A 57,671-nucleotide genomic window follows, 5' to 3' on the forward strand; every position below is an offset into this window, starting at 1 on the left:
GATTTAATTGATCAGATAGAAAGCAAATATAATCTAAAAATAGACAATAATGACAATCTTATTTGGCATTTGCATAATACAGCACATCTGCATCGCCAGGAACTATCTACAGAGTTTATTCTGTTTGATCAAAAAGGCAATACAATCAAGAACTTTCAAAATATTTTCCCTCAATTTGTTTCAGATATTAAAAAAGGAATTGAACATTATCTAGAGACTTTGGATATCCCTAGCACACCAATGAAAGTTAACCATCTATCCTATACTTTTATCACTCACAGCAAACATTTAGTGCTGAATCTTTTACAAAATCAGCCTAAATTAAAAGTTTTAGTCATGAGTAATTTTGATCAGTATCATGCAAAATCAGTAGCAGAGACCCTTTCTTATTATTGCAGCAACAATTTTGAACTTGAGGTTTGGAATAAATTAGAACTATCAATCGATTCTTTAAAAGAATCACCTTACGATATCATCATTTCTAATTTTATTATTCCACCCATTGAGAATAAGAGACTGATATATTCCAATAATATTAATACGGTCGCACTCATCTCCTTACTTAACGCAATGATGTTTATTCGCTTAGATGAGTGATTTAGACTATTTTGATAACAAAAAAACCGCAATCAAGCGGTTTTTATTCATCTATTAGGGCGATTTGAAGAAAAAGGACATAGTCCTATTTAACAGAGAACTAGAGACTTTTGATCATTAATTGTCTAACTTTGTGGGAGCCGTACATTATTTAGTACATATTCTTTCTCTTGTTTTTACAAAACTCTGAGCAAGCCTATTCAAACAAGCCATAGTAATCTGCAATGGTCATCTTGGCTTTCTCGTCTTTGTTTAAGTCCTGAATAATCTGCCCGTCTTTCATAACGATTAGTCGGTTACCGTATTTGAGGGCATCCTCCATGTGATGGGTAATCATGAGAGCTGTGAGGCGGTCACGATTGACAAACTCATTGGTCAGCTCCATCAAGGCTACACTGGTCTTGGGATCCAGAGCTGCAGTATGCTCATCCAGAAGCAAAAGCTCTGGTCGCTTGAGCGTTGCCATGAGCAGACTCAAAGCCTGTCTTTGCCCGCCAGAAAGAAATTCAATCGGTGTATCCAGATGCTTGTCCAGACCATTGCCGATTTTCTCAATCGTCGCCTGAAACTCTTCCCTGTAACTGTTGAGCCCACGGGGCACCAAGCCACGCTTTTCGCCTCGGAATTTGGCGATGAGAAGATTTTCCGCTACTGTCATCCGCGGAGCCGTTCCCATCTTAGGATCCTGAAAGACACGGGACAGATACTTAGCCCGCTTTTCTGGTGAAAAATGAGTGACATTTTCACCCAAGATATGAATGCTGCCGCTGGTTAAAGGGAGAGTGCCGGCAATGACATTGAACAGGGTTGACTTTCCTGCACCGTTTCCGCCTAAAATCGTAATAAAATCATGCTCGTGAATGTCTAAAGAAACATCATTTAGGATGATTTTTTCTTCATCAAAGCCGCTCTTTACAAGCTTGGTTGCATTTCTTAATTCTACAATCGCTGTCATTTGCTTAACTTGGCTCCTTTAAAGAATTTATTTTTCAGGGTTGGAATCATGAGACAGACGGCCAGAATCACCGCACTATAGAGACGGAGATAGTTGGTATTAAACCCGAGAGCAATAACGCCCCAGATCAAGAACTGATAGGCAATCGCACCAACTACAATGGTAATCAGACGCTCTGCCAAGGTCAGACTCTGGAAGAGCACCTCGCCGATGATAAGACTGGCCAGACCGACAACGATTACTCCAATCCCACGGGAAACATCCGCATAGCCTTCCTGCTGGGCAATCAGCGCCCCAGCCAGAGCAATCAAGCCATTTGACAGAATCAATCCCATCAACTCCATACGGCCAGTATTAATACCAAAACTGCGAGCCATATCCGGATTATCTCCGGTCGCGATATAGGCCTGCCCTAGCTTGGTATCCAAGAAAAAGAGCAGGGCCACAATCACTAAGCTGACAAAAATTAAACCAGTCAGCAGGTCATTGACTTCCCCTGAAAATGGTAGAACATCCTGAATCTTACTGCTGCCTAAAAGCCCTAGATTGGCACGACCCATTAACATCAGCATGATAGAGTGGCAGGAGGTCATGACCAAAATCCCAGAAAGCAGAGTCGGAATTTTCCCCTTGGTATAAAGCAGGCCTGTCACTGCACCCGCTGCACAGCCCGCTAAAACAGCTGCTGCTGTTGCCAGAAAAGGATTGACTCCTTTGGTAATCAAGGTAACAGCCACCGCCCCGCCCAAGGGGAAGGAGCCTTCTGTCGTCATATCAGGAAAGCCCAGAATCCGGAAGGTCATAAAAATACCTAGACCTAGGACGGCCCAAACCAGTCCCTGAGAAATAATGGAAAGAATCATAACATTGTCCTAACTAATTAAAATCGTTTCTCTATTTTAACATAAAAAAGGAGCCAATTTCAATGCCGATTCGCAGACAAAGAAATTGACTTCCTAACTATTCCTCAACAACTGTCATCCGACCAGTATCTACATCATAAACCGCTCCAGATATTTCTACATCAGCTGGAATCAGCGGTGACTGTCGCAGCAAGGCCATGTCCTCGCGCACACTTTCCTCTACATCTGTAAAGGGCAAAAAGTCCTGATTGCTGACATCGACGCCTAGTTCTTTATGAAGATAGGCCGTAAAATCCTCATTCTTGAAGGTCTGTGCCCCGCAGTCTGTATGATGTAAAACTACGATTTCCCGCGTTCCTAGCTGCTGCTGCGAAATAACCAGCGAGCGAATCATGTCCTCTGTTACCCGACCGCCGGCATTGCGCAAGATATGGGCGTCTCCTAGTGCCAGTCCTAGAGCCTGAGCCACGTGGAGCCTAGAGTCCATGCAGGTCACGATGGCTACCTTGGTCTTGGGCTTGATCGGCAGATGTGCCGTTCCATGCAGATCGACATAAGCTTGATTGGCCTTCATAAAGTTTTCAAAATATGACATTTTGACTCCTGACTAATTATATTGTTTGATGTTCAAACGAATTAACCTTATCATACTAGGTTTTGGCTTTAGAACTTCCCTAACTTCAAAAAAGAGAGAACTTATATGAACTGCTCTCTGTGCTAGCTTTTATCACCCGCTACAGTTGACAAAGAGCCGTGAGTTATAACTTCTTAAAGTAGCGAGCAACTGGCCATTGTTCAAAACCAAAGTTCTCATAGGTTTTACGAGCCGGTGCATGACCTAGATCACCACCCGTCTCAACCATGACCATTTCCATTCCTTTTTGTTTAATCTGATCACAAGCATAGGTCATGAGCGCCTTTCCGATACCTTGACGCTGATATCTTGGAGCAACAGCCAGGATATAAATCTCACCCATCTTATCCTCAGGGTGCAAGCGAATGTGAGTCCAACCAGCTAATTCTTCCTCCAGAAAAGCTAACCAGACAAACTGACTCTCTTCATCTAAGACCGCTGTTAGGTCATTGATTTGCCTTGTTTCCCACCCTTGAGGATAAAAATTGTCATAAACAAACTTAGGAACTCCTGTTTCCATTTTTGGAAAAACTGGAGACCAAGCCTGAATTGATAATTCTAAAACAGCCTCTTTATACGATTTCTGGTAAAGTTTTATAGTAATTGTCACTTTATTCTCCTAACCTTTCTTTAGCCCGCCAAAGATTCAACGAACAAGTTCGTGTCCGATGATGCGAACAGCCACATTATAAAGGCAGCATTAACTTTTCAAGGGTTGATTGGCCTTCATAAAATTTTCAAAATATGACATTCTTTCCCCTTACTGGTACTTTGATATTCAAATAATTTTATATTATCTTACCATCTTTTCTGCTATTTGTCAGCTGTCCGCTTTGTTATAAAAAACTAGGACAGATAAATCCAGCATTTAGCCTAATCTTCTGTCCTAGTTTTATTTCTTATGAGCTTCTTGGAATAAACTTGCTGAGTGAGCCTGCAAAGGTTTGAAGATTGAGACTTTGAACATAGACTTCACCAGTACCTTGGAAGGTGTTGACCACTCCTTCACCTGTTCCGATAGACTGCCAGAAGCCATTTTCCAGATGGATGTTATAGTTCAAAGATTGGCTCCAAGCTACTACATGGGCATTGTCAATTGTCACTTCTTGGTTATGAAGCTCAATTTTTTTAATAGATCCAAAAGCATTGGCCAAAAGAGTGCCCTGGCCTTGGGTTGTCATGACGAAGAGACCGCCTTGGCCGCCGAATAGTGCTTTCCCAACAGACTGGCGCTCCATGGTATAGTAAGCCGTACCATCAAGGGCCAAGAAAGCACCATCATTTAGGCGATATTGCTTTTCACCTAGCTGAAGAGGAATGACTTGACCAGGAGAATCTGGTGCCAAAGCAAGGTAACCATTGTCAGACTGGGCAACCGCTTGGGTAATAAAGGTACTTTCGCCAGAAACCATCGAACGCCCCACAGCCTTGACAAAACGTCCCAAGCCAGAACCGCTTGCATTGAGCTGGGTATTCAGGGTCACATTCGGCGTGTGGTAGACCATGCTGCCACGCTGGATAAAGACGGTTTCTCCTTGATTGAGCGACAACTCAACCAAAGGAAACTGCATATTACTGTCCATAGAAAATCGCATAAGAAATGCCTCCTTCTTATTATGACTTGATTATAACATTTTCCTACATTTTGAACAAAGGAAAACTGAAGGATCCAAAAAATAAGAGACCCTCCAGTCTCTTCTGAAATTTTTCAAGAATTGTCAATATTCAGGTGTGGGCGAAGAACATTTGCAAAGGTTTCAATATTGAGACTTTGGATGTAAATTTCTCCAGTTCCATGAAAGGTATTGACTACTCCTTCGCCAGTCCCCATGGACTGCCAGAAACCATTTTCTAAATGAATATCATATTCCAGCTCTCGACTCCATGCTACTACGTGGGCATTGTCAATCGTTATCCTATCATTATGCAGCTCGACCTTTTGAATCGAGCCAAAGGAATTTACCAAGAGTGTCCCCTGACCTTGGGTACTCATCACATAAAAGCCTCCTTGGCCACCAAAGAGAGCTCGACCTACCGACTGCCTCTCCAAAGTATAAGAGGCAGAACCATCCATAGCCAGAAAAGCCCCATCATTCAGGCGGTACTGCTTTTCTCCTAACTCCAGAGCAACAATCTGACCAGGTACATTAGGTGCTAAGGCTAGACGACCGTTATTTGATTGGGCAGTTGCTTCAGTGATGAACACTCCTTCGCCAGAAGCCATAGAACGGCCTACAGCTTGGATTGTCTTGCCAAAGATTGATTGAGACTCTGCATTCACTTTGGCATTCAGGACAACGTTGGGAGTGTGGTATATCATGCTCCCAGTCTGAATACGAACAGACTCTGATACATCTAAGGCAATCTCCGCCAAGGGAAATTGAGCATTATTGGTAATAGAAACATTCATACGATGATCTACCATGGTTGATTATCCTCCTAAAAAATCTGGAAAAACAACTTATAGGAGCTTTCCAGACAAATCCTAATTTTTTCTAGCAATATTATAGCACGCGCAATAACTTTTCGCAATACTACTTTAATCAAGAAAATACTTTCTTTAAGACTTCCCCAATCGTCGTCACACCGATGACTTGGATATTGTCTGGAACTTTGAGACCGTTCAGAGAGTTTTTAGGAGCGTAGACTTTGGTGAAGCCCAGCTTTGCTGCTTCGTTGATGCGCTGCTCGATGCGATTAACCCGACGGATTTCACCAGTCAGGCCAATTTCACCGATAAAGCACTCCTGAGGATTGGTAGGCAGATCCTTGTAGCTGGAAGCAATGGCTACCGCTACCGCCAAATCAATGGCTGGTTCATCTAGCTTGACACCGCCAGCTGATTTGAGATAGGCATCTTGATTTTGCAGGAGGAGTCCTGCTCTCTTTTCCAGAACTGCCATGATGAGGCTGGCTCGGTTAAAGTCCAGACCAGTCGTGGTTCGCTTGGCATTGCCAAACATGGTCGGTGTCACCAAAGCCTGCACCTCTGCCAAAATCGGCCGCGTTCCTTCCATAGTCACGACGATAGAAGAGCCTGTCGCGCCGTCCAGACGTTCTTCCAGAAAGACTTCACTGGGATTGACAACCTCAACTAACCCGCCAGATTGCATCTCAAAAATGCCAATCTCATTGGTTGAGCCAAAGCGGTTCTTGACTGCTCTCAAGATACGGAAAGTGTGCTGACGTTCGCCCTCAAAATAAAGCACGGTATCCACCATGTGCTCCAAAGTTCGAGGACCAGCTAAGGTTCCTTCCTTGGTCATGTGACCAACGATAAAGGTCGCGATATTATTGGTCTTGGCCAGCTGCATGAGCTCAGCCGTCACCTCTCGGACCTGAGAAACAGACCCTTGAACACTGGAAATTTCCGGTGACATCACCGTCTGAATGGAGTCGATAATCAGAAAATCTGGCTTGATTTTCTCAATCTCTGCACGGATATTTTGCATATTGGTCTCGGCGTAGAGATAAAACTCACTGTCAATATCACCGAGCCGTTCCGCCCGAAGCTTAATCTGCTCAGCTGATTCCTCCCCGCTGACATAAAGGACTGTGCCCTGATGAGAAAGCTGGGTGGATACCTGCAGAAGCAGGGTGGACTTCCCGATACCAGGATCCCCGCCAATTAGAACCAAACTGCCAGGCACTACGCCACCACCCAGCACACGATTGAACTCGTCCATTTCTGTCTTGGTCCGGTTGACATCAATTGAAGTGACCTCAGCCAACTTCATGGGTCGAGTCTTTTCGCCTGTCAAGGAAACGCGGGCATGCTTGACTTCTGCAACCTCTACTTCCTCAACAAAAGAAGACCAAGAGCCGCAGTTGGGACAGCGGCCTAGATACTTGGGAGAATGGTATTCACAATTTTGACAGACAAAGGTCGTTTTTTTCTTAGCGATGAGATATCTCCTTTATATTTCTAATTCACATTCAATAAACTGGCAGAAATCAATAGTTTCATCTGGCACAAACTGACGGATGAGCATGCGATGGGCTACAAGAGCCACCGTATCGTAGTCTCTGTATTTGCTTAAGGCACGGAAAAATCGGTCTTTCATCTGCTCAGCCATTTCATACTGGACAGGACTTCTTGCAGGAAGACAACCATGATTTTCAAAAAATAACTTCCGAGCCTGCTCAAACTTTTCTGTCCCACTCTCATATACCTGCCATTCATGCAGCAAAGGCTCCACAAAAAGCGGCAGTTGGCGGTCTCGAATCAGATAGGAGGCTGTCTCCAAAGCCCGCGTCACAGAAGAGGAAATCAGAATTTCCGCCTGTTCCAGCAAAGGATTAGCAGCGGCCTCTGTCGCCATCCGACGACCAGTAGCCGACAAGGGAGCCAAATCTAGTCCAAAGCCAGTATAGCCAGCCTCTTCCAAAAGTGAATAATCTGGCTCTCCATGACGGATAAAAATAATTTTCATATTAAGATCCCCATAAAACTATCCAATCTTGATTCCGCAATCTTGCCACTGCTTCAGTGTTTTAGAGAATTTCTTCTGGTTGGCAACTCCGACAGCAGACAAATCGACAGAAACCTGATAATTCTCCTTGACAGCAGCCAAAACGGAAGCCCTGACACAGCCATTGCCATCTACCCCTATAAACTCTATGCTTTTAGCACCGTTTCCCTCTAAAAAATCTTTTAAATCTGGATTAGTAAAGCAAGAAGTCCGACGCTTCTCAAAAATACGAGAAGATACAACCATCAAGCCGGTCGCAAATTTCTTCTTTCTATCTTTTCTCTCCCAGAAAAAACGATTGAGAATATAGATAACTCGGTCGCTGGGATAGGTAGCAATTTTGTCATTTACAGCTGCAGTCAGTTCTTCATGATATGCTTTTCCTACAGCAACATAATCTGACTGCATGTCTACAACTAATAAATAGTCTGCTATTTTATTCCTCTATTTCCCTGTCGACCCAAATCCGCCTGTTCGCACTCCGTCTGCCTCATCTCCGTCGGCAATCAAAAATGGTGCAAAAACAGCCTGCACAATTCGGTCTCCCTCTTCTAGCACGACCTCCTGATCCGTGATGTTTTTCATCTGGGCAAAGATATGGCCTTCGTTTCCAGAATTGCCATAGTAGTCGCCGTCAATGACCCCAACGGAGTTAATCAAGACCAAGCCTTTTTTACGAGGATTGGATGAGCGGTCGTAAAGATAAAGCACCTCACCCGGCTGCATATAGGCCTTGACACCAGTCGGAACCAGCTTAATCTCCCCTGGCGCAATAGGGGTGCGCTCTGCCACTTTCAAATCGTAGCCAGCTGCGTGAGCCGTCTCTCTCTTAGGCAGCAAATCTTCATTTGTAAAGCTGGACACCAGCTCGAATCCGCGAATTTTCATGCATTTCTCTTTTCTATTTTTGCTGTCCCTATTATACTAAATTCGCAAAGAACAAGCAAAAAAACCGCCAATTGGGCGGTTCTCCCTAGTATAGATCTCTGATGATCTCTCCATTATCCAGATAGGTAAACTGCTCCGTCAAATCTGATGTGAAAACTTGATACATTTCTTTAAAGCTCAAGGCCAGCGAGTGGTGATCAAGATCTTCGCGTTTAATCCAGAACACTTCTCCTTCGTCGGACGAGACCAGCTCTCCTTCAAAACGATTGGTTTTGTAAAGAAAAACGATATAGCGCTCATCTTTTTCAGTATAAAACTGCTTGACACCACACAAGCGAGGCTCGTATATGGTCAGTCCCGTTTCCTCTTTGACTTCACGAATCACTGACTTAACAAAGGACTCCCGATGTTCAACATGGCCGCCTGGAAAGCAAAGGCCGGTCCAATCATCATTTACTTTATTTTGTACTAAAATGCGGTCCTCATCATAAACCATACACATATTTGTTAAAATAACTCGCTCCGCTCTTGACATCTCTGCTCCTCCATCTATCGACCGATTCGCTCGGCCTACTTGTGACTCATTATAACATAAAAGACATCAAATTGATGAAAATCTAGATTTCTCAGCCTTTCCAGCAAAAAAACCGCCAATTGGGCGGTTCTTATAGGGAGATTATTATGAAAAAGAAAAGTTTTAGGATTTCTAAACAAAGTTAGGAGGTCTTTGTTTATGGTCTTAGTATAGAACACTTATCTTAAATTTTCCTAAAAGTAACTTAAAAAAATGAAATTATTTTTTTACAGCTCTTGCAAGAGGTACTGAAACAGCTCCAAATTGCCTTTTTCTTCGTTTATTAAAAACTCCGGATGCCATTGAAGACCGATGATACGATGATTGTCAACCGATTCAATCGCTTCGATGGTATTGTCTCTTGGATCAAAAGCTGTCGCGCGGAAATTAGGTGCCAAGTCCTTGATGCTTTGGCGATGAACCGAATTAATCTGGCTAGCCTGACCAAACAAACGCTCCACAACGCTGTCTTTCTCCGTGCGAATGGAGTGCGAAGTACCAAATGGCAAGCCCTGCCAGTGATTATCAATGTGCTGATTGAGAGTGCCGCCAAAAGCAACATTTACCAACTGCAAACCGCGGCAAATAGCCATAACTGGTTTGTTTTGGCGCAGGGCTTCTTTCAAGAGCGCCAACTCAAACTCATCGCGAACAATATTGTAGTCGTCACTATCGATGGTCTTTTCTTCCCCATAAAACTGCGGGTGAACATTTTGCCCGCCTGACAAAATCAGCTTGTCAATGGTTTCTACGTAATCCTGGACTAAACTTTTATCCCCAACAGGAATCACCATCGGCAGGCCACCAACCATTCGTACGCCGTCCACAAACTTGCGTGAAACAGAGGTGTGAATATTCTTTCCAGCTTCATCTACTGGACAAAGATTGGCTGAAATTCCAACAATTGTTCTGCACATACCGTGATTCCCCCTTATTTTGATATAGTATATCTTACCACGCCTTTTCTCAGTCGTCCAATAGATTTTTTTTAAGCTGCTCATAAAAATTTTTTATCAAAGACTCTGCATATCTCTCAAATAAAAAACTCTCAAATGCGCTATAAACACAAAAGAGAGTCTAAAAATTCATTTCAGTTTCCTACTCAAACACAAACTGGTTATGATAGAGTTCTGAGTAGAAGCCGCCAAGTTTAAGGAGTTGGTGATGATTGCCCTGTTCGATGACCTCTCCGTCTTTGAGGACGATAATCTGGTCAGCATTGAGAATCGTCTTGAGGCGGTGAGCAATGACAAAGCTAGTCCGGCCAGCCACAACGGCTTCCATGGCTTGCTGAATCTTGCTCTCCGTCACCGTATCGACATTGGAAGTCGCTTCGTCCAAAATCAAGACTTGGGGATCTGTCAGCAGGGTTCTAGCAATGGAAATCAGCTGTTTCTGTCCCGTTGAGAAAATATTCTGATCATCATCTACCAGGGTATCATATTTTTCCGGAAGACTTTCAATATAGTCATGAATATGAGTCGCACGCGCAGCCGTTTCTACCATCTCCTGACTAGCATCCGGCACACCGAAGCGGATATTGTCCCGAATCGTGCCACTAAAGAGCACCGAATCCTGCAGAACAATCCCCACATGGCTCCGCAGACTGTCCAACTCATAATCTCGAATATCGTGACCGTCAAACTCAATGCTGCCATTATCCACATCATAAAAGCGATTGAGCAGGTTCATAATGGTCGTCTTACCTGATCCAGTAGGGCCAACAACAGCTGTCATCTTGCCCTTAGGAGCTAAAATAGATACGTCTTTGAGAATAGGCTTGCCTTCTACATAAGAGAAGTCCACATGCTTGATCTCCACGGAGTCTGTAAGCTCTGTGAAAGCAGGTGCATTCTCTGGCCGGACTTCCTCTGGTGCATCAAACATCTCCTGAATCCGGTCAGCCCCTGTAAAGGCCAACTGCAAACTGCCCCAGCTGGCTGCAATCTGGATGATGGGCTGATAATACTGCTGAGAAAACTGAGTAAAAGTAGTAATCAGGCCGACTGCAACAGCCGTTTCGACATTGGGATCGCTCAGTAAGACAGCCGAACCAACAAAAATAACAATAGCTGTATTAATCAAATTCATCCCGTTCATGATAGGGAAGAGAAGGCCTGAAAAGGTCCGGCCTTTAAAAGTTGCTGAGCGTACTCGGTCATTCTGCTCAATGAACCCTTTGATGACCTTCTCCTGCATTCCCTGAACGATAACAGCCTTCTGACCGGAAATGGTCTCGTCCATATAAGCATTGAGGCGGCCGACTTCTTTTTGCTGAAGATTGGTGTACTTTCTGGCCAGCCTGACAATGACCACTAGAAGAAGAAAAGCAACCGGTGTGCTGGCTACCGTTATCCAGGCCAATCTAGCATTTTGGACAAACATGATAATCACGAGGCCCAGATAGAGTAAGGCATTGCTCATAACCTGGATCATACTCTCGTTTAGAGCTTGCAGGATATTGTCCAAGTCACTGGTAAAGCGCGATAAAATGTCGCCGTCCTGATGGCGGTCAAAGAAAGCAACTGTCATCTTGGATAGCTTGCCAAACAAGCCCTTGCGCATCTCATTGGTCGAATGGGCAATAACTCGGGTCATCAAAAGCATGTAAATCAGGCTGGAAACAGACAGGCAGACAAAGGACACCAATACACTGCCCATGACGCTGCCAAAAGTTGACAGAATCTGATCAGTCTCACCCTTCTCAGCAAAAGCCCGGCCTAACTCAACCAAATGCTGGACAGCCTGACCGACATAAACCGGAAAAAGGACCTGAAAAACAGTCGCTGTTACCATCATCAAAAGGACAATGACAAAGGATAATTTGTAACGCTTAAAATATTGCCAAAAAAATGCAATCGTCCGCATCTTAGTCCTCCTTTCCTTTCTGAGTTTCGTAAATTTCGCGGTAGACATCGTTAGTGGCGACCAATTCCGCATGCGTCCCTTGGCCAATCAGCCGACCCTGATCCAAGACCAGAATCTTATCTGCATGAACAACGGAGCTAATCTTTTGAGCAATGATAATCGTCGTCGTTCCTTGCAGATCTTTGTTCAAGGCTTCTTGAACCAGCTTTTCTGACTTGGCATCCAAGGCTGAAGTCGAATCATCTAAAATCAAAATATTAGGATTGTTGACAACACCTCTAGCAATGGACATCCGCTGCTTCTGACCGCCAGAGAAGTTGCTGCCACGTTCCTCCACTGCACTGTCAAAACTTTCTTCCATACGGCTGATAAATTCACTGGCTTGGGCAATACGAGCCGCCCGCTCCATCTCAGGCAGTGAAGCATTAAGCTTGCCCTGTCGAAGATTGTCCGCAATGGTCCCGCTAAATAGAATCGCCCGCTGCAGCACGATGGAAACATTTTTACGAAGAGTTCCCTGACTAAGCTTTCGCAGATCCCGGCCGCCAATCTTGACAGAGCCTTCCTGCGGGTCAAAAAGACGGGGAATCAGCTGGGCCAAGGTAGACTTACCAGCCCCTGTCGCACCGACAACGCCAATCATTTGCCCCGGCTCAACCTCAAAGCTGATATCCTTTAGCATTGGCTCGTCATCATTGGGATAGGAAAAAGTCACATGCTCAAAGCTGAGGCTGCCTTCTAGTTCTTCATCAGGTGAGTCTGGGAAAGTCATAGCTGGCTCCGTCGCCAATACTTCCTTGATCCGACGGATAGAAATGATCCCCCTCGTCACGCCGTTTCCCAAAAAACCAACCATAATGATAGTGAAAATAATCTGGCTCAGATAACCGATAAAAGAAGCGATAGAGCTGACCAGCCCTGGCTCCGCCTGAATCATGCCAGATAGAGTCCAGATAGCCAAGTAAACAGAGCTGTAGCCGACCAACATCATCATTGGCTCAATGATTGAAAATGCATAGCCAATATAGAGATTCTCTGATAAAAGTTCATCAGACACCTGACTGAACTTATGAAACTGGTCTTCCTCCCGAACGAAGGACTTGACCACTCGCACACCACGAAGATTTTCCTTGGCAATGGCATTAATCTTATCCAAAAGAGTTTGGAATTTCTTAAAACGAGGACCCATCATCCCCATCATGACAGCCGTTAGACCAGCTATGAGCACAATCAGCAAGAAGATAATCCACCAAAGAGAGGGCATGGTCACAATGGCCAAGATGACTGATCCGATAAAAAGGATGGGCAATCGAAGAAGAATTTGAAAGAGCATCATAGTTACATTTTGAATCTGATTGATGTCATTCGTCATCCGCACGACTAGATTACCAGCGTTGAATTCCTCGATATTGGCATAAGAAAAGGTCTGAATCTTGCGGAAAGTCTCTTCACGGAGATCTGATGAGACAGCCTGGGCAATGTAAGCTGCCAAGGTCACATTAATCCCTCCTGCTACTAGCCCGACAAAACCGATGCCAATTAGCCAACCGCCCATACTGTAGATGGTCTGGCTATTTTGCTCCTGCAGAGCATCTAAGATGTGCTTTAAAAACCAGGGCAGTAAAAGAGAGCTGGCAATCATCAGCGAGGTCATCAAAAGCGAACTCAGGGCATACCATTTATACCGTAATAGACTTTTAAAAAACATGCTTCCTCCTACTTTTTTCATATTTGACTTAGTTTCCTTACTATATCACAGATAAAAACAATGTCAAGCAAGAAATTTCTTATATTATATGGTAAAATGAGATATAGAACTCTAAAACTGATTTAAATTCAGACTCGGAATTTCATCATAAGGAGAAGATATGGATAAACAACGAGTTGCTGTGATTGGTCCTGGTTCTTGGGGAACAGCCTTATCACAAGTGTTAAATGACAACGGACATGAGGTTCGTATTTGGGGAAATATCGCTGAGCAAATCAACGAAATCAACGACGAGCACACCAATAAACGCTATTTCAAAGACATTGTACTGGACGAAAAGATCAAGGCCTATCATGACCTAGAAGAAGCTTTAAAAGATGCGGATGCTGTGCTTTTTGTTGTGCCGACCAAGGTAACCCGTCTGGTAGCCGAACAAGTAGCTCAAGCTCTGGACCACAAGGTGAAAATCATGCACGCCTCCAAGGGACTGGAGCCCAATACCCACGAACGGATTTCAACTATCCTGGAAGAAGAAATCCCTGCAGAGCTACGCAGCGAGATTGTCGTTGTCTCAGGTCCCAGCCATGCTGAGGAAACCATTGTACGCGATATTACCCTAATTACCGCTGCTTCTAAGGATCTGGAAACAGCTAAGTATGTGCAGGAGCTCTTCAGCAATCACTACTTCCGCCTCTATACCAATACCGATGTCATCGGAGTCGAGACTGCAGGAGCTCTGAAAAACATCATCGCAGTCGGAGCTGGTGCTCTCCACGGACTAGGCTATGGTGATAACGCCAAGGCAGCTATTATCACACGCGGTCTGGCCGAAATCACGCGTCTAGGTGTCAAGTTAGGAGCCAACCCTCTGACTTACAGCGGCTTATCTGGTGTCGGTGACCTGATTGTCACAGGGACCTCTGTCCACTCCCGCAACTGGCGGGCCGGCAATGCTCTAGGACGTGGCGAGAAATTAGCTGATATTGAAGCCAACATGGGCATGGTTATCGAAGGAATTTCTACCACTAAGGCCGCCTATGAACTGGCCCAAGAGCTGGATGTTTATATGCCGATTACCCAAGCTATCTACAAGGTTATTTATCAAAATTGTAATATCAAAGATGCCATTTATGAAATTATGAACAATGAATTCAAGGCTGAGAACGAATGGACTTCGTTCTAATAGAAAGGAAATAATTATGTCAAAAGTTAAGAAAGCCGTCATCCCTGCAGCTGGTTTAGGAACCCGCTTCCTGCCAGCCACTAAAGCTCTGGCCAAGGAAATGTTGCCGATTGTCGACAAGCCAACCATCCAGTTTATCGTTGAGGAAGCTCTCAAATCTGGAATTGAAGATATTCTAGTTGTTACAGGCAAGTCAAAACGCTCCATCGAAGACCACTTTGACTCCAACTTTGAATTAGAATACAACCTCAAAGAAAAGGGTAAAGACGACTTGCTCAAATTGGTCGATGAAACCACTGGTATCGGTCTGCACTTCATCCGTCAGAGCCATCCACGCGGACTGGGAGATGCTGTCCTTCAGGCCAAGGCTTTCGTAGGAAACGAGCCTTTCGTTGTCATGCTGGGCGATGATCTCATGGACATCACCAATGATAAGGCTGTGCCACTGACCAAGCAATTGATTGATGACTACGAAGCTACTCATGCTTCTACCATCGCTGTCATGCAGGTCCCTCATGATGAAGTTTCTTCTTATGGTGTGATTGCCCCTCAAGGTGAAGGTGTCAAAGGTCTCTACAGCGTGGAAACTTTTGTCGAAAAGCCAAAGCCTGAGGATGCACCAAGTGATTTGGCTATTATCGGCCGCTACCTGCTGACACCAGAAATTTTTGAAATCTTGGAAAAGCAAGCGCCAGGTGCTGGAAATGAGATTCAGCTGACAGATGCGATTGATACTCTCAACAAGACGCAGCGCGTGTTCGCTCGCGAATTCAAGGGCGATCGCTATGATGTCGGTGACAAGTTCGGCTTTATGAAGACTTCTATCGACTACGCCCTCAAGCATCCGCAGGTCAAAGACTCCTTGAAGCAGTATATCATTGACTTGGGTCATACATTAGAGAAAAAACAAGAGAAAAAATAATGGCTTCAAACAACTAACGTTGAAAATAAAATTTTAGCTATAAAAAAGAGGTTTTCAACCTCTTTTTTATATATCGTTAGTTATTTATACACACTTGTCAAATCAAGGAATGATGAAAGCCTAGAAAAATTAGAAGGGCAGCCAAGGCTAGATAGCCTAACAAGACTAGCCAGCGCTGAGCAGGTTTAAAAGCATTGCTTGAGCCTTTGATAGGGAGAATGACCGCACAGAGTATGCCACCAATCAAACCTCCCAAATGCCCAGCCAGGCTGATACTAGGCATGAAACTAAAGATGATATTGACCACAATCAAGGTCATATAAGACTGCCCCAGCTGCTGAATGTAGCTGTCGCGAACGACATATTGCAGGGTCACGATAGAGGCAAAAAGTCCAAACAAGGCGGTTGAAGCTCCTGCTGATAGAGCATCCGGACTGAAAAAGAAGACAAAGATATTTCCCATTAGGCCAGACATCATATAGAGCAGAAAGAAATTTCGCGAACCAAAAATGTCTTCTGCCTGCCGTCCAATAAAATAAAGAGTAATGACATTTACCACAAAGTGCTCCAAGCCAATATGCACAAAGATAGCAGAAAAGAGTCGCCATATCTGAATGGGATTCATAATAATAGTTGGAGAATACACTGCTCCAAATTCAAAGACCGTTTGTGCTTCAGCATAAGAAAAGCCACGTAAAATAAGCATCCCAACAAAGACAAGCGTTGTCAGAATTAGCAAAATACTGGTTACAGGATATTTTTTATCATAGATGTAGTTCATAAGTCAACACTTCCTTTACTGCTATATCGTGATAATCGGGCTCAAAATCAGACTGTTGAAAACTATAGATGCTGCTGATAGACGCTCCAGCAAAATCAACCAGATAACGGTCATAGTAGCCGCCGCCGTAACCAATCCGAAAGCCTTGAGAATTGAAGACCACGCCCGGCACATGAATCAAATCAATTTCTGTCTTGTCCACAGCCTCCTCACTTATCGGCTCCATAAGTCCAAAAGAGCTTTTTTGCAGGCGGCTTTCATCATAATCCACAAATATCATCCGACCCTGACCATAGGTTTTGGGCACTAAAACCCGCTTGCCGTCCAACTGAGCCTGCTTGATAAAGACTGCGGTAGAGACTTCATGCGGCATAGAAAGATAGGTAGCGATAACCTGAGCTTTTTGATAAGCTGCTGAACTGAGCAAGTGCTGGGTCAGCCAGCTATCTGCCTGCTCTTTTTCTTNTCCTGTCAGTTTCTTCATCTGGTTCAGTACAGTTTGTCTCAGCTCTTTTTTCATGCAGCTCGTCCACCTTTTTCTTATCTTTCGTTGATTTTATAATCTAGGAATTTCCCAATTTTTTCAATAGCAAAGGGCAGTGCTGCCTCGTCCGGTGTCATCTTGGGATGATGGAGGGCATAGGGACTATCCACTCCCAGCCAGAACATGACGCCCTTGACCTTGCTGAGCAGATAACCGAAATCCTCACCTGTCATAGCCGGCTCAATATCAATCAGCTGCACTCCTTCTTCCTTCTGGAAAAAGTCCATCAATTCGTCTGCCAGACCAGGATGATTTTCTACAGGCAGATAACCTCCTTGCTTGAGTTCCAAGTCCAATTCCAGACCGAAACTTTGGGCTAGACCCTCTGCTATTTCCCGTAAGCGCTTCTGGGTCAAGAGGTTCATCTCCTGAGTCAGAGTCCGAATGGTGCCATGCAAAAAGGCCGTTTCTGCTATGACATTGTTGGTCGTGCCAGCATGGAGCGAACCAAAGGTCACAACCGCTCCCTCGATAGGATCGACATTGCGGCTGACAATGGTCTGCACCTGGGTGATAAAGTAGCTAGCCGCCACCAAAGCATCATTGGCTTCATGAGGAAAGGCCGCATGGCCCCCCTTACCCTTAAAAGTCAGCTTGACTTCACAGGTGCCAGCAAAGAGCGTTCCTCTATTAGTGGCAATATCACCAACTTTAAGGTCCGGTCGCACATGAAGTCCGTAAAATTCATCTGGCAGCCAGTCGCCAAAGGCACCATCTTCATACATGAGCATACCGCCAGCTTCATTTTCCTCAGCAGGCTGAAAGAGAAAGAGCAGATTGTGGGTAGGCTGATCGCTCACAGCTTTCTCCAGTAGGCCAAGAGCCACCGTCATATGCATATCGTGTCCACAGGCATGCATCCGACCTGCATGGGTACTGGCAAAGTCCAGTCCTGTATCCTCCACAATTGGAAGACCATCGATATCCGTCCGCCAGCCAATCGTCTTATCCGGTGAACTTCCCTTGATAAAGACTAAAATACCCGTCCGCCAAGTTCGGATTTCCACAAAATCTAGACCTGCTGTCAGTCCATCAATGACCTGCATCAGGTAGGCATGGGTCTTGTATTCTTCCAGACCGATTTCTGGTATCTGGTGCAAATCACGGCGAATGTTCAGATAATCAAGCATTTTTCTTTCCTTTAAAATCTTGTAAGACCTGTCAAAGTTTTGGGCCACACCCAATCAATTCAAATTTATGTTATTTTTAAAGAGTACGCAGTGCATCTTCCAGAGCGGTCTTCTGCTGGGTCTTCTCGTCAATGGTCTTGATAACTCGTGCCGGAACGCCAGCAACCACTACGTTTTCCGGAACATCCTGGGTCACAATCGCACCAGCTGCAACAACGGAACCACTGCCAATTTGTACTCCTTCAATCACAACCGCATTGGCACCAATCAGCACGTTATCGCCAACCCGAACTGGCTCAGCACTAGCTGGCTCAATAACTCCTGCCAGAACCGCACCAGCACCGACGTGGCTGTTTTTGCCGACAATAGCTCGACCGCCCAGAATAGCACCCATATCAATCATGGTCCCAGCACCAATTTCCGCACCGATATTGATGACCGCTCCCATCATGATGACAGCATTATCGCCGATTTCGACTTGGTCACGGATAATAGCACCTGGCTCAATGCGGGCATTGATGTCACGCTTATCCAAAAGCGGCACCGCTGAATTGCGGGCATCCTGCTCTACGACATAAGTCTTATTTTCCTCTAAGTTCGCTAGAAGTGGCTTAATTTCTTCCCAGTCTCCAAAAAGAACATTGCCTAACTTCACAACAGACCAAGGGATTGTTCCATGCAATTCTCCATCAAAGGTCACCTTGACAGGAGTTTTTTTCTTAGCTTCAGCGATAAATTTGATAATTTCTTGAGCGTTCATTTTAGTAGCAGACATAGCTTTACCTCTTTGTTCTTTTTATTTCTTCATTTAGAGAAAGATACACTCTCTCCTAGCCATCTAATATTTATCTATTATAACACAATTCCGGTGTTTAGTTTGCACTTTCTTAGGACGATATTATTATTCCCTATTCAGAGGATTGGATATTTTTCAAATAAAGTCTCCTATCTTTATCCTCCTCAAATTCCAAATGACAGTAGATTCTATCTAACATAGACTCAGATTAATGTCCACTTTGCAATATGTATTTGGAAGCTCCAAATGTTTTAGGACTTCCCAGATACCCGATTGTGATAAGACCCATTGCGATTGGTTCCATCTATTCCTTAGACTTTCACTTCCCCAATGCCTTTCTGATACTCTCATCAGGATTTTTTTAGTTCTATTTTCGCCAGCCTCTTGATTTTTAAAGAAGATTCTGCCGTTTCTAGTCTATTTTCTCAGACCGTGCTTGTCATCATACTTTTCAGACGGTAAAGCCCATTCACTTCGTCAAAAAACAAAGAAACTGTCATATTGTCCGTGGTTGAATATTCAAGAAAAAGTGAATCAACTTGCCACTTAACTGGTTTAGAAGCATAAATAGTTTTAGGCATACCCAGTTCTGCTATGGCCTGTTTTACTTCCACTCCTTCTTGCTTATCTTGAGGAATAAGGGTTCGGTAATCATCGACCGATTTCGTAACTGGTCCCCAAGCATCACGGAATAGTCTAACGTATACCGTTGAGAGCTCTGTTCGACCTTCAATATCCCTAAACCTTAAGGTAATAGCTCCTTTTTCTCCTATTAATTTATATGTCAAATCTACTAGTTGGCTGCCTTTCACGCGATTATCTATACTACCAGAACTGGCTTTTCCATACTTCGCGACAATATCCTGTGGAAATACATTAGGTTCTTTCATCGTTTTTACCATCTGGAGTATATCTTCTATTTGAAAGTCTATTTGTCGATTCTCGTCAACAAGATCAGAATCTGCCTCAGTCAGCTGCTTTATCTTGTTTTCTGATTCATTCTGAACTGTGCTAGTTGAGGCTAGCGATGATTGATTTCGTGCTTGCTTAGACCTTGGCCACGTATATGATACAAGGATTGCAAAACAAGTAATTAGCACTAGACCTGTAGAAACTACTAACAAAGAGGCGTATCTAGACTGACCTAAACTTGATATAAGTTTAGATTTTCGATTCTCAGCCAACTTTTTTTGCTGTTTTTCTTTAGCTGTAGCCTCAAAGACTTCCCCTTGAGGACTGTTATCAGAGAACACACTAGTTGCTTGCTTGTTTAATCCTGGCTTCTTTGACCACTCCCGTTGAACTTTTCGTCCTCTTCCCATGCTCTTCTCCTTAAATAAACCAAATTCCTATTTTTTCTAGCAATTATTTTTTCAAAACAAAGAATACCGTCTGTCCACTTTTTCTTAATCTGACAAATACTATCTATTCAATAAAATGAACCTTGGTCGCACAATAGCAGATATCTTCAGTTTCCCCAATAATGAATACTCATAAGAATCTCAGACTACTGTCTATCGATAACTTTTGCTCTCAAGATAGCTAACATCAGGTGATATGTTTTTCGTAAAGAAGATAATCACCGGACTGAGAAACTGTGAACCAGAGACTTACATATTTCCCATTCTCCAACTTATAGAGAATATTCAGCTTTTGACCACTCTCGCCACCGGAATCAATTTCTATGTATTTTGATAGACCAAACTTCTCTAAAATTTCCTGATAACTAGTTCCATCTTCATTGTGAAACTCTCTACCAAGGAGAAGATGTTCAAAATCTTCCTCTTTTAGATCCGTTCGGCTTTGAGCATGCTGCGAACTAGCAAGATTATAAGAATAAATACCTGACAACTGATATTCATTATTTATTTTTTCAAAGTAGAAAGACAAACGCTGCCGCGGTTCTTCCCGAAAATAGAAGAGGCTCATACGTCCATCGCCCTGATTCATGAAAGGAGCCAAATTACCTGACTGTGCTTTACCAAATTTCTTAACAATATCCTTGGGGGTTAGTCCAGACCCGCTTCGCTCATCAACATCACTTTTTTTCTGTAGTCGAAGCTGACTAATATCCTCATAAGTCCAATCAAAATGGTCGTTCCCCTTATCCACATATTCGTCCAATACTCTCTGAGGGGATGAGAAATATTCAAACCGTTCCACCAAATAAGGAACTGACAAAAGCAAGATGATGGACAAAAAACCTACTGATAACCACAACACTTGTTTATTAACAAGCTTGCGTCCAAGAATTCCTTTCCCGTCTCTCTCAACCGGAGTAGAACTCTTGTTTTCCACCCTATTCTTCGCGCGCTCTGCTTCAGTAATAACCAGTTCCTGTTCCTCTTGAACTTTTCCTGCTCTCTTCTGACCCTGTTGAAATTTAGTTTGACGCTTCTGGCGCAGACTCTCCCAGTCTTTTCTTGGCATCATTCTCTCCTTCATGCCCCAACTATCATATCATCCTCAAACAAATAATCCTAAACCGTAGAACAAAAATCTTCTTATCAATAAACATACTTCCGAGTCAGTCGATAATCTCCTGTCTTTGATAAGGCAAAGTCTAAGTAAAGATAGCTTTTATTCGTCAGCTTATATTTGAGATAGACAATCGTTCTGTCTTTATAGTCTACAGACTTGTTGATAATTTGTGGCAAACCAAAACGAGACACCACATCTTGAATGTGGGTACCTTGACCAAACTCATCTGCTTTCAAGTCCTGGAAATCTGCTTCAGTCAGCGTTTCTGAGCCACTTGAGTAAAGCGAGCTGCTCAGTTGGTTACCACGGATTGTGCTCAGTCGGTACTTGCCATCAATTTTTTTAAACAAAAGGCTAGCTGTTTGTTGTCCACTTGATTCACTATAAAAAAGATAAAGTGTATCATCGCTACCGTTGTTATTCTCTCCTCCTGAAGTTGCCTTCCCAAACCGTTCGATAATTTCCTCAGCAGTCGGGGCGTCTTGTCCACTTACTTGCTGCTCAGATGAATAGGCTTGAAGAGCGAGAACATCATCAAATGTCCAAGTGAAGTTAGCCGCTTTCTTATCAACATAAGCTGTCGCTTCTTGAGAAGTCTCATCCTCGGGAACCTCCCATGAGCGAGACGATGTTTCCGAAAAAGAGTCACTCCCACTTTCCTCGCTAGAAGACCAACTAGATTGATAGGTGTTGCGTTCCTGGCTTCCCTTATTTGAAGAAACATACCGAAAAATAGAAATAAGCACCAATATCAATAAAAGAATTGCCCCGCTTCTCCAGACCCACTTAAAATTTCTTCTTCGCTTCTCTACAAACTCCCCTTGCTTCCAATTATTTTTTGTTTCAGATTTCTGATTTCCTGTTAGTAACTGTCCTGATTCTTCCTTCGTTTCATCAATATCAGGGCTTATTTGAGGTTCTCGCTGATCTTTCTTAGCTGACGCCGATTTTCCTCCTGTAAATTTAGCCTTGTGCTGTTGTCTCAATGACTCTAAATCTCTTTTTTTCATCCATTCTCCTATTGTATTTTTTATTTAAACTCTATGTTTTTAGCACCTTGAACAAAATTAGCTTCTACATCGAGCGCTAAGTGTTTGTTTCTCCTGCTCCATCCTCTAAACCAGGACTTTTTTCTAATATATAATCTTGAGAATCAGAGACTTCAAAAGAAAGATTAACTATTTGGCCATCAGATAACTCGTAACTAATAGATACTTTGCTAGAAGATATGTAATTTGTATAGATAGAAAGACTATCTGGCAATCCCAATTGACCGACAACTTCTTGGTAGGATTTCCCTTTCTCTATACCAGAAAAATCTTGACGAGTTAATTGAGAATTTCGATTTGGTAAACTGTTGCTGCTAAGATGATGACTGAACAGAGAATCTAATTTAGGCGTTCCCACACTACCGTAACTAGAAAAAGAAATTGAAACCGAAGCATTTGATCCTATATCAGGATAATCTAAATTCAGTGTTATTATTTGATTATCATAGTTATGTTCCCTCCCAGATTTTGCTTTTCCTAACTTAGCAACCACTTCGTCTGCGGTTAAACGAGAGGCAGTTCCTTTAAAATCCGCAAACAAAAGTGCGATATCATCATAAGTAATATGAAACTGATATTCTTCTCCAGCAATCAATTCTGAACGATTGGTAGAAGTTAAATCCTTTTCGCTGTTAGATGACGTTCCCCCCTGATAAATATCAAAAGAATCATTATAAATATTGTTTGTTTTAGAACTCGGATAGGAAACTAGCCCTGCAGCTCCTAGTCCTATGAGTAACATGAAAAACGCCCACATAAGTTTCCAACCCATAGAACTATCCGAAGAAGACTCCGAATTTTCCTTCCAAAAAGTCTCATTCTCTTCTTTTTTAGCGAGCTCCTCAGCACTAAATCTCGGACGAAGCTCATACTCTTCTGCTTCAGATACAAGTTCTGAGTCTGGACGACTAGTTTCATCCTTAAAATAGAGTGATTCTTTCTTCTTAGATTTCAAGGATTCTAAAGCAAAAATAAGGCGAGATAACTCTCTCCCCCTCAGGTGCAAGAAGTCATCTGACTCAGCCGTTGAAACTCGTTTAATCTCTGTTTCAGTTCTCAAGCCGTCTGGAGTCTCTGAAACATCCTGATAGCTGAACTGAGCTCCACTATCTTTGTCGCTTACATTAATTACTGGATTAGAGTAGGATTCATTGGACTCAATGTTTTCGACTAATTTTTTCTCAGTCATTTGTGATTGAGCTAAAACCTGAGATTTATCTTCTTCAGATTTTTTGGATGGGGATACAGAATGATTGACGCCCCCTCTTTTAGGCTGAACCTTGTTAAATTTTGATTTATGTTCCCGTCTTAAGGCTTCCAGATTTCTTTTTTCCATATATTCTCCCAATCATATTTTTTTAACTAATCAGCATTAATAAGATAGCATTTGTCATTCATTTCGATAGAACTACTCGGAAAGACAGACACTAACTTCTCTTTCTTCAATAAGCTAAAAATACTATATCTGTATCAATAACTTTTTTAAAATATCATTTACTCTTTAGATTATTTTGCAATAAAATAACTGATATGAGACTTAAAATGAATAGTCCCTTTAACATCTTAGTTCAGACTTTCCCTAAAGACTCTGAAAAGGCAGTTCTTCGCTAAGACAGTCTTGTTCCAGTATATCATATTTTGAACAGGTTTAGCTCTAAATCTACAAGGAAAAAGGCACGAACTCTCGTTCGTGCCCAACAAAGCAATTCCAAACTATATACCAACAATATTATTTAATTCTTTCGTTCAAAATGTTCCCACTGTTGGCATCAATGGTCATTTTGATCTTTTGCGTACCGTTCAGAGCTTCTACCTTGTAGACTACCTGACCGCCCCAAATATCCAGCTCTTCGTCATAAACATGGGCTTGAGGATATTTTTGCTGCAAGATCTTCTCAGCATCTTCAAAGGTCAATTGCACATTAGTCTGAGTCAGTTGCATGTCCTCATTGTCATCAATTGGCTCTTCCTTGGCTTTGAGAATGCTTCCTGTTCGAGCATCAATCTTGTACTCTTTTTCTGTAAAGCCGTCCAATACTGTTACATCATAGTATACAGCACCAGCTTTATTTCCGTCTAAATCAATAGAAACGACTTTCCCTGAACCAGCTGTCTGCAAGGCAATCGCCTTAGCGTCTGAAAGAGTTACGGTTGCTGCCTGAATCCGAGTAGCTTGCTTATACGAATCCGCTGAAACAACAGTTGCTGCTCCACCTGCTAAAATTCCTACTGCCAAACCGGCTAATAAGATTCCTTTTAGTTTTTTCATGGCTCGTCCTTCCTTTCTAAAACTTGACCCTAGAAATCAAAATCAGGCGAGGAAAACACCGTTCCAGTTAATGCATCCTAGACCATTCTTTTCATTTCAAAGGGGAGAGCTATCAAATGTTATTCATTTGATACTTATATTGTACAAGGACTAAATGAATCTAAAATGAATTTTGAGGAAATTTAAAAATAATGCGAAAAATCTTTATTTCTTCTCCAGCTGGAAAGTCAGGATAAAGCGACTTCCCTGGCCAAGCTTTGACATTAGCTCTATCTGGACCTGGTGCAAATCGGCGATTTTTCGAACCAAGGCTAGTCCTAGGCCGCTTCCCTCTCGACTGTTTTTATTTCTGGCTTGATCGACTTGGTAAAACCGATTCCAGATTTTATCTGTCTCAGACGGAGCAATACCAGCACCATTATCTGTCACCGTCAGCTGACAAATGCCATCTAGCTTACGTAAGGAAAGCTCAATGCGGTCCTTCGTAAATTTCAAGGCATTGCTAATCAGATTATCCAAGAGACGGTGAAGCAGAAGCTCATCAGCAACAATCCAGCAATCCTCATCTATGGAAGCTTCTAAAACAAGCCCACGCTCCTGACTTAGCTTCTGGAAGTCTGTCATCTTATCCGTCAGTAAGTCAGACAGAGACAGGGATTTTTTGACGAGAGCTGGCTGATTCTCAAGCCTGGACAGATCCAAGATATGGCTAATCATCTCCTTCATGCGCTTGGTCTGACGGTTTATGATTTCAAAAGATTCCTTGGATTCATCCAGATTTTCTGCATAACGAAGGCCATACTCACTCTCCGATAGAACAACCGCCACCGGTGTCCGCAGCTCATGAGAGACATCATGGTTAAACTGCTTTTCCCGCTGGAAGGAAGTCTCCAGCGAATCCAGCATGAGATTAAAAGCCTTTCCCAGACGATGCAGCTCATCATCCTTATCTTTCAGAGCCAGCCGCTTGGAAAAGTCTCCGCTCTCGCGAATTTCTAATGCCGTCTGAGATAGCTGATCTACCGGCCTCAGGGCTTTTTTGAGAATCCAGCAACCACCAGCAATAATCAAGATTAATAGAAATGGGGAAATGAAGACCAGGGACGTCAAATAATCAATCCATTCATGATTACTATGACTGCTCAGAGTTACCGCCCGTAGCCACTGACCGCCATTTTTCATCTCAATGTCAAAATAGAGATAGGTCTTTTGATCAACTGTCGCCGTCGTTACAACAGATTGGTTAAAAGGAAGAGTCTCATCAAAGCCAGATGGCAGACTTTTTCTGACAAGGTTTCCCGAACTATCATAGATTGAATAAAAAATTCCATCATCCATAGCCTCGTACTCACTGGGCTGCTGGCTTATTTCCGTGGCTGACTCAATCAGCTCCCGCTTGGCTGCTGCATCTGCCAGATTGCTGGATAACAGAAAGGCCAGACCCAGCAGCACTAGAATAAAGACAAAGAGAAAACTGCTGTACCAAAGAGTAATGCGTAGAACAATGCTGCCTTTTTTCTCCTTATTCCGAGTTCCAGATAACATAGCCTACTCCCCTCTTGGTGTGAATAATGGACTGCTTCTTGTCCTGATCGATCTTGCGGCGAATATTTTTGATCAGAACATCAATGATATTGGATTCTCCTTCATAGTCAAAATCCCAGACATGGTCCCGAATCTGCTCCCGCGACAGAATATGATCTTGATTGCGAGCTAGGTATTCCAGCACTTCATATTCCTTGGCTGTCAGCTCCAAGACCTGGTCATCTTTCAGGACAGCTTTTTTAGTCAGATCCAAGACGATATCACCTAGATCAATCTTCTGGCTAACCAACTCACGCTGCTGGCGCCGCAAAAGAGCCCGCAGCCGCGCCAAGAGTTCCTCAAACTCAAAAGGCTTGACCAGATAATCATCTGCTCCCAAGTCCAAGCCCCGAATCTTGTCTTCCAAGCTGTCACGGGCCGTCAAAACCAAGACGACGACCTGCTTTCCAGCCTGACGGATCTTCTCCAGAAAGGCAAAGCCGTCCATACGAGGATCATAATATCTAGAATGATTAAGTCATAGTCCACCATTTCCAAAAATTCCAGAGCTTCCTCTCCATCAAAAGCACTGTCCACACTAAAATGCTCTTTCTTGAGAAGCTTGGTCAAACTGCGATTCAGATCCGCTTCATCTTCCACCAACAATAACTTCATCAGGACTCCTTTCCAATCTTGGTCTTTCGTTTTTCAAAACCATCACAAGAATAGCAATCACATCTAAAAAAACTGAGCTAATTGAGTTTCTAGCAGCTAGATGAAAGTCTAGCATAATACTGCTACATCTCCTCCGATTGTAACATATAATCAGGGAAAGGAAAACTGCTGCTGTTCAAGGGTCAACAAGCCAAGGATAGATTAATTGACTACGAATTTCTTGGAGTCACAAAAAGAGCGCAGATCTACAAGCCTCAACCAGCTGTAAGATAAGCACTCCTATTCATTTATTCTATTTAGAAAGATTACTCAATAGGTACTGTCCGTTTTCCTGACGGATAAAAGTCAAAGTTATCTCCTTATTTGAAGAAGTTTCATAGTTTATAAGCATCTTCGGCTCTGATTCACCATCCCCATAAACTGAGATATGTTGATATTCTGGGTATTCCTTGATTACTTCTTTAAAGGAAGAACCGCCCTCGCCTGTTTCCGCATCACCCATCTTTAAGCTCTCTGTAATCTGGCTAGATACATTTTTATTATAGTCGTCACTACCGGGCATAATACTCATACCCTGAAGATGATAGCTGCCATCCTCGTGTTTCATAAAGGTCAGAGTGGTATAACTAGAGTCAGGTAACCAAGACAATGAGAGCCCTTCTTCCTGAAACGTCACACTGCTGGCCAAGCCAAAATCTTTGACTACTTGTTCTGGGGTCAATCCTTCATCATCCGCACTAACAATGTTCAGCTTTTCAAGGTCTTTCACTTCCCACTCATATACATCCTCTTTTGACGGAGCCACAAAAGAAGCAACATCACTTTGATGTCCCTTTCGAGACAGACTTGGCACACTTCCACCACCCATAAAATCATTTAGGAAATAGCCGCCAAGACCTCCTAATAATAGTCCCGCTGCCAGACCTATTCCTAAAAATCCTATCAGCTTGCCCGTACTATTTTTCTTTGGCTCTGGACTTGGCTGGCCAGCGAAGTTTGCAGCTTGCTGTGGTCCGGTAAAGTTCTGACCAGCTGGATTAAATCCCTGAGGAATTTCTTTTTGAAAAGCAGGATTTCCCCAATTATCCTGCTGAGGCATCTGCTGCTGAGGAGCATCAAAAATGGGTTGCTGAACACCAAAATCTTGATTAGGATTCGGCATTTCAGGACTGCCCCCTTCTACTGGGAGAGGCTGCCCCTCTGTTGAGTTAGCCGCAAATTGTCCTGGGTCTGATGACTGGGGTTGCTGTGGATAGGGAGCTAATCCTTCTAAAGATTGTTCCTGCGGTTTATTTTGTTCTGACATCGTTTCTCCTTTTATTATTTGAGTTCTATTTTATTTATTGGCAGTAGCGGACAAAAGATAGTTTCCATCCTCCTGCTGAACGAAGAACAACCTATAAGTACCATCATTAGGAGCATCATAAGCCGCCTCCATAATGGTTTGACTAGTATCCTCACTGAAATCTTCATCTACACGAATATAGATACTCCTCGGACTGCCATATTCCTTAAAAACTTCCTTATAGGAAATGCCGTCCTTACCAGTCTTTGCATCGCCTTTTTTCAGTTTTTCAAAGTAATCAGCCGCCATCGCTTCGTCCTCAGCATTATGCTTGCTTCCTTCAAAGCGAATATTGTAGATATGAAGGCTATTCAGATAGAAACCATCTTTTTTCTTCTCGAAATGCAGAGAAGCGGTTTGATCTGTATAATAAATTGGCCACTCTTCCTCATCATCAGAAGTTTGAAACGTTCCCCACTCTAAATCCAGACTCTTGCTAGAGATCTCCTCTTTTAAGGCCTTGCCATGCTTATCGAGAATATCTTCCACAGAAGTACCATTCGTATCTGTCTGAATAGTATTGAACCGTAACTCTGACAAACTATCAATATCCCACTTGAATTCAGTAGTATCTGGGTCAATGTACTGATCTGATTGATCTCTCTTTGATGCTCCGGCATCAGCCAAAGGATGCAGCACAGGATATTCCCCTTTGATGACATCCGCCACTCCTATACCATAGCCCCAGATTCCCCCTCCGATTAGTCCAAGACCAAGAGAGAGCAAGGCTCCGCCTATCAGGATTCCTTTCCAAGATTTATTCTTGGCCAAAGGTGGGGTTGGTTCCTGCGGACTTGAAACATGGCCTTGCTGAGGTTGAAAATGATGCGGGAATCCCTCTTGCGACTGAGCATTCTTTGAAGGCTCAAAAGAATGCTGTGTTTGCTGTTCTGTCAATCTTCTTTCCTCTTTCTTGTTTATTTCCAATAGTCTTATCAGTTCTCTTTTAATAACGAAATGCTTTGAAAGCAGTCAGTCACAAAAGATAAACTAAATAACTAAAAACTTACATTTCCTCTGACTTTATATATAAGAAATTTCCATCTGGCTGGCCTACAAACAATAGGTATTCATAACCATCTTCTGTTTTATAAGTCACCTCAGCAATCAGACGGTTGGAGATAATCTTATTATCTACGTCACGTTCGGTTGTGATGACAATTTCTGACGGAACAGGATGCTTCTTCAGGACCTCTGATAAAGCTGTTCCTCCTTCACCCGTTTCCTTGTCTCCTTCTTTCAAACGTTCAAGGTCTTTGGGAGATAATACGCTCCAATCTGTCGTTTCCTTCCCTTTTCTATATTCTTTAAAAGAATCTCCAACTACCACTTGCCTCAGATAGTAGTTCTGGTCAACTTTATCAAATTGAAAAGAAATATTTTGCTCCTTGTCCCTAACAGAAGGGCCCCATCTGAGTAACAGACGATTGCGATCATATTCTGCTGAACTAGCCAAGCCATAAGTTTCAATGATTTGATCAGCCGTCAGACCTAATCCCTCATCATTTGTATAGCTCAACCGTCCCAAGTCTTCCAATGTCCAATTAAACTGAACCGACTGCCCGTCTGTAGTAAAGCTGTCACTCTTGTCTTTGGCTTCTTCCTGAGCCTTACTCAGACGCTTAATCCTTTGTATATCCTTATTTGTCTGCGCCTGCTTGCCGATAAAATAAGCTGAACCGCTGCCAATCAAAAGACCAATTATGAGAGCAAAAATTGAAAGTCCTATGACTTTTCCGATATTGCCCTTCTTATCAGGCAATCCTTGCGGCTGAATCTGCTGGAAATTCCCTTGCATTGGCTGGCTAGGTTGATTTTCTTGCCAAGCCCCTTGCACTTGACCTTGTCCATCTTTATCTGACATGGTTTTCTCCTTATAAATTTTATTGATTTGTCATATTGCGAAAACATTGAAAAATAATGACAAATTTTACAATATTATAACATAAATTATTCTTCCACTCAAAAAGGGAGTGGGAAAGAACTTCAAACAAGTTAAAAAGTTCGTCTTCCCACCCCCGCACAGTTGATCAGGCAATCTTTGGGGCTTAAAAAGCGAAGGAAGATGCCAATCAACCACTGCGTCATCTATTTTTTCTAATTTAGACNCAAAAGCCTGGACTTTTGCCCAGGCTCTGAATCAAGTTTTTAGACTCTTATTTTTCTAGTATTCTTATTTAGATATTTTATCCTAATTGAGCTACTTCAAAAATCTGAATGGTAGAGCCTTTTTCAATTACTACTGCTTGGTCTGCTGCGACATGGAGTGTACCAGGAAGGCTCCCCTCTTTTGAACCATCAAAAGAAATCGTGATATGGCCCAGTCCAGTTAAATTTTTTTCTACTACATTTCCCACGGAACTAATCGAATATTCCTGATTATCTACCACCAGCTTGCCGCCTTCTAGTATTGAACCTAGCAGATTTTTGTTATCAATCTTAAAACAATACTCTGCTAAATCTTCCGGCGCTTCTTCTCCAAATAAAATGAGCATATTGGCATCTTGAATCATATTCTGAGCTTCAGGCCCCACTTGAATTACTTTAGCTTCAAAAATTTTCTTCATCTAATTCCTATTTATCCTTTCTCTAATTTGTCTTAAACTTATGCTTATAGATAAGTTTAACATAATAGTTGCTTTGTTTACGTGCATCTATCAAAGGTCTATTGATAAAGACCAATACTAGCTATCCAAGCTACTAGCACCCGCGGAACACCATTGAGAAAGCGTGAATAAAGCACAGAAGGGACACCAACCTCAACTGTTTCAGACTTGGCTTCAGATAGACCGAGTGCTACAGGAATGAAATCACAACCGTTTTGAGTGTTGATAGCAAATATAGCTGGCAGAGCCATTTGGGGCGGAATATTCCCTTTTCCGATTTCGACTCCAATTAAGGTTCCGATAATCTGACTGATAACAGCTCCGGGGCCTAACAAAGGAGATAGGAATGGCAAGGAACAGATAAAGCCAATCAAAATGAGTCCCCAGATGTTCCCCGCTAGGGGAACCATTAATTTTGCCAGCCAATTTCCAACACCTGAACCTTGAATAACCCCAATCAGCAAGGAAACAAAGGCCATGAAAGGAATGATTGTGTTGAGCATTGTTTGGATGGCTTCACGAGCTGCCTGGTTGAAAGTCGCAACGACCTTCCCAGCGCCCATCCCAATTCTTGCTACAATACTTGTTTCAGCTTTTTGCTCTGTAATTTTTTTACTAGTATCGTAAGTTGGCTTTTCTGTTACCACAGTTGTCGCTTTTTCGTCTTCATTAGCAGCAGAAATTTGATTAAGGCCAACTGCTGACACATAGATTTCCTCGGTGATATATTGTGCTAGAGGGCCACTTTTCCCTGTAGCGACAATATTGATTGTAGGGATCCCCTTTTTAGGATAAATACCGCAGCGAAGAGTACCGCCGCAATCCACGATTGCTAAAGCAATTTCCTCATCAGGGATAGAAGTTTTAAACCCATTAACAGCTTCCATACCGGTCAAATCAGCAATTTTATCTACAATATCTGGCTTTTCTCCGCCGCCAGTGATATAGATAAATTTATGCTTAGCCTCACTAGGGGTAATGACCAAAGGTCCTCCGAAACCGCCATTTCCTTTAACAACTTTTATACTCTTATATGACATAATTTCACTCTTTCTATCAATCAAATGTTTTACTCAAGGTAACACCTTGCTGTTTTGCTACATAAGCAGTTGTAAAATCGGTTACCCAACCGCCTACAAAGTTCATGACAAGCCCAACAAGCATGTAACGAATGGCTAAGTCCATTTGACTTAAACCTAAAGTTTGAATTCCTGTTGCAATTCCCATCCATACAAACAATTCCCCAGGATTGATATGCGGGAATACCCCGTTTGAAGTATGGCAGAACTGCATCTGAGCTGCTACAAAACTAGGTTTATAATATTCTGGCAAGAAGCGTCCCATACTGATCGCCATCGGATTCCCCAGCATAAAGGCTGAAATGAAAGGTAAAATCATATAACGGCTAACAGGATTTTTGGCAGAAATCTTAGCCAAGGAATTGACCTTTTCTTCTCCCAAGAAAGCGATAAGGGTATTCATTGCAATCAATAGCATTAAGACAAGCGGTACAATATTTGTCATCCAGCTAATAAAGGTTTCTCCACCTAATTGGAAGAGTTTCATAAAACTCTCTGCAAATTTTGTAATGTGATTCATAAGGAACTCCTTTTCTTATTTTTTTTAAATAACTGTTTAATAGATAATTGTAAGTAATTCGCATAAAAGCCGAATCCCAGAAAAGAATCAGATGAACTTGTCTCTTTCTCAATACCTGCCTCATGCCAAAGATAGACTTTTCTAGCATCTTCTATGGCTGATTGCATCAACTTATTTTCTTTTCTCACAAGAGGATTATACTTGTCAAAATAATGGATGTCTTCTCCAACATAATCGTCCATATTTTGAAAACGCGCTAAGATTGTGACTCCTTGCATTTTGCTAGCTTTAAGAACCCGACCGTTTTCATCAACCGCGAACATGACAATCGTACCGGATTTTATTCTTCCGGACTTCCTGCCAATCGCTACGCGCCCCAGTTTTCGGAGCATCGTATAGGTCTTATTGAAGTCTTTTAGTTGCTGCCAGCCGAGGAACATTTGAAATATATAAGCTGCCATGACAAATACAGCGAAAATTATTAGCGAATTCATTAAAATACTCCTTTGCTCTTAGAAAATGATAGAAACTCAGTCTCTGTTTCTACAGCCCTCAATGCTTCTTTTAAAGAAGGCTCTCCTGCAATTCTAAAAATATCATCATACAATTCCAGTAATTCACTTTCCATTTTTGTTTCAATTTCTGAGGGAATAGCGACTAGAAAGATAAATTCAATCCATTCATCTCCTTTTTTATAAGGTTCTTCAAGCTTTCCAAACATTAAAATAGTCTTTGCATAACCCTGGTTAATTGTATGGGGGAAGGCAATTCCTCCACCAAAAATGGTTGATTGCTTTTTNTCCCTATCAATTATCCGTTCTCTAAAACCTTCATCAATCATCTGAAGTTTCCCTAACTCTGCAACCATATTTAGCAAGTATTGCTGATAGGTTTTTTGGGGGCTTAATCGAAGAAATCGTAAGCTGACTGTTTCTAGATTTTTTTGATGAAAAGCATTGGCTCTCTGCCATTCTTCCTGCAGCCATTGATCATCAAAAAGATGATTAACTTGAATGACTGGAGATTTAGAATCTTTATATTTTAGAGGAACTGTCGTAAAAATCGCGAAATAGTCCTGATTCAAATCCACATTAAAATCCTCTTCAGAATACTGAGTAATGTCTACATCATTTCCAAGGACTCGTCTGAGTTGCTGAATAATCATCGCAGCTGTTCCTCTTCCTGTTGTGCAAACTACAGCTATCTGCTTGCGAGAACCCTTAACAGCAGAATTTTGCTTTCTTAAAATCATTTCAAAATACAAAGCCAGATATCCGATTTCGGATAATTCTAATTCAGAACCAAAAATTGCAGATAGTTCTTCTCCAGCTATTTTTGCCATTTCAAAAGCAAAAGGATATTGAGTTTGAACCTCGCCATGAAATATATCATTAGCTTGCACATGGAAAATCAGTCGATTGATTAAGGGGCCTAGATGAGATTTGATTTCTTCAAATAATTCTTCATCATCAAAGTGAACNAACATTGTTTCTTTGACTTTCTTGACAATCCCTTGAAAAATCTTTGCAAGCTGTTCAGATTGATAAGATGTCTTGCTTAAAGTGTCAATAAAACGGACATTAAACGGAAAACACAAAAAGTCTATCTCAAACTGACTGAGGGAAATCTTATAAGTCATTTCAATATGATAGATTAATTTCTCAGCTAAAGGTGTCTCTGTTAAATCATTCCTATAGTAAGGAATAGGACAATTCAACACTCTAGATGTATGAATACGCTCCACCATAATTGAAATGGTCTTTCGAAGGAGTTCCTGTGTTTCTTTAGGGATTTTATAGTCCTGAACTAGCGTCTCCAGAAAAGAAGATGTTGCCTCAGTGAGTGTCCTTCCTTCAAAGTAAGGAGCCACTTGGTGAATATAGAGCAAGCGCAAATTCAGCTCGCTCCCCAAGACCTCCAGCCCACGGTTGGGCTTTCCTGAAATAGTGATAGAGTAACTCTCTGCCAAAGATTTTACTTGTTTTAAATCCTTATTAAGGGTACTTCTACTAACACCTACTTCCTCAGCCAAGTCGTCAATAAGAAGAGGGGAGGTTGACTCAATTAAACGTTTTAGCAAATAGGCAATTCTTTTACTGGAAGAATTGAAGTCACTCTCCTGTTTTAAACTACCAGATAAAATCCTTTCCAACTCTGTATAGTCATACACTTCTAACATTAACTGATCATCTTGTACGATAATCTGGATATTAGGAGACAAAACATCATTTAATTGTTGGATACTCTTTTGCAAGGTTTGCAAGCTAATATCCAGTTCTGAGCGCATATCTAACAAGGAATAAGTTGGCTGCGAGACCATTTTATCTAAAATATTATACCACCGATTTACTAAGGTCAACTCTCTTCCCTACCTTCATTGTTTTAACCGCGAGTTTTACCTCCGGCAATATTTGTAGTGACACCTGTTATATAGCTAGAACGGTCTGAAATATAGAACGCTACAAGATCAGCTACTTCCCGTAGTTTCCCACTCCGTCCCAATGGAGTCGTTGAAGTTGAAGCATAACCAGCTCGAATATCTTCTACAGTCTTTCCTCGTGTATATGCCAGTGCTTCTTCATAAGAAAGAGTTCGAAGACCCGTAGCTTCCATAATTCCTGGAGCAATTCCAACCACACGTACACCATGTTTACCAAGCTCTTTCGCCCATGAACGAGTGTAACTATAGACTGCCGCTTTCGTTGCAGCATAGGCACTTTGTCCTTCAGAACCTTCCAAGCCTGCTTCTGAAGCCATGTTCACAATTACACCTTTCCCATTTTTCACTAAAATACGTCCTACTGCCTGACTAACCAAATACAAACCTTTTTGGTTAATCATTGTTACTTTTTCGAACGTCTCATCGTCCAACTCGTAAGGACCTTTAGGATTTTCTGCATCGATTAATAATCTAGGGACATTAATCCCTGCATTGTTGACTACCGCATCAATATTGCCAAATCTTTCAACTATTTTAGCGACTCCTGCTTCTACTTCAGAGCGAGAAGTTACATCAACTTTTACAAATAATAGATTCGGGTGACGCAAATCGTTGTCGCTAAGGTCAAAATTCGCTACATTGACACCTAATTCCAGCAATTCTTCAACGATTGCCTTACCAATCCCAGATGACGCACCCGTCACAAGAACTGTTTTGCCTTTTATGTCTAACCAATCATTCATTTTGATACCTCTCAAATTTTATTTACAAGGCAATTATACAGCGCTTTCATAAAAGAATTAAGACACTCTTTTTTTCACTGTTCAAAAAAATAATAAACTAATTAAGAGGCTTGTACTAAAAAATCCACAAGAAATGAACTTGTGGATCTTTTTATATTCTAAATGAACTCAGAGCATATGAGAATCAAAGGCGTGCATTCAACTCAGCACCCAGCTCTTCAAAGCCTGGTTTCCCAAGAAGAGCAAACATGTTTTTCTTATAAGCCTCAACTCCTGGCTGGTCAAATGGATTGATACCATTCAGGTAGCCAGAAAGAGCAATAGCTAACTCAAAGAAGTAAATAGTATAGCCCAAAGTGAACTCATCTTGCTCAGGCAGGGTCACAAACATATTTGGCACTCCGCCGTCTGTGTGAGCTAACAGCACTCCATCTGTTGCTTTCTTATTGACAAAGTCAACATCTTTTCCTTGCAGATAGCCAAGGCCATCCAAGTCTTCTGCTAATTCAGGAATCAACACATTTTTGCGAGGCTTATCTACACGAATAACTGTTTCAAAGAGGATACGAGTTCCTTCTTGAATAAATTGCCCCAAAGAGTGCAGGTCTGTTGAGAAGTTGGCTGAAGTTGGGTAGATACCTTTTTGGTCTTTACCTTCTGACTCACCAGCCAATTGCTTCCACCATTCTGAGAAGTATTGCAAAGATGGTTCGTAGTTAGCTAGAACTTCTGTCAGATAACCTTTACGGTACAAGATATTGCGTACAACTGCATATTGATATGCTTCATTTTCAGCCAACTTATCAGAAGCATAAGCCTTGCGAGCAGCATTTGCTCCTTCCATCAACTTGCTGATATCAGCCCCTGCAGCTGCGATTGGCAAGAGTCCCACTGCTGTCAATACTGTAAAACGACCACCTACACTATCAGGCACTACAAAAGTATCCCAGCCATTAGCATCTGCTTCAACCTTAACTGCACCTTTAGCGCGGTCTGTAGTTGCATAAATCCGTTTATTTGCTTCTTCCTGACCATACTTCTTAACCAAGAGTTCCTTGAAGACACGGAAAGCAATAGCAGGCTCTGTTGTTGTTCCTGACTTAGAAATAACATTGACAGAGAAATCTTTGTCTGATACATAGTCTACCAAATCAGCCAAATAGCTTGAAGAGATAGAGTTTCCAGCATAGAGGATCTGAGGTGCCTTGCGTTCTTCTTTGCTTTGCAAGTTTGCAAATGAATTATTCAAGAAATCAATAGCTGCACGAGCTCCTAAATAGGAACCACCAATACCGATTACGATCAATACCTCACTATCAGATTGGATTTTAGCAGCAGCCTTTTGAATACGAGCAAATTCATCTTTGTCATATTCTTCAGGCAAGTTCAACCAGCCAGTCATTTCTGCCCCAGGACCTGTACCATTTCGCAGAGCAGAATCTGCTGCAGTCACTTGAGGCTGCATATAATCTAGTTCATGTGGTGCTACAAATTTATCTAATACCTTTGAGTAGTCAAATTTAATATGTGTCATGTTTATCCTCCAATTGTTCTTTTCTTTTATGATAACGCTTTAGGAAAAAATAAGCAAGTGCTTTTACTATTTTAAAACGTTTACATTTTTTATTCTATACTATTTTTCTAAATAAGCTAATCCTAGGACATAACTGAAAGCAATCGTTTGCGTAAGTCAACAAATTTTAGCCATATATTGAGAAGAATATTTTTGATTGACAAAGAGCCCAATATTCTATTTAAGATTGGATGTCAGCTGAATTCATTTCAGGTCCGTTCGAACTTGATTTACTGCTCCAATATCCATCTGCGCCTTTCAGGCTTGATTCATTTAATTTCGGAACCTAGTTCTCGCTTCGCTCAAACTGCGTCAATGTACCTATACCCATCTAACTTCTTCGGAGTTGATTCGTTAAGAGCAATAGAAAAGAGCACACAGCTTACTTCGCTTAGGGCTGCTGGATTCCTCCCCTGACCCGCTTCACGCAAAACTGTTGCTCCACTAATTAGTATAACACAAACTTTTGATTTTGGCTAATTTTATTTTTTCCTTCTCTGTCTGAAAAATTCCTGCATAATTTGAGCGCACTCTTCTTGGAGAACACCTGTCTCCACTTCTACTCGATGATTCAGACGCTCATCTGTCAAAATATCATAAAGGCTGCCAGCTGCTCCAAATTTCTGATTTGCTGCTCCATAGACAACGTGAGGAATGCGCGCTAGACCGATCGCTCCGCTGCACATGACACAGGGCTCAATGGTCACAAAAAGCGTTGTATCAAGCAAGCGCCAGCTATTTTCGTGCCGATTCGCCTCTTCGATAGCCATTATTTCCGCATGCATAACAGCCCGCTGCAGCTCCTCACGTGCATTGTGACCGCGGCCGATAATCTTTCCCTCTTTAACCAAGACACAGCCGATGGGAATTTCATCATAAGCTAGGGCAATCTCCGCCTCCTTCAAAGCTTCCCGCATAAATGCTTCTTTTTCTTCAATCGTATAATTCATCATTGTCTTTCTAAATCTGTAGTCGTCTATCCCATTATACCACAAGCCTGCCGCACTTCTCAGAAAAAGTAAAAGCCACCACTAGGGTGACTTTCAGGAGATTATTATGAAAAAAGTTTAGGATTTTTAAACAAAGTTAGGAGGTCTTTGTTTATGCTGTTAGTATAAAATATATATCTTAAATGAGTCTTAATATGAAATTTTCTTACAAAAAAGCACAAGAAGCAATTTCCTTGTGCTGACTTTTTTATAAATTTGACCAGACGCTTTCCAAGATGTTTGTCTGCTCGCGGCCAGGACCGACTGAGAAGGTAGAAATACGAACACCAACCAACTCACTCACTCGGCGAACATAGTTGCGGGCATTTTCTGGCAAGTCTTCCAGACTGCGGACACTGGTGATGTCCTCTGACCAGCCTGGCAGCTCTTCGTAAATCGGCTTGCAACGCTTGAGCTGTTCCAGACTAGCTGGGTAATGGTCAATGCGCTGACCATCCAAGTCATAGGCTACACAGATTTTCACTGTATCCAGACCGCTCAAAACATCGATGGAGTTAAGCGAAAGATTGGTAATCCCTGAGACACGGCGGCTATGGCGCATAACAACCGAGTCAAACCAGCCTACCCGACGCGGACGGCCAGTGGTAGTGCCATATTCATGGCCGATATCACGAATGCGGTCACCTACTTCATCGAAAAGCTCTGTTGGGAATGGTCCATCTCCGACCCGACTGGTGTAGGCCTTGCAGACACCAACTACCTTGTCAATCTTGCTCGGACCAACACCGGAACCGATGGTGACTCCCCCTGCAACTGGATTAGAAGAAGTTACAAATGGATAAGTCCCTTGGTCAATATCCAGCATAACCCCTTGAGCCCCTTCAAAGAGCACTCGCTTGCCTTGATCCAGGGCATCGTTGAGGATAACAGAGGTATCGGTCACATACTGCTTGATTTGCTGTCCATATTCATAGTATTCTTCAAAAATATCATCAAAGCTGATTGCTGTACTATCGTACAATTTCTCAAAGAGGCGGTTTTTCTCAGCTAGATTCCGCTCCAAGCGCTCTCTGAAAATATCTTTATCCAAAAGGTCAGCAATGCGGATACCGACACGAGCAGCCTTGTCCATATAGGCAGGACCGATTCCCTTGATTGTCGTCCCGATTTTATTGTCACCTTTTGCTTCTTCCTGCAGGCGATCCAGCTCGATATGGTAAGGCAAGATGACATGCGCTCGATCAGAGATACGAAGGTTATCCGTCGTCACACCCTCTTCATGCAGGTAGTTCAATTCTTTGACCAGAGATTTGGGATTGACCACCATTCCATTTCCAATGACAGAGATTTTTTCTGGAAAGAAAATCCCTGACGGAATCAGGTGCAGCTTGTACTTCTTGCCGTCAATCACGATAGTGTGTCCGGCATTGTCACCACCCTGATAGCGGGCAATCACTTCGGCATTGGCTGAAAGGAAGTCTGTAATCTTCCCTTTTCCTTCATCTCCCCACTGGGTTCCTACAACAACTACTGATGTCATAATTTTGTCTGAGCTGAAGCAGCTCTTCCTTTCTTGAAAAGCAGGCAGGAATCTCACCTGCGATTATGTTTTATACCTCATTATATGAAAAATTTAACAATTTTTCAAGGTGGGATCCATTCTTAATTTGCTTTTTCCCTTTTGAAAACGAATTAAATTTTCACAAAATCTGTATTTTCTGAAATTTATTAGTTTATTAAAAATAAAAGTTCGGAATTTTTGTAAAATCGTAGCGAAAATTTGTTTTCTTTTTCTGTTTGTAATAGACTAAAATTACTATCATAGGACGGTGAAACGATGACGATTAATCAATTACTGCAGAAACTGGATACAGCAAGCCCCATTCTCCAAGCGACCTTTGGTCTGGAGAGGGAAAATCTGCGGGTGACAGCTGACGGGCACTTAGCTCAAACTGCTCATCCGAGTCAGCTGGGTTCCCGCAATTTCCACCCAACCATCCAAACAGACTTCAGCGAGCAACAACTGGAACTAATTACACCTATCGCTCACTCGACTAAGGAAGCACGACGCTTACTGGGAGCTATCAGCGATGTGGCTGGCCGCTCGATTGACCAGAATGAACGCCTCTGGCCTCTGTCCATGCCACCACAGCTGACGGAAGAAGAGATTGCCATCGCCCATCTGGAAAACGACTATGAGCGCCACTACCGAGAGGGCTTAGCGAAAAAATATGGCAAAAAACTACAGGCTATCTCTGGCATCCACTACAATATGGAGCTAGGAAAAGATCTGGTCACTTCTCTCTTTCAAGTCAGCTCCTACCATTCACTCAAGGACTTTAAAAATGACCTCTATCTCAAGCTGGCTCGAAACTTTCTGCGCTTCCGCTGGATTTTAACCTATCTCTACGGGGCAGCCCCTTTGGCAGAAGCTGGCTTCTACATTCAGGACATTCCCCAGCCTATCCGCTCTTTTCGTAACAGCGACTATGGTTATGTCAATGACGAGAATATTCAGGTGTCCTACGCTTCTTTGGAGCAATATGTAACTGATATTGAAAACTACGTTCAGTCAGGCGAGCTCAGCGCTGAAAAGGAATTTTACTCAGCCGTTCGCTTCCGTGGACAGAAGCACAATCGTGCCTATCTGGAGCAAGGCATCACTTATCTGGAATTCCGCTGCTTTGACCTCAATCCTTTTGACCATTTAGGCATTAGCCAAGAGACCTTAGATACTGTCCATCTCTTTTTACTGAGCCTGCTCTGGCTAGATGATGTAGAAAATGTTGATACTGCATTAAAAGCTGCCCACGACTTGAACCAAAAAATTGCTTGTAGCCATCCGCTGACTGCCCTGCCCGATGAAGCAGACAGTTCAGCCCTTCTCCAAGCCATGGAAGAGCTCATCCAGCATTTTGAACTGCCGACATACTACCAAACCTTGCTTCAGCAACTTAAAGAAGCACTTCTGAATCCTCAGCTAACCCTATCTGGTCAGCTCCTGCATCATATCCAGCAGGACTCCTTAATGGCCTTTGGACTAGATAAAGCGGAGAAGTATCACCGTTATGCTTGGACAGCTCCTTATGCCCTCAAAGGCTACGAAAATATGGAACTGTCCACTCAGATGCTGCTCTTTGATGCTATTCAAAAGGGGCTTAATGTCGAAATTTTAGATGAAAATGACCAATTTCTCAAGCTTTGGCATGGTCACCATGTGGAGTATGTCAAGAATGGCAATATGACCTCCAAGGATAACTATGTCATCCCTCTGGCTATGGCCAATAAAACCGTCACCAAAAAGATTTTGGCTGCAGCTGACTTTCCTGTTCCGGCTGGAGCAGAATTTTCTTCCCTAGAGGATGGACTGGCCTATTACCCTTTGATTAAGAACCGACAAATTGTCGTCAAACCCAAGTCAACCAACTTCGGACTGGGCATCTCTATCTTCCAAGAACCAGCTAGTCTGGAAGCTTATCGCAAGGCTTTGGAGATCGCTTTTTCAGAAGACGCTGCTGTCTTAGTCGAAGAATTTATCGCTGGAACGGAGTACCGCTTCTTTGTCTTAGACGGTCAGTGTGAGGCAGTCCTCTTGCGCGTGGCAGCTAATGTCATCGGAGACGGTCAGCATACCGTGAGAGAATTGGTTGCCATCAAAAACGACAATCCGCTGCGCGGGCGAGACCATCGTTCACCACTCGAAATCATTGAACTGGGGGACATTGAACTGCTCATGCTGGACCAGCAAGGCTATGGCCCCGACGATATCCTGCCTGCTGGAGTTAAGGTTGACTTGCGGCGCAATTCCAACATTTCTACCGGCGGAGACTCGATTGATGTCACAGACAGCATGCACTCATCCTACAAGGAACTCGCTGCGGACATGGCACGAGCTATGGGAGCTTGGGCTTGTGGCGTCGACCTAATCATCCCTGACAGCTCTGCTATTTCCACAGAGGAAAATCCCAACTGTACCTGCATCGAGCTCAACTTCAACCCCTCTATGTATATGCACACCTATTGTGCTGAGGGACCGGGACAGAGCATCACCCCTAAAATATTGGCAAAACTTTTCCCAGAAATGGACTGATAACATAAGAATCGCAGGGCATTCCCTGCGATTTTTGTTTGCAGGTTAGGATTCCTAATCTTTAAGCCGAGCTTACTTTCACGATAAAATAAAATCGCACCAGAAAAACCAAGCTTATCATAGAAACTTTTCAATCTTTATCCTTCAAAAACCAGCTTTTATGTTAAAATAGAGATATCACATTGATAAGAAAGAGAAACGTCCATGTCGAGGAGAAATGATGATTCCAACCAGCAACCAGAATGGTTTAGCTGGATTTGGATACTGGTATTTGTATTTGGTTCTGGAGCTGTAGCCAGCTATCTAATTCCCATAGCTATTCTGGGGGCTATTGGTTACGGAATCTATCGCCACCAAAGCCAGAAAAAAGTTCGGATTGAAGCAAAGCAAGCCAGCATTGGCCGTATTGAAGATTTAAAATCAGAGATTGGTCATGCTGACCGTCGCATTAAAGAATTGGAAGGCTACCAAGAAGATGGGGACCAAGAAAGCTATCAGAATTTAGCTCTAGAAATTCTTCCCCAGCTAACCTATATCAAAAATGCTGCTAACGACCTACGAGGAGAAATTCCTACTTCTGTCTACCAGCGAATCCAGACCAAAATTCGTACTGTCACCGATGAAATCGATGAACAACTGAAAAAGATTGAACGAGAGAAAAAACGAAAAGAAGCGCAGCCTAAGAAAACTAGTCTAGAAGAGCTAGCCCCAGAATTGGTCGCTACGGTTCGCAATATTCAGATTGACCATGAGGCCATTCTTCAAAAAATCTCTCAATCCGAAAGCAACAATAAGGAAGAGCTGACTGCCATTCATCAGTCCCAGATGGAGCACTACGAAGATATTTTAGAAGGCTACCTCAAAATCAAAGCTTCTCCCAAAGATTTTTACAATGCAGAGGAGCGGCTAGCCAAGGCCAAAGCAGCTATAGAGCAGTTTGACTTGGATCTAGACGAAGCGCTGCGCCAGTTAAATGAAGCTGATTTGAGGGACTTTGACATTAGCTTGCGTATCTTAGACAAAGAAAAGCAAACAGACACTGGTCTTTAAGCTATATAAACCAAAGGAGAAACTATGAGCCAAGAATTTAATTTTGACATTGATAAAATTGCTAACAATGCCATCAGCAAAAGCGACAAAACAACAGAAATCATCGAAGCCAATACGACTCAAGAAAATGGCCAGCTAACTTTTCTGGAAAAACTGACTCCTGAGCAACAGAGTGCTATTACGGCTAAAGCTCCACAGCTGGTGGATAATTTCGTATCAGACCAAANTGCCTTGCTGGACTTTGGTCAATCTGCTGTAGAAGAGGTCAACGGTACTGTCAATCGTATCTTAGCCGAGCAGAAAAAATTACAAATTCCCCAGGTAGATGAGCTCTTAAAAAACACTAACAAAGAACTCAATGGCTTTGTTGCAAAATACAAGGATGCTCAAGTAGCAGAACTGGACAAAAAGCCTAATTTTCTGGAAAAACTCTTCAAACAGAGCAAAAACACTCTTCAAGAATTCTATTTTGACTCACAAAATATTGAGCAGAAAATGGACGGCATGGCTGCAACCGTTGTCAAGCAAGAAGACGTTCTGGCTCGCAATATTGTTTCTGCTGAAATGCTGATTGAGGACAATACCAAATCGATTGAAAACCTAGTTGGAGTTATTTCCTTTATCGAAGCTGCTCAGCAAGAATCTGGCAATCGAGCGCTCAAACTGCAGGCTGAAGTCGCTCAGTTAGATATGACAACTGTTGACTACCAAGTCAAATCGCAAGAATTAGCTCGTATGACAGAGGTGGTCAATACCCTAGAGCAGCAACACACTGAATATGTCAGCCGTCTCTATGTGGCTTGGGCGACAACGCCTCAGATGCGCAATCTGGTCAAGGTTTCCTCTGATATGCGCCAAAAACTTGGAATGCTCCGTCGCAATACCATTCCAACGATGAAACTGTCTATCGCTCAGTTAGGCATTCTCCAGCAATCCATGAAGTCTGGTCAGGTAGCTGACGCCATCTCGAATGCCAATAACGCTGCCCTGCAAATGCTCGCCGAAACGAGCAAGGAAGTCATTCCTCAGCTGGAACGGATTTCCCAAAGCCCTACCATCGCTGTTGAGTCTGTCACCAAGCTGGCAGAAAGCCTCGTCGCACAAAATCAAGGCATTATCGAAGCCATTGATAAAGGACGGGAAAAACGCGCTCTGCTAGAAGCTACTGTTATCCAGTCTGCAGAGACCATCAACAACTCTGTCAAACTGCGTGATCAAAAGATTATCCAAGCCCTGTTGGACCAAGGCAAGGAAGCCCAGAAAGAATTAACTACAGAATAAGTAAAAGAGCCTAGATGGCTCTTTTAATGTTTTACTTTTTAAATGATCAATACAGTCCTGTCTTCCGATTATCCCTTTAAAACAAGCAGCTTTCCAACAGTTCTTTATTGGGCAGCTGGGCTAGCCAGTTATCAGGAATCCCTTCCAAACCATAGATGATGCCAGCCAGGCCGCCAGCAACTGCTGCTACTGTATCAGTGTCATCGCCCAAATTAACAGCTTTCAAGACAGTTTCCAGATAAGAAGTGCTAGTCAGCAGACACCACAGTGCTGCTTCCAAGGTATCCACCACATAGCCAGTAGAGCGAATGTCATCTTCGGTCAGCTCTGCTAAAGTTTGCAAACGAGCATAGGTCGTGCTAGTCGCTAAGTCTGATAGTATTTCCGATAGTTGCTGGCCTTTTAAGAGCTTACGAGCAATAGCCACATAAAGCAGGCAGGCCTCTACGGAAGTCGCATGGGCATGTGTAATACTGGAAACAGCCTCAATATCAGACGGACCAGCTGCAGTAAAGGCTAGGGGCAGAATCCGCATCAAAGAACCATTTCCATTGGAATATTCATCAGATAGACCGTGTTCTCTTGTCAAGGCTTCGCGAGTCGCATTTCCTACATCAAAGGTCAAACCATCCGGTGTGTATGCTCCCTCGAAGAGCCAATTTTTAAACCGCTGCTGCATATCGACAGGGTCAATCTTACCTTTTTCCCTAATAGAATCACAGGTCGCCAAAACAAGGCTGGTATCATCTGACCAAGTCCCAGCCGGTTGCTGATGGCTGCCATAACCCACCATCTCAACCGCTTTAAAACTGCCTCGGGTTAAAAATTCATACGGAACGCCTAATGCATCAGCTACTGCCAGACCATAGACTGCCGCTTTCAAAGATTGGTTCATACTAGTCTCCTATGCTTTTTATTTTATTATACTATTTTTGCTCTTAAAATTCTTCCTAACCCCAAAAAACAAGCGCAGTCGCGCGCTTGTTTTTCTATTTTGTGTTAAAATAAAAGGTATGGACAAAATTATCAAAACTATCTCAGAAAATGGTTCTTTCCGAGCTTATGTGCTGGATAGCACAGAGACGGTTCGGACCGCTCAAGAAAAACATCAAACTCAAGCAAGCTCTACCGTTGCACTTGGCCGCACACTGATTGCCAGTCAAATTTTAGCTGCAAATGAAAAAGGCCAGACCAAGATTACCGTCAAGATTCTCGGGACCAGCACACTAGGCGCGATTATCACAGTGGCAGATACCGAGGGCAATGTCAAAGGCTATGTGCAAAATCCCGGTGTAGATATCAAAAAGACTGCCACCGGTGAGGTTCTAGTTGGTCCTTTTGTCGGCCAAGGAGAATTCCTCGTCATCACGGACTATGGTACTGGCAATCCTTACAACTCCATGACTCCTCTCATCTCTGGGGAAATCGGTGAAGACCTAGCCTTCTACCTGACCGAAAGCCAGCAAACGCCTTCTGCAGTTGGTATCAACGTCCTCTTGGATGAGAATGATAAAGTCAAGGTTGCTGGCGGCTTCTTGGTACAAGTTCTGCCTGGTGCTAAAGAAGCTGAAATTGCCCGCTTTGAGAAGCGGATCCAAGAAATGCCTGCTATCTCAAGACTGCTGGAATCCGATGACCATATTGAAGCTCTGCTGGCTGCCATCTATGGTGATGAGCCATACAAACGCCTGTCTGAAGAGAAAATCCGCTTCCAATGCGACTGTAACAAAGAGCGCTTCATGAATGCCTTGGCTACCCTGCCAAAGGCTGACTTAGAAGAGATGCGTGACCAAGACCAAGGAGCTGAAATCGTCTGCCAATTTTGCCAGACAGCCTATCACTTTGACCAAAACGACCTGGAGGAACTGATTCGTGACAAATCTTAATACCCCTTTTATGATTGGGAATGTTGAAATTCCCAACCGCACAGTTCTGGCACCTATGGCCGGCGTAACCAACTCTGCTTTCCGAACCATTGCCAAAGAGCTGGGAGCAGGCCTGGTCGTCATGGAAATGGTCTCTGACAAGGGCATCCAGTATAACAACGAAAAAACCCTCCACATGCTCCATATTGATGAGGGAGAAAATCCTGTTTCTATCCAGCTTTTCGGCAGCGACGAGGATAGTTTAGCACGCGCAGCAGAATTTATCCAAGAAAACACCAAGACGGATATTGTCGATATCAATATGGGCTGCCCGGTCAATAAAATTGTCAAAAACGAAGCTGGAGCTAAATGGCTCAAGGACCCTGAGAAAATCTATAAAATCATCAACAAGGTCCAGTCCGTTCTGGATATTCCCCTGACAGTCAAGATGCGGACGGGTTGGTCCAACAGCTCACTGGCTGTAGAAAACGCTCTAGCAGCCGAAGCCGCCGGAGTCTCCGCCCTGGCTATGCACGGCCGCACCCGTGAGCAAATGTATACTGGTCATGCTGACCTTGAGACCTTGCACGACGTAGCCCATGCTCTGACTAAGATTCCTTTTATCGCTAACGGTGATATCCGCAGCGTCCAAGATGCTAAACAGCGTATTGAGGAAGTCGGCGCCGATGCCGTCATGGTAGGCCGAGCTGCTATGGGAAATCCTTATCTCTTTAACCAAATCAACCACTACTTTGAAACTGGCGAAGTCCTACCAGACCTCAGCTTTGAAGATAAGATGAAAGTCGCTCACGATCACCTTTCTCGCTTGGTGAATCTCAAAGGAGAATATGTAGCCATCCGCGAATTCCGGGGCCTAGCTCCGCACTATCTGCGCGGTACTGCAGGAGCAGCCAAGCTCCGCGGTGCTATTTCGCAAGCTGAAAGTCTGGCTGAAATCGAAGAACTCTTACAAATTCAAAAATAAAGACGAAAGGAAGCCCATTGGACTTCCTTTTTTGTTCTGTTTAGGGTTGAGTCACCACAACACTTGTTACTGAGCCATCTGCTCCTGTTGTAATCTGCAGATTGGCATTGCCTTGCCCGCTTAACTGCGCATTGTATTTGCCATCATCCAGCGTATAGGAGTAAGAAGCGATGGAATAATTATCTGTTTTTCCATCTGCAGACTGGACTGTGAATTGACCATTACCTGATACAGTCACAGTATTTCCATTGGCATCCTTCCAAGTTCCAGCAGCGGCTGAGAAATCCCCATCCACCATAGTCAAGACACCTTTATAGCGAGCATTGCTGGCTGCCTGCTTATTCTGAAGCTGGCGATTGCTTTCGGGAGCTTGGGCTGGTTGAGTTGCTTGACTCTGAGTGTTTTGTCGACCTGAAGCTTGCTGTGGCTGCGGTTGTTGGACTTGAGGAGCTTCGACAGTAGACTGTTGCTGACTGGCAGGAGCTTGGGCTTGTCCAGGCTGGCTAACTGCTCCTTCTGAAGAAGCGCTATTGCTAACCTTAGGAGAAGCGCTGACCTTACTGGATGACGCAGCTTTTGAGCCAGAAGAAGCTTGAACAGTCTTGCTAGAACTAGCACTTGTTGCACTTTCTTCTTTCTTACCACATGCCCCTAAAAGCAAACTAGAAGCCAGAACTGCAGCTGCCATCATTTTTGTATAAGTACGTGTTTTCATCTTTTGTCTCCTTGTAATATAAAGAAATCTTTTTGTAACATTATTGTAACACTGTAATTTTTCTATGTCAATCATTTATGCAAAATTCTTAAAAAATTTTTTTACTCAAGCGAAGTTCTGTTTCTCAATCTGTTTCTTTTGTCATGAGAAACTCGCTCCTACATATCTATTCGTAATTAAAAACGAAAAAACAGGACAAATTTGTCCTGCAAGAGAAATATATGATCAGCTTTCTTTTAATCTGGTTTTTCTGCCTTCAGCCGATACACTTTTCTCGGCTTCTTCTTTGGCACGCGCTTAACGCCAGCCTCCTCTAGGTATTCTCCAAATTTCACTAGAAAATTATTGCTGACAATAGGTCGTCTAGGCGTGATGAGATTGACCAACTCAGTCCCTTCATAAACAGTAAACGGTGATTCCAGCAAATGGAGAAAAGTTGGATTCCAGTCCAGTCGCCCCTGAATCCGCTTGATAGATTCCAGCAGGATTTGGTAGTGGTCAAAGGCAAAGTCCTCTGCTGTCAGGAGCCGCTCACCGTCTCTAAAACTCCTTGTCTTAAAGTCTACATCAAGAAAGGTGACTTCCTTGGCATCATCCCCAGCTTGTACTTGGTCTACTGCTATGGCCGGCAGATAGACCAGATGGGCAATGGTGATGACCCATCCGCGTGGATCACGCCCTGGAGTAGATACCGTCATCAGCTGTTCCACCTTTTCCAGCGGTATCTCCAGCCCCACCTCTTCCTTTACTTCCCGAATGCAGGCCTGATAGGCATCCTCATGCTTGTCTACAAAACCTCCGACCAAAGCATATTTATTTTGATAAGGGTGAGCCTTGCGCTTGATGACCAAGAGTTTTATCTGACCTTCCACGAAACAGTAGGCTACCATATCCGCTGTTACGCTGGGCGTCTCGTACTTTGGCAAATCCTGTGTCTTGTACCATGCCAAAAAGGCGGACTCATCCGCCATGGTTTCATAGTACTCTTTTTCCGACATTCCCGCTGGGATATCCTGTTTGGTCATGAGTTTCTTCCTTTCCTAAGCTATTTTTTCTATCAAAAAATCTCAAATCTTAGTCTAAGCTTTCTTCACCGCCTTGGTCCACTGATACCATCCAACGATACTATTGAGGGTATAGACCCAGTACATGGCCTGGATATGAAGGTTGCTCCCCCACCAGAGATAAATACTGAAGAGATTGGTCGCAATCCAGAAGATCCACTGTTCGCGGTAGAGACCAGTCATGAGAAGCTGACCGATACCATTGGTCGCATCTGTCACGCTATCACGGAAAGGCCGGTGACTGTGAATGCTCTTATAAGCAAAGCCCATACCAATCCAAATCAAGGCAGTCAAGGCCAAATATTTAAGCCAGCCACGCCAGTCTAACTTCTTAGCTTCAAAATGAGATGGCTCTTCCTTATCTTGTTCATTAACCCGGTTGGACAGCCAAGTATAGAGGCCAATCGGCTGCATAATAAAGAAGTAGACCGTAGTCAGCACTTCTCCATAAAAGCTAGCCTGAAAAGACAATAGGAGGTAAATTGCTGAATTAACCGCTCCAAAGAGGTAATTGCTGGCCCGTCCCTCGGCTACTAGAATAACGCAAACGATGCCTGTCCAAGAAGCAAAGAGTCCCAGCCAGTCATGCTGCTCCTGGCCACTGGTGAACTCCAAAATGAAAGGCAGACTAGACAAAGCAATCAAGTAGAGCCATTGAGTCAAGCTACGCCCGCCAAATAAATCCTGCCAGAGCAATTTCGCGATTCCTTTTATCCCCTGCTTTTTAGCTGCTGCACAGACATTGCGGAAATTCCGAGCAAAGGTTTGAAATTTTTGTTTCAGTCCTGCGTAGAGAGGTGCAGGAGAGAGTTTTTGATTTTTTACTACCATTCTATTTTACCACTTTCTTTTTTAATCCGTTTGATAAATCATGTCGATCGCTTCTTTGGCCGCCTGATAATTATCCAAATAACTACCAGCTAGATAGACCGTCGGAATATGAGCCAAACACTGGTCTTTCAGCCTTTTTAGATGGCTTGAAAAATCACTGCGGATAGCCTCGTCCGCCATGCTCATATCACGAAAGCCATCGTTAACATAGGTGCCGATCGGCTCAGCAAAGAGAATCAAATCCCATTTTTCCTTGGACAAAATGCTGGCAAAGAGATTATCAAAAGTATCTGTTTCTTCGTCCTGAACCGGACTTTCTTTCAGATAGTAATCATAGTAAGCCTTAGTTACCAGCGAATTTGTATCAGCCACGACCAGACCACGGTTGGCGCTGCTGTCAATCAAGCGAGAAGTCTGAGCATATTGTCCTAAGAGCAGATAATAGTAGTCTTTAGGAGTCAGCTCATCGTCTCGCACGTTATTTTGAATCTGGTATTCTCGAGCATATTCCAGACTAACCGGAGCATCATAAAAGCGAGCCAAATCCTTAGCCAAGGTCGTTTTACCATTGCTGGCACTACCCATAATCAGCACTTTCTTGGTAAAGTGACGGCGGAAAGGCTGGGCGATATATTTCCAATAACGACTAGGATTTTCCCGAATCATCGTTGCTGAAATCCCAAACTGTCGCTCTTCCAAACAGGTTTCAAAACCACGCTTTGTCAGCTCCGCTTGATAGTCTGATTCTCCGACAAAGAAAATCAGTTCCTCGCGTTCTGAATCATAGCCCACCAACTCCAATAAAGCCGGCAGCCACTTGTCCCAACCCAGAGGATAGCGGGGAAAGGAAGTTTCATCTAGCTTATAAACCTGTGTTAACTCATCATCTGCGAAAGTCTCCCGCGTATATCGAAAACGCTTCTGCAGAGACAGACCCACTTTCTGCCCACGGTCTCCCTGATAACCAGAAACCACCACGCGCACCTTATCATAAGAACGCTTAGCCTTCTGTATCAAGTCGATATGCCCCTGATGCAAGGGAGCAAATGTTCCAAAGACGATTGCAATTTTTTCTTTCATACGTTTAACCTTTTTATTGTTTTTTATATTTTTATGCTTCTATGATTTTATTATAAACTATATTTTTCTTTTGTCAATGGTTTTTTATAAAATTTTATAAAAATACTTTTAAGACACTTTAAAACTGTATCAAGGGCACAAAAAAGAACCTAATGCCTTAAGCATCAGATTCTTTTTTACAAGATTTATTGCTGATAGACTTCTTGGTAGAATTCCAGCTTGTCTCCATCCTTGACAGTGATTTGATTGGCTGCCTTAGGAGCCATTTCTCCGTTGACCTTAAACATCCAGTAGAGGCCCTTTGCTTCATCTTGAGTATGACCGTCAATAGAAGTGATAAAACCATCTTTTTCTTCGACCTTATAGGCCTTCTTCAAAGCATCCATAGCTGTCTTTCCTTCTTCAACAGCCACCGTTTTCTCGCTCTTCTCCTGACCTTCTGGTGCAATACTGATGCTGATCTTCAGTTCCTTTTTAACAGAAGAATCAGCAGAGCTAGAGCTCTTGTCAGTATTTGTCTGGCTGTTACCGCAACCAACAAGGAGAAGGGCAAAAGCAAGTGTGAGCAAACTAAAGATTTTTTTCATTATAGAGCCTCCTTAAAATAGGGTACAAGAGTGGGTAAAAAAACAAGGTCGACAGTCCGTGCGCTATATTGAAAGTCAAAGCGTTGATAATCGCATAAGACCACCAGTGATAGTTGTACAGCAAGGCTGTCAGTGTATCGATGGCAATGCCATAGCCAAAGGATAGGAGAGCTGCTGTTATTCCCTGTCCCACTAGATTTAACCTAGGATAGAGCAGCCGCCAAAGGCAAAGAATCAGTCCAAAGGACAGCAACTGAAAGAGGACGATTGGGCTCATCCCCAAAAGAAAAGCTGATGTAAACATCGTCACAGCCATCACTAGGAGCGAAGTCGGCAAATCCTCAAAGATAACAATCAGGAAAAAGATAGCTGAGATAGGCTGCACATTGGGCAGAAAGGAAAATGCATAGCGAAAGGCCACACATAAAGCCGATAGGATGGCAATTTTAGCCATTTTACGAGCGGACAAAGGTACCTCCTTTTCTAATTGAGTGAATCAAGAGAAGTTGGACTAGGTATGCAGCTCAACAGCATCCCAGTCTTGGGCCGTATTCAGCCCCAGTAGCCAGTCAAGGCCAGACCGTCTCTCCAGAACAACACTTTCATCAAGGCTTGCCGGTGCTGGCTGGTCATGAATCCGAGCATCAACACAGGCCCAATGATAACGATAAATCAAATCATCTTCATCCAGTAATTCTTCTAAGCTGCGCGGTTGGCATTTACCCAGAAATTCCTGAAAGTCAACCGCACTAGCGACTGCATCAATAGCAGCATCACAATCACAAATCTTATCTGGAAACGGCAAAGCATCTACTAGACCCAAGTACCAAATCAGGGACCAATAGGCCTCATATTTCCAAACCATATTAATAATAGCTGCCGAGTCGGCACAATCTTCCAAGACTGCCCTTTCTTTGGGCGTCAACTCTTCCTGCACCCCGTATTGCTGCAGTTTATCCTGCAGCCAATGGCGGCTCTCCTCATTATAATTATTATTTTCGATATCCAAGGCCGCCTGAATAATCAAGAGGCTGGTAATAGCTCGACGCGCAATTTCTTCTAGCGAGCGCGGTCGCACCTGCTCAGCACCTTCGATAACTGGCAAATGCTCGATGTAAGGAATACCTTCCTTTTTCAAACGCTGGATACTAGCCGCCTTGCGCTCTTCTGGTGTTTTCAATTTGGCTTTCTTGCCAGCAAACAAATCTTTAAAAAACGACATCTCAGCCTCCAATCCTTCAATTTCCCAGTTTCATTGAATGATGAAATAACTGTTCGGTATCTATAGGTATGATTGCTATCAGGGATTAACCGCGAGCACTCAACTTTCCATTAAAAGACTGCACTTTCTAGGCCACTTCGAACTTGAGTTGGCCAGCCTTGACCCCGACCTTAAGAGTTTGACCCGTCATCAAATCTCCTGTCAAGAGGAGTTCAGATAGTTTGTCCTCTACCTGGGTCTGCAGAGTGCGGCGCAATGGCCGTGCCCCCATTTCCACATCGTAGCCTTCCTGAGCCAGCAGCTTAAGGGCACTAGCCTGGAACTTCAGCTCAATTCCCTTCTCAGTAAGACTGGCAATGAGCGGTTTGACCATAACCTTGACCACTTCCTGCATATCTTCTGCAGATAAGCTGTGGAAAACTACCTTTTCGTCGATACGGTTGATAAACTCTGGTCGATAAGCTTTCTTAAGCTCTTCCAGCATCCGTTTTTCCATATTGGCATGGTCCAAGCGAATATCCCGCGCTCCAAAGCCCACCGTCTTATCATCCCGCAAACTAGTTGCCCCCAGATTGCTGGTCATGATAATAATCGTGTTGGAGAAGTCCACCTTGCGACCCTTGCTGTCCGTCAGCTGACCATCATCCAAGACCTGGAGGAGGACATTGAAAATATCCGGATGCGCCTTTTCCACCTCGTCAAAGAGCAGGACAGAATAAGGTCGGTTGCGTACCTTCTCCGTCAGCTCCCCTCCTTCTTCATAGCCTACATAGCCTGGAGGCGCTCCATTGAGGCGGCTAGCCGCGAATTTCTCCATGTACTCACTCATATCAAAGCGGATGAGAGCAGATTCGTCATCAAAGAGACTTTCAGCCAAGGCCTTGGCTAGCTCTGTTTTTCCGACTCCTGTCGGACCTAGGAACATAAAGGAGCCAATCGGCCGCTTGCTGCTGCGGATACCAGACTGGTTCCGTCGGATGGCTCGGCTGATAGCTGAAATCGCCTCGTCCTGACCAATCACGCGTTTATGCAGTTCTGTTTCCAAATTGAGGTATTTCTTCGCATCTGTCTGAGTCAGCTTCTGCACTGGAATACCAGACAAGCCACTCAGAGTAGCCAAAACATCGTCTTCTTCCACTTTCAGTTTATAGAGCTTGGGTTGCTGCTCTTGCTCAAGCAGTTGTGAAACCTTTTTAAAGTCCGCTGCCATCAAGGCTTGATCCACTGGCGTCAAATCCGACTGCTCGTAATTTTGCGGTCCTCTATTCTGCACTGTTGCACTGGCTTCGTCCAAAAGATCAATGGCAGAGTCTGGCAGATGCTTGCTAGTCAGATAGCGATGGGCATATTTCACCGCCGTCTCAATCGCCTGATCACTAATCTGCACCTTGTGATGGTCCTCATAGCTCTTTCTCAGACCTTGTAAAATAACAATGCTGTCAGCCATATTTGGCTCTTCTATGCTGACCTTGGCAAAACGCCGAGAAAGAGCCGCATCTTTTTCAATATGTTTCTGATACTCTTCCTGCGTCGTAGCACCAACTGTCCGCAGAGTGCCGCGAGCCAGAGCCGGTTTCAGAATATTGGCCGCATCCAAGGTCGAGTCAATACCGCTGCCAGATCCCATGATAGTATGCAGCTCATCGATGAAGAGAATGACATGACCATCTTCTTCAATGTCATTGATGATGTTGTTCATCCGCTCCTCGAAGTCTCCGCGAAAGCGAGTGCCAGCAACTACATTCATCAAGTCCAGCTCCAAAACCCGCATCTTAGCAAGTTCAGCCGGAACCTGACCAGCCGCTACACGCTGAGCCAGTCCTAAAGCCAGAGCTGTCTTACCAACCCCAGCATCGCCAACCAGCACTGGATTGTTTTTAGTCTTGCGACTGAGAATCTGAACTATTCGTGAAATTTCTTGATCGCGGCCAATGACGGGCTCCAATCGGCCATCTCTAGCCAGCTCCGTCAAATCTCGAGTGTAGTCTTCTAGCCCCCCGCTGGTAGAAGCTGGCATCCCCATCATATTGGCCATGGTCTGCTTAGCGGCCATTACTCCCTTATTCAGACTGCGAATAGCCTTGATATCTTCCTTGCCCCAGCCAGCTCGCTGCTCCAAGACCTTTCGCAAATCACTGATTTTCGGCCCCTGCTCTTTGTCCTCGTAGCTAAAGCCGGTAAATTCCAGAATACGAGAGGCCAAGGTACCCCGGTCAAATAGCATGGCCAGCAGCACATGCTCAGTACCTACATGCTTAGCCCGAACAGCTTCTGCAATCTGCCCCGCCTCCTCAAACAACTCCTCTAAGCGATAAGAAAAAGGCAGCAGCTCGAAGTGACCGTCTTTCTGATAAGCCTGACCAGTAATCTGAAAAGCCGCTTCTTCAAATCCATCAACTTCCACAGGAAACTCATTGAGAACTGAGCCAGCAACGCTGTAGGGATTATTAGCCAGAGCAATCAGCAGATGCCATGATTCCAGATAATCTGTCGTAAAATGGCCGGCCAAGAGCTGGGCTGCTTCCAAGCTTTCTATTAAGGCTTTTGAGTATTTCATTTATGATTCCATTCCTTTTCTGTCTAGTTGTTGTAAAATCTTTTTTAATATTCGGGCACGAATCACCGCAGCCCCATCACCCAAAATCGAGTCCGATGCTGTTGACAAGATTAGATTGCCCTCACGTTCAGTCATAATCTTCTCGTCAAAAAGAAGCTGAATAACATCTGTGAAAACCTGCTGGCTGACACGCTCCCCCACACTGTCGTACAGGCCGCAAAGCATCTGATGCCGGTCGGAAAATTCAATCTTTCCAATCCGAATATAGCCGCCGCCACCACGCTTGCTCTCGACGATATAGCCCCGACTTTCCGTAAAACGAGTCTTAATCACATAGTTAATCTGACTGGGAACCACCTGAAAAACATCAGCCAGTTCACTGCGTTTCAGTTCAACCATTCCCGCCTGAGCCAGAATAGACTTGATATATGCTTCAATACTGTCCGATGTGTTTTTTGCACCCATAACTTCCCTTTCCAGTTGAGAATTTCAGAATAAATTTCTTTTTTCCTTGCTTCTCTAACATTGACTATCTTTGACTAATATTATACCGGAAAAGTCTCTATTTTGAAAGAAAAAGGGATGACTGAAAGATCTGACAATTCAAACTAGTGAAAAAGCTTTGCTATACTTGTGTGACCGCTTGCTTTTTGCTTTTAAAGCGTTATAATATAGGTGGAAATCCACAAGGAAAAGACAGACAGAAACTCCTGCCTGCCAACTATCATCTAAACAAGGAGGATAATCCAATGAAAATGGATTGGCTCAACTATTCTCGTCATGTACTCAAATGGCTCTTTGCAGCTCTGAGTATTTTCACCATCTTTTCGGCTGACTATGTTGATATTCCTATCGGAGCTCTCATCGCCTGTCTTTATGCTCCCCTGCTCTTCGAACAGGAGCTGGTCAGCAACCGAGTCAAATGGTATAGCTTTCTGATTATGATGGTGGTTACTCTGCCCCTTTTGTTTATTACCAAAGTCTACCAGTTTAGCTTGACTTACCCCCAAACGACAGCTCTTCTCTTCCTCTTGGCAGTATTGATTTTTACCAATGGCTTGATTGCTCATAAGGAAGAAAGAGAAAAAGCAGCTAAGTGATGCTGCTCACCATTCTAAACTTGATGTTTAAAAACCTATAAAAAGGTCTGAGATTTTTTCTCAGACCTTTTTATCGTTCTATTTTTAAGCTAAAAACGATTAGTTTTGACCAAGAGCAGCAGCCATTGTTGCAGCTACTTCGTTTTCAAAGTCGTTAGCAGCTTTTTCGATACCTTCACCAACTTCAAAGCGAGCGAACTCAACTACTGAAGCATTTACTGATTCAAGGTAAGCTTCAACTGTCTTGCTGTCATCCATGATGTATACTTGTGCAAGAAGTGTGTATGCTTGGTCAACTTTAGTGTTGTCAAGCATGAAGCGATCCATTTTACCTGGGATGATCTTGTCCCAGATCTTTTCTGGTTTGCCTTCAGCAGCCAACTCAGCTTTGATGTCTTCTTCAGCTTGAGCAACAACTGCATCAGTCAATTGAGCTTTAGAACCGTATTTCAAGTGTGGAAGAGCTGGTTTACCAACCATTGCACGGCTTTCGTTGTCTTGATCGATGACGTGGTTCAATTGTGCCAATTCATCTTTGACAAATTGCTCGTCCAATTCTTTGTAAGAAAGAACTGTTGGTTTCATCGCAGCAATGTGCATAGAGATTTGCTTAGCAAGAGCATCGTCTCCACCTTCGATAACTGAGATAACACCGATACGGCCACCGTTGTGTTGGTAAGCACCAAAGTGTTGAGTATCTGTCTTTTCAATCAAAGCAAAGCGACGGAAAGAGATTTTTTCTCCGATAGTTGCAGTTGCAGATACGTATGCAGCTTCAAGAGTTTCACCTGAAGGCATTGTCAAAGCAAGTGCTTCTTCGTTGTTAGCTGGTTTGCCTTCAGCGATTACTTTCGCAGTTGCATTTACCAAGTCAACAAATTGAGCGTTTTTCGCAACGAAGTCAGTTTCAGCATTTACTTCAACAACAGCGGCAACATTGCCGTTTACGTAAACGCCTGTCAGACCTTCAGCGGCAACACGGTCAGCTTTCTTAGCTGCTTTTGCCATCCCTTTTTCGCGAAGCAATTCAATCGCTTTTTCGATGTCACCATCTGTTTCAACAAGTGCTTTCTTA

General features: G+C 43.3%; 56 protein-coding genes, 1 other RNA gene and 3 pseudogenes (1 of these 60 running past the window's edge). 9 read left to right on the top strand and 51 right to left on the bottom strand.

The annotated features are described in order from the left end of the window. Positions 1-597 (top strand): M protein trans-acting positive regulator PRD domain-containing protein (locus D8886_RS01315; protein ID WP_312023301.1); only part of this gene is annotated, 597 nt, incomplete at its 5' end. Positions 598-793: 196 nt separating this feature from the next. Here D8886_RS01315 and D8886_RS01320 read toward each other — a convergent pair. The 16 genes and pseudogenes from D8886_RS01320 to D8886_RS01390 all read right to left on the bottom strand — a co-directional run bounded on the left by D8886_RS01320 (position 794) and on the right by D8886_RS01390 (position 13,559). Then, a complete protein-coding gene (locus tag D8886_RS01320; protein WP_002905458.1) occupies positions 794-1,552 on the bottom strand; it encodes an ABC transporter ATP-binding protein in 759 nt (252 codons plus the stop codon). After that, a complete protein-coding gene (locus D8886_RS01325; RefSeq protein WP_002908605.1) occupies positions 1,549-2,415 on the bottom strand; it encodes an ABC transporter permease in 867 nt (288 codons plus the stop codon). Before D8886_RS01325 ends, D8886_RS01320 begins: the two co-directional genes overlap by 4 nt. 97 nt (positions 2,416-2,512) lie before the next feature. Beyond that, positions 2,513-3,010 carry a beta-class carbonic anhydrase gene (locus D8886_RS01330; protein WP_002928140.1) on the bottom strand — a complete coding sequence of 166 codons (498 nt, stop codon included), beginning with the start codon at positions 3,008-3,010 and terminating at the stop codon, positions 2,513-2,515. 163 nt (positions 3,011-3,173) lie between these two features. Beyond that, positions 3,174-3,659: a GNAT family N-acetyltransferase gene (locus tag D8886_RS01335; RefSeq protein ID WP_125433993.1), complete on the bottom strand. Its 486-nt coding sequence runs from the start codon at positions 3,657-3,659 to the stop codon at positions 3,174-3,176. A 289-nt stretch (positions 3,660-3,948) separates the two neighbouring features. Continuing rightward, the gene (locus D8886_RS01340) at positions 3,949-4,644 is read right to left on the bottom strand and encodes a TIGR00266 family protein (RefSeq protein WP_002920350.1); all 696 of its coding nucleotides are present in this window, start codon (positions 4,642-4,644) and stop codon (positions 3,949-3,951) included. Positions 4,645-4,757: 113 nt separating this feature from the next. Further along, positions 4,758-5,474, bottom strand: coding sequence for a TIGR00266 family protein (locus D8886_RS01345; protein ID WP_125433994.1), 717 nt, complete (start codon positions 5,472-5,474; stop codon positions 4,758-4,760). 118 nt (positions 5,475-5,592) lie between these two features. Beyond that, entirely contained in the window at positions 5,593-6,954 is a 1,362-nt protein-coding gene (gene radA / locus D8886_RS01350; RefSeq protein ID WP_125433995.1) for a DNA repair protein RadA, read from the bottom strand. Positions 6,955-6,966: 12 nt separating this feature from the next. Then, on the bottom strand, positions 6,967-7,482 hold the full coding sequence (locus D8886_RS01355; RefSeq protein ID WP_125433996.1) for a histidine phosphatase family protein: 516 nt from the start codon (positions 7,480-7,482) through the stop codon (positions 6,967-6,969). Between the two features lie 18 nt (positions 7,483-7,500). Beyond that, positions 7,501-7,956 (bottom strand): isochorismatase family protein, encoded by a 456-nt coding sequence (locus D8886_RS01360; protein ID WP_125433997.1) that lies wholly within the window; start codon positions 7,954-7,956, stop codon positions 7,501-7,503. Positions 7,957-7,965: 9 nt separating this feature from the next. After that, on the bottom strand, positions 7,966-8,409 hold the full coding sequence (locus D8886_RS01365) for a dUTP diphosphatase (RefSeq protein ID WP_125433998.1): 444 nt from the start codon (positions 8,407-8,409) through the stop codon (positions 7,966-7,968). An 85-nt stretch (positions 8,410-8,494) separates the two neighbouring features. Continuing rightward, a complete protein-coding gene (locus D8886_RS01370; protein WP_125433999.1) occupies positions 8,495-8,944 on the bottom strand; it encodes an 8-oxo-dGTP diphosphatase in 450 nt (149 codons plus the stop codon). A 266-nt stretch (positions 8,945-9,210) separates the two neighbouring features. Next, complete coding sequence (locus D8886_RS01380; RefSeq protein ID WP_002907876.1) at positions 9,211-9,900, bottom strand: gamma-glutamyl-gamma-aminobutyrate hydrolase family protein; 690 nt, start codon at positions 9,898-9,900, stop codon at positions 9,211-9,213. Between the two features lie 181 nt (positions 9,901-10,081). Then, on the bottom strand, positions 10,082-10,870 hold the full coding sequence (locus tag D8886_RS11910) for an ABC transporter ATP-binding protein (RefSeq protein ID WP_373083181.1): 789 nt from the start codon (positions 10,868-10,870) through the stop codon (positions 10,082-10,084). 135 nt (positions 10,871-11,005) lie between these two features. Beyond that, a pseudogene (locus tag D8886_RS11915) lies at positions 11,006-11,737 on the bottom strand (ABC transporter permease); the annotation flags it as partial. Continuing rightward, a pseudogene (locus D8886_RS11920) lies at positions 11,713-11,851 on the bottom strand (ABC transporter ATP-binding protein); the annotation flags it as partial. The pseudogenes D8886_RS11920 and D8886_RS11915, both read right to left, overlap by 25 nt. 1 nt (position 11,852) lies before the next feature. Next, the gene (locus D8886_RS01390; protein WP_185761218.1) at positions 11,853-13,559 is read right to left on the bottom strand and encodes an ABC transporter ATP-binding protein; all 1,707 of its coding nucleotides are present in this window, start codon (positions 13,557-13,559) and stop codon (positions 11,853-11,855) included. A 160-nt stretch (positions 13,560-13,719) separates the two neighbouring features. Here D8886_RS01390 and D8886_RS01395 point away from each other — a divergent pair, with 160 nt between their 5' ends. Both D8886_RS01395 and galU read left to right on the top strand, forming a co-directional pair. Beyond that, a complete protein-coding gene (locus D8886_RS01395; RefSeq protein ID WP_125347085.1) occupies positions 13,720-14,742 on the top strand; it encodes an NAD(P)H-dependent glycerol-3-phosphate dehydrogenase in 1,023 nt (340 codons plus the stop codon). Between the two features lie 16 nt (positions 14,743-14,758). Next, complete coding sequence (galU, locus tag D8886_RS01400) at positions 14,759-15,664, top strand: UTP--glucose-1-phosphate uridylyltransferase GalU (RefSeq protein WP_002911531.1); 906 nt, start codon at positions 14,759-14,761, stop codon at positions 15,662-15,664. Positions 15,665-15,761: 97 nt separating this feature from the next. Here the strand turns inward: galU and D8886_RS01405 are convergent, their stop codons facing one another. The 24 genes and pseudogenes from D8886_RS01405 to D8886_RS01525 all read right to left on the bottom strand — a co-directional run bounded on the left by D8886_RS01405 (position 15,762) and on the right by D8886_RS01525 (position 39,709). Continuing rightward, positions 15,762-16,445 (bottom strand): rhomboid family protein, encoded by a 684-nt coding sequence (locus D8886_RS01405; protein WP_002908584.1) that lies wholly within the window; start codon positions 16,443-16,445, stop codon positions 15,762-15,764. Then, complete coding sequence (locus tag D8886_RS01410) at positions 16,429-16,965, bottom strand: 5-formyltetrahydrofolate cyclo-ligase (RefSeq protein WP_125434002.1); 537 nt, start codon at positions 16,963-16,965, stop codon at positions 16,429-16,431. The genes D8886_RS01405 and D8886_RS01410 overlap by 17 nt, the downstream gene beginning before the upstream one ends. 20 nt (positions 16,966-16,985) lie before the next feature. After that, positions 16,986-18,119, bottom strand: coding sequence for an N-acetyldiaminopimelate deacetylase (locus tag D8886_RS01415; protein WP_125434003.1), 1,134 nt, complete (start codon positions 18,117-18,119; stop codon positions 16,986-16,988). 76 nt (positions 18,120-18,195) lie between these two features. Continuing rightward, positions 18,196-18,894, bottom strand: coding sequence for a 2,3,4,5-tetrahydropyridine-2,6-dicarboxylate N-acetyltransferase (dapD, locus tag D8886_RS01420; RefSeq protein WP_125434004.1), 699 nt, complete (start codon positions 18,892-18,894; stop codon positions 18,196-18,198). A 446-nt stretch (positions 18,895-19,340) separates the two neighbouring features. Further along, positions 19,341-20,237, bottom strand: a complete 897-nt coding sequence (locus tag D8886_RS01425) for a hypothetical protein (protein ID WP_125434005.1) — start codon at positions 20,235-20,237, stop codon at positions 19,341-19,343. Between the two features lie 226 nt (positions 20,238-20,463). After that, positions 20,464-21,348 (bottom strand): hypothetical protein, encoded by an 885-nt coding sequence (locus D8886_RS01430; RefSeq protein WP_185761219.1) that lies wholly within the window; start codon positions 21,346-21,348, stop codon positions 20,464-20,466. A 74-nt stretch (positions 21,349-21,422) separates the two neighbouring features. Continuing rightward, positions 21,423-22,406, bottom strand: coding sequence for a hypothetical protein (locus D8886_RS01435; RefSeq protein ID WP_125434006.1), 984 nt, complete (start codon positions 22,404-22,406; stop codon positions 21,423-21,425). 76 nt (positions 22,407-22,482) lie between these two features. Further along, the gene (locus D8886_RS01440; RefSeq protein WP_125434007.1) at positions 22,483-23,781 is read right to left on the bottom strand and encodes a hypothetical protein; all 1,299 of its coding nucleotides are present in this window, start codon (positions 23,779-23,781) and stop codon (positions 22,483-22,485) included. Positions 23,782-24,174: 393 nt separating this feature from the next. Continuing rightward, positions 24,175-24,714: a PepSY domain-containing protein gene (locus tag D8886_RS01445; RefSeq protein WP_125434008.1), complete on the bottom strand. Its 540-nt coding sequence runs from the start codon at positions 24,712-24,714 to the stop codon at positions 24,175-24,177. Positions 24,715-24,918: 204 nt separating this feature from the next. Further along, positions 24,919-26,259 carry a HAMP domain-containing sensor histidine kinase gene (locus tag D8886_RS01450; protein WP_125434009.1) on the bottom strand — a complete coding sequence of 447 codons (1,341 nt, stop codon included), beginning with the start codon at positions 26,257-26,259 and terminating at the stop codon, positions 24,919-24,921. After that, positions 26,237-26,913: pseudogene (locus D8886_RS01455) on the bottom strand (response regulator transcription factor). Before D8886_RS01455 ends, D8886_RS01450 begins: the two are co-directional and overlap by 23 nt. Before the next feature lie 292 nt (positions 26,914-27,205). Next, positions 27,206-28,219 carry a hypothetical protein gene (locus D8886_RS01460; RefSeq protein WP_125434010.1) on the bottom strand — a complete coding sequence of 338 codons (1,014 nt, stop codon included), beginning with the start codon at positions 28,217-28,219 and terminating at the stop codon, positions 27,206-27,208. A 30-nt stretch (positions 28,220-28,249) separates the two neighbouring features. After that, entirely contained in the window at positions 28,250-29,185 is a 936-nt protein-coding gene (locus D8886_RS01465) for a hypothetical protein (RefSeq protein WP_125434011.1), read from the bottom strand. Between the two features lie 79 nt (positions 29,186-29,264). Continuing rightward, positions 29,265-30,122: a hypothetical protein gene (locus D8886_RS01470; protein WP_125434012.1), complete on the bottom strand. Its 858-nt coding sequence runs from the start codon at positions 30,120-30,122 to the stop codon at positions 29,265-29,267. Positions 30,123-30,444: 322 nt separating this feature from the next. Next, positions 30,445-30,825 (bottom strand): PTS glucitol/sorbitol transporter subunit IIA, encoded by a 381-nt coding sequence (locus tag D8886_RS01475; RefSeq protein WP_002893979.1) that lies wholly within the window; start codon positions 30,823-30,825, stop codon positions 30,445-30,447. Between the two features lie 98 nt (positions 30,826-30,923). Continuing rightward, complete coding sequence (gene srlE, locus D8886_RS01480; protein WP_009660130.1) at positions 30,924-31,904, bottom strand: PTS glucitol/sorbitol transporter subunit IIB; 981 nt, start codon at positions 31,902-31,904, stop codon at positions 30,924-30,926. A gap of 16 nt (positions 31,905-31,920) precedes the next feature. Continuing rightward, complete coding sequence (gene srlA / locus D8886_RS01485) at positions 31,921-32,463, bottom strand: PTS glucitol/sorbitol transporter subunit IIC (RefSeq protein WP_002902103.1); 543 nt, start codon at positions 32,461-32,463, stop codon at positions 31,921-31,923. Continuing rightward, positions 32,460-32,957, bottom strand: coding sequence for a transcriptional regulator GutM (locus D8886_RS01490; RefSeq protein ID WP_002893984.1), 498 nt, complete (start codon positions 32,955-32,957; stop codon positions 32,460-32,462). Before D8886_RS01490 ends, srlA begins: the two co-directional genes overlap by 4 nt. Beyond that, entirely contained in the window at positions 32,957-34,783 is a 1,827-nt protein-coding gene (locus D8886_RS01495) for a BglG family transcription antiterminator (RefSeq protein ID WP_125434091.1), read from the bottom strand. Before D8886_RS01495 ends, D8886_RS01490 begins: the two co-directional genes overlap by 1 nt. Positions 34,784-34,845: 62 nt before the next feature. Beyond that, positions 34,846-35,646, bottom strand: coding sequence for an SDR family oxidoreductase (locus D8886_RS01500; protein WP_002893988.1), 801 nt, complete (start codon positions 35,644-35,646; stop codon positions 34,846-34,848). A 184-nt stretch (positions 35,647-35,830) separates the two neighbouring features. Next, positions 35,831-37,180, bottom strand: a complete 1,350-nt coding sequence (locus tag D8886_RS01505; RefSeq protein ID WP_002893989.1) for a glucose-6-phosphate isomerase — start codon at positions 37,178-37,180, stop codon at positions 35,831-35,833. Positions 37,181-37,574: 394 nt separating this feature from the next. Beyond that, positions 37,575-37,673, bottom strand: an RNA gene (gene ffs, locus D8886_RS01510) — signal recognition particle sRNA small type. A gap of 28 nt (positions 37,674-37,701) precedes the next feature. Continuing rightward, on the bottom strand, positions 37,702-38,172 hold the full coding sequence (gene tadA, locus D8886_RS01515) for a tRNA adenosine(34) deaminase TadA (protein ID WP_002902098.1): 471 nt from the start codon (positions 38,170-38,172) through the stop codon (positions 37,702-37,704). Positions 38,173-38,416: 244 nt separating this feature from the next. Continuing rightward, a complete protein-coding gene (locus D8886_RS01525) occupies positions 38,417-39,709 on the bottom strand; it encodes an adenylosuccinate synthase (RefSeq protein WP_125434013.1) in 1,293 nt (430 codons plus the stop codon). A gap of 297 nt (positions 39,710-40,006) precedes the next feature. Here D8886_RS01525 and gshAB point away from each other — a divergent pair, with 297 nt between their 5' ends. The 3 genes from gshAB to D8886_RS01540 all read left to right on the top strand — a co-directional run bounded on the left by gshAB (position 40,007) and on the right by D8886_RS01540 (position 44,590). Further along, entirely contained in the window at positions 40,007-42,259 is a 2,253-nt protein-coding gene (gene gshAB / locus D8886_RS01530) for a bifunctional glutamate--cysteine ligase GshA/glutathione synthetase GshB (protein WP_125434014.1), read from the top strand. 204 nt (positions 42,260-42,463) lie between these two features. Further along, positions 42,464-43,309, top strand: a complete 846-nt coding sequence (locus tag D8886_RS01535; protein ID WP_125434015.1) for a hypothetical protein — start codon at positions 42,464-42,466, stop codon at positions 43,307-43,309. A gap of 24 nt (positions 43,310-43,333) precedes the next feature. Next, positions 43,334-44,590, top strand: a complete 1,257-nt coding sequence (locus D8886_RS01540; RefSeq protein WP_125434016.1) for a toxic anion resistance protein — start codon at positions 43,334-43,336, stop codon at positions 44,588-44,590. A gap of 76 nt (positions 44,591-44,666) precedes the next feature. Here D8886_RS01540 and D8886_RS01545 read toward each other — a convergent pair whose 3' ends face one another. After that, positions 44,667-45,485: an ADP-ribosylglycohydrolase family protein gene (locus D8886_RS01545; RefSeq protein ID WP_125434017.1), complete on the bottom strand. Its 819-nt coding sequence runs from the start codon at positions 45,483-45,485 to the stop codon at positions 44,667-44,669. A 118-nt stretch (positions 45,486-45,603) separates the two neighbouring features. Between D8886_RS01545 and hslO the strand changes: the two genes are divergently transcribed. Both hslO and dusB read left to right on the top strand, forming a co-directional pair. After that, positions 45,604-46,476, top strand: coding sequence for an Hsp33 family molecular chaperone HslO (gene hslO, locus D8886_RS01550; RefSeq protein ID WP_125434018.1), 873 nt, complete (start codon positions 45,604-45,606; stop codon positions 46,474-46,476). Then, positions 46,463-47,440: a tRNA dihydrouridine synthase DusB gene (gene dusB, locus D8886_RS01555; protein WP_185761221.1), complete on the top strand. Its 978-nt coding sequence runs from the start codon at positions 46,463-46,465 to the stop codon at positions 47,438-47,440. Before hslO ends, dusB begins: the two co-directional genes overlap by 14 nt. Positions 47,441-47,480: 40 nt before the next feature. On the opposite strand, the gene D8886_RS01560 is transcribed toward dusB, so the two are convergent. The 9 genes from D8886_RS01560 to D8886_RS01600 form a co-directional block, all read right to left on the bottom strand. Continuing rightward, positions 47,481-48,230 carry a DUF6287 domain-containing protein gene (locus D8886_RS01560; RefSeq protein WP_125434019.1) on the bottom strand — a complete coding sequence of 250 codons (750 nt, stop codon included), beginning with the start codon at positions 48,228-48,230 and terminating at the stop codon, positions 47,481-47,483. Positions 48,231-48,391: 161 nt separating this feature from the next. Then, positions 48,392-49,180 carry an NUDIX domain-containing protein gene (locus D8886_RS01565; protein WP_002908556.1) on the bottom strand — a complete coding sequence of 263 codons (789 nt, stop codon included), beginning with the start codon at positions 49,178-49,180 and terminating at the stop codon, positions 48,392-48,394. Between the two features lie 54 nt (positions 49,181-49,234). Then, positions 49,235-50,050 (bottom strand): nicotinamide riboside transporter PnuC, encoded by an 816-nt coding sequence (gene pnuC / locus D8886_RS01570; RefSeq protein ID WP_002908554.1) that lies wholly within the window; start codon positions 50,048-50,050, stop codon positions 49,235-49,237. Between the two features lie 21 nt (positions 50,051-50,071). Beyond that, complete coding sequence (locus D8886_RS01575; RefSeq protein WP_002908552.1) at positions 50,072-51,130, bottom strand: AAA family ATPase; 1,059 nt, start codon at positions 51,128-51,130, stop codon at positions 50,072-50,074. Between the two features lie 185 nt (positions 51,131-51,315). After that, a complete protein-coding gene (locus D8886_RS01580; protein ID WP_002908550.1) occupies positions 51,316-51,717 on the bottom strand; it encodes a DUF4430 domain-containing protein in 402 nt (133 codons plus the stop codon). Beyond that, the gene (locus D8886_RS01585) at positions 51,701-52,186 is read right to left on the bottom strand and encodes a hypothetical protein (protein WP_002908549.1); all 486 of its coding nucleotides are present in this window, start codon (positions 52,184-52,186) and stop codon (positions 51,701-51,703) included. The genes D8886_RS01580 and D8886_RS01585 overlap by 17 nt, the downstream gene beginning before the upstream one ends. Before the next feature lie 42 nt (positions 52,187-52,228). Beyond that, positions 52,229-52,939, bottom strand: coding sequence for a DUF4272 domain-containing protein (locus D8886_RS01590; protein ID WP_002908547.1), 711 nt, complete (start codon positions 52,937-52,939; stop codon positions 52,229-52,231). A 127-nt stretch (positions 52,940-53,066) separates the two neighbouring features. Further along, positions 53,067-55,496 (bottom strand): ATP-dependent Clp protease ATP-binding subunit, encoded by a 2,430-nt coding sequence (locus tag D8886_RS01595; protein WP_002908546.1) that lies wholly within the window; start codon positions 55,494-55,496, stop codon positions 53,067-53,069. Then, the gene (locus tag D8886_RS01600) at positions 55,497-55,961 is read right to left on the bottom strand and encodes a CtsR family transcriptional regulator (protein ID WP_002899234.1); all 465 of its coding nucleotides are present in this window, start codon (positions 55,959-55,961) and stop codon (positions 55,497-55,499) included. Between the two features lie 146 nt (positions 55,962-56,107). On the opposite strand from D8886_RS01600, the gene D8886_RS01605 reads away from it, so the two are divergent. After that, a complete protein-coding gene (locus D8886_RS01605; protein WP_172633371.1) occupies positions 56,108-56,596 on the top strand; it encodes a hypothetical protein in 489 nt (162 codons plus the stop codon). Positions 56,597-56,695: 99 nt separating this feature from the next. On the opposite strand, the gene tsf is transcribed toward D8886_RS01605, so the two are convergent. Continuing rightward, on the bottom strand, positions 56,696-57,671 hold the 3' portion of the coding sequence (tsf, locus tag D8886_RS01610) for a translation elongation factor Ts (protein WP_125342404.1). 68 nt of this gene lie beyond the right edge of the window; only the last 976 of its 1,044 coding nucleotides appear in the window; its start codon lies beyond the right edge, outside the window; it ends in the stop codon at positions 56,696-56,698.

The sequence above is a fragment of the Streptococcus sanguinis genome (assembly GCF_003943655.1).
GTDB classification, from domain to species: domain Bacteria; phylum Bacillota; class Bacilli; order Lactobacillales; family Streptococcaceae; genus Streptococcus; species Streptococcus sanguinis_F.

Bases quoted from the DNA above. Each gene is read 5' to 3' on its own strand.
- D8886_RS01320 (WP_002905458.1), bottom strand. From the start codon at position 1,552: ATGACAGCGATTGTAGAATTAAGAAATGCAACCAAGCTTGTAAAGAGC.
- D8886_RS01325 (WP_002908605.1), bottom strand. From the start codon at position 2,415: ATGATTCTTTCCATTATTTCTCAGGGACTGGTTTGGGCCGTCCTAGGT.
- D8886_RS01330 (WP_002928140.1), bottom strand. From the start codon at position 3,010: ATGTCATATTTTGAAAACTTTATGAAGGCCAATCAAGCTTATGTCGAT.
- D8886_RS01340 (WP_002920350.1), bottom strand. From the start codon at position 4,644: ATGCGATTTTCTATGGACAGTAATATGCAGTTTCCTTTGGTTGAGTTG.
- D8886_RS01345 (WP_125433994.1), bottom strand. From the start codon at position 5,474: ATGGTAGATCATCGTATGAATGTTTCTATTACCAATAATGCTCAATTT.
- D8886_RS01355 (WP_125433996.1), bottom strand. From the start codon at position 7,482: ATGAAAATTATTTTTATCCGTCATGGAGAGCCAGATTATTCACTTTTG.
- D8886_RS01365 (WP_125433998.1), bottom strand. From the start codon at position 8,409: ATGAAAATTCGCGGATTCGAGCTGGTGTCCAGCTTTACAAATGAAGAT.
- D8886_RS01370 (WP_125433999.1), bottom strand. From the start codon at position 8,944: ATGTCAAGAGCGGAGCGAGTTATTTTAACAAATATGTGTATGGTTTAT.
- D8886_RS01380 (WP_002907876.1), bottom strand. From the start codon at position 9,900: ATGTGCAGAACAATTGTTGGAATTTCAGCCAATCTTTGTCCAGTAGAT.
- D8886_RS11910 (WP_373083181.1), bottom strand. From the start codon at position 10,870: ATGTTTGATGCACCAGAGGAAGTCCGGCCAGAGAATGCACCTGCTTTC.
- D8886_RS01390 (WP_185761218.1), bottom strand. From the start codon at position 13,559: ATGTTTTTTAAAAGTCTATTACGGTATAAATGGTATGCCCTGAGTTCG.
- D8886_RS01395 (WP_125347085.1), top strand. From the start codon at position 13,720: ATGGATAAACAACGAGTTGCTGTGATTGGTCCTGGTTCTTGGGGAACA.
- galU (WP_002911531.1), top strand. From the start codon at position 14,759: ATGTCAAAAGTTAAGAAAGCCGTCATCCCTGCAGCTGGTTTAGGAACC.
- D8886_RS01405 (WP_002908584.1), bottom strand. From the start codon at position 16,445: ATGAACTACATCTATGATAAAAAATATCCTGTAACCAGTATTTTGCTA.
- D8886_RS01415 (WP_125434003.1), bottom strand. From the start codon at position 18,119: ATGCTTGATTATCTGAACATTCGCCGTGATTTGCACCAGATACCAGAA.
- dapD (WP_125434004.1), bottom strand. From the start codon at position 18,894: ATGTCTGCTACTAAAATGAACGCTCAAGAAATTATCAAATTTATCGCT.
- D8886_RS01425 (WP_125434005.1), bottom strand. From the start codon at position 20,237: ATGGGAAGAGGACGAAAAGTTCAACGGGAGTGGTCAAAGAAGCCAGGA.
- D8886_RS01430 (WP_185761219.1), bottom strand. From the start codon at position 21,348: ATGATGCCAAGAAAAGACTGGGAGAGTCTGCGCCAGAAGCGTCAAACT.
- D8886_RS01435 (WP_125434006.1), bottom strand. From the start codon at position 22,406: ATGAAAAAAAGAGATTTAGAGTCATTGAGACAACAGCACAAGGCTAAA.
- D8886_RS01440 (WP_125434007.1), bottom strand. From the start codon at position 23,781: ATGGAAAAAAGAAATCTGGAAGCCTTAAGACGGGAACATAAATCAAAA.
- D8886_RS01445 (WP_125434008.1), bottom strand. From the start codon at position 24,714: ATGAAAAAACTAAAAGGAATCTTATTAGCCGGTTTGGCAGTAGGAATT.
- D8886_RS01450 (WP_125434009.1), bottom strand. From the start codon at position 26,259: ATGTTATCTGGAACTCGGAATAAGGAGAAAAAAGGCAGCATTGTTCTA.
- D8886_RS01460 (WP_125434010.1), bottom strand. From the start codon at position 28,219: ATGTCAGAACAAAATAAACCGCAGGAACAATCTTTAGAAGGATTAGCT.
- D8886_RS01470 (WP_125434012.1), bottom strand. From the start codon at position 30,122: ATGTCAGATAAAGATGGACAAGGTCAAGTGCAAGGGGCTTGGCAAGAA.
- D8886_RS01475 (WP_002893979.1), bottom strand. From the start codon at position 30,825: ATGAAGAAAATTTTTGAAGCTAAAGTAATTCAAGTGGGGCCTGAAGCT.
- srlE (WP_009660130.1), bottom strand. From the start codon at position 31,904: ATGTCATATAAGAGTATAAAAGTTGTTAAAGGAAATGGCGGTTTCGGA.
- srlA (WP_002902103.1), bottom strand. From the start codon at position 32,463: ATGAATCACATTACAAAATTTGCAGAGAGTTTTATGAAACTCTTCCAA.
- D8886_RS01490 (WP_002893984.1), bottom strand. From the start codon at position 32,957: ATGAATTCGCTAATAATTTTCGCTGTATTTGTCATGGCAGCTTATATA.
- D8886_RS01500 (WP_002893988.1), bottom strand. From the start codon at position 35,646: ATGAATGATTGGTTAGACATAAAAGGCAAAACAGTTCTTGTGACGGGT.
- D8886_RS01505 (WP_002893989.1), bottom strand. From the start codon at position 37,180: ATGACACATATTAAATTTGACTACTCAAAGGTATTAGATAAATTTGTA.
- tadA (WP_002902098.1), bottom strand. From the start codon at position 38,172: ATGATGAATTATACGATTGAAGAAAAAGAAGCATTTATGCGGGAAGCT.
- D8886_RS01525 (WP_125434013.1), bottom strand. From the start codon at position 39,709: ATGACATCAGTAGTTGTTGTAGGAACCCAGTGGGGAGATGAAGGAAAA.
- gshAB (WP_125434014.1), top strand. From the start codon at position 40,007: ATGACGATTAATCAATTACTGCAGAAACTGGATACAGCAAGCCCCATT.
- D8886_RS01535 (WP_125434015.1), top strand. From the start codon at position 42,464: ATGTCGAGGAGAAATGATGATTCCAACCAGCAACCAGAATGGTTTAGC.
- D8886_RS01545 (WP_125434017.1), bottom strand. From the start codon at position 45,485: ATGAACCAATCTTTGAAAGCGGCAGTCTATGGTCTGGCAGTAGCTGAT.
- hslO (WP_125434018.1), top strand. From the start codon at position 45,604: ATGGACAAAATTATCAAAACTATCTCAGAAAATGGTTCTTTCCGAGCT.
- D8886_RS01560 (WP_125434019.1), bottom strand. From the start codon at position 48,230: ATGATTGACATAGAAAAATTACAGTGTTACAATAATGTTACAAAAAGA.
- D8886_RS01565 (WP_002908556.1), bottom strand. From the start codon at position 49,180: ATGACCAAACAGGATATCCCAGCGGGAATGTCGGAAAAAGAGTACTAT.
- pnuC (WP_002908554.1), bottom strand. From the start codon at position 50,050: ATGGTAGTAAAAAATCAAAAACTCTCTCCTGCACCTCTCTACGCAGGA.
- D8886_RS01575 (WP_002908552.1), bottom strand. From the start codon at position 51,130: ATGAAAGAAAAAATTGCAATCGTCTTTGGAACATTTGCTCCCTTGCAT.
- D8886_RS01580 (WP_002908550.1), bottom strand. From the start codon at position 51,717: ATGAAAAAAATCTTTAGTTTGCTCACACTTGCTTTTGCCCTTCTCCTT.
- D8886_RS01590 (WP_002908547.1), bottom strand. From the start codon at position 52,939: ATGTCGTTTTTTAAAGATTTGTTTGCTGGCAAGAAAGCCAAATTGAAA.
- D8886_RS01595 (WP_002908546.1), bottom strand. From the start codon at position 55,496: ATGAAATACTCAAAAGCCTTAATAGAAAGCTTGGAAGCAGCCCAGCTC.
- D8886_RS01600 (WP_002899234.1), bottom strand. From the start codon at position 55,961: ATGGGTGCAAAAAACACATCGGACAGTATTGAAGCATATATCAAGTCT.